Here is a 55,769-nt window from a genome sequence, read left to right as displayed (position 1 = left end):
GCTGCCCCTTGCGGACGGCGCCGGCCTCGACCAGCTCCCGCGGGCCGACCTGGCCGCCCTCCGGGAACAGTTCGGCGAGCCGGTCCAGGTTGACGACCTGGAAGACGACCTTGAACTTGTTCTTGAAGCCCTTCAGCTTCGGCAGGCGCATGTGGATGGGCATCTGCCCACCCTCGAACGCCGCCGAGATGTTCTTCCGGGCCTTGGAACCCTTCGTGCCTCGACCGGCGGTCTTCCCCTTCGAGCCCTCACCGCGACCCACCCGGGTCTTCGCGGTCTTGGACCCGGGAGCCGGGCGCAGGTGGTGGACCTTGATCGTCATTACTCGACCTCCTCGACCTTCACGAGGTGGCTCACGGTGAAGATCATGCCCCGAATCTCGGGGCGGTCCTCCTTGACCACCACGTCATTGATCCGCTTGAGACCGAGCGAACGCAGCGACTCGCGCTGGTTGTGCTTGGTCCCGATCCCGGACCGGACCTGGGTCACCTTCAGACGTGCCATCAGGACGTCACCCCTGCCTGAGCCGCGAGCATCGCGGCCGGTGCGACGTCCTCGACCGGCAGACCCCGACGCTTCGCGACCGCCTCCGGCGACTCCAGCCCCTTCAGGGCCGCGACCGTGGCGTGCACGATGTTGATCGGGTTCGACGAGCCGAGGCTCTTGGAGAGCACGTCGTGGATGCCCGCGCACTCCAGCACGGCACGCACCGGACCACCGGCGATGACACCCGTACCGGCGCTGGCCGGCTTGAGCAGAACCACGCCAGCGGCGTCCTCGCCCGTCACCGGGTGCGGAATCGAGGCACCGATCCTCGGCACCTTGAAAAAGTGCTTCTTGGCCTCCTCGACACCCTTGGCGATGGCCGCGGGCACCTCCTTGGCCTTTCCGTAGCCCACACCGACCGTGCCGTCGCCGTCGCCCACGATCACGAGGGCGGTGAAGCTGAAGCGACGACCACCCTTGACGACCTTGGCAACACGGTTGATAGCGACGACCCGCTCAAGATGCGGGGTCTTCTCGGCGGGCGCGTTTCCGCGGCCGCCCTCACGGCGGTTGTCGCGGCGACCACCCTCGTTGCCACCGGACCCGCCGCCACGGCGCTGTTGACCTGGCATCAGCAGCCTTCCTCTCTCATCGTGACGGGGTTCTAGAACTCAAGCCCGGCTTCGCGGGCAGCGTCGGCCAGCGCGGCGATCCGGCCCGCGTACTGGTTGCCACCGCGGTCGAAGACGACCTTGGAGATCCCGGCCGCCTTGGCCCGCTCGGCGAGCAGCGTGCCGACCCTGCCGGCAAGCGCTCGCTTGTCACCCTCGGAGCCCTTGATCGACGCGTCCAGGGACGAGGCGGCAGCCAGGGTGTGCCCCCGGCCGTCGTCCACCACCTGGGCGGTGATGTGGCGCAACGAACGGGTGACGACCAGGCGCGGACGCTCGGCCGTACCGGTGACGTTCTTGCGGACCCGGAAGTGCCGACGCGCCCGCCCGATGGCGCGCTGGGCGGCGACGCCGCGGCGGCGCTTGAGCAGCGTGGCGGTCACTTCTTACCTGCCTTTCCAGCCTTGCGACGGATGATCTCGCCCTGGTACTTGACACCCTTGCCCTTGTAGGGCTCCGGCGGGCGGATCTTCCGGATGTTTGCGGCAACCTCGCCGACCTGCTGCTTGTCGATGCCGGCCACGTGGAACAACGTGGGCCGCTCGACCGTGAAGGTGATCCCGTTCGGGGCCTTCACCTGCACCGGGTGCGAGAACCCGAGCGCGAACTCGAGGTCGCTGCCCTTGGCGGTCACCCGGTAACCGGTACCGGCGATCTCCAGGGTCTTGCGGTAGCCCTCGGTCACACCCGTGATCATGTTCGCCACAAGGGTACGGCTGAGCCCGTGCAGTTCCTTGGCCCGCCGCTCGTCGTTCGGCCGGTTGACGTGCAACTGGCCGTCCTCGCCCCGCTCCGCCGTGATCGGCTCGGCCAGGGTGTGCGCGAGCTCGCCCTTGGGGCCCTTGATCTTCACGGTCGAACCGTCGATGGTCACCTCGACACCGGACGGCACCGGGATCGACTTACGTCCAATACGCGACATTTCTACCTGTCTCCCGTTACCAGACGAAGGCGAGGACTTCCCCGCCAACGCTCCGCTTGCGGGCCTGCCGGTCGGTGAGCAGCCCCTGGGACGTCGAAATGATCGCCACGCCCAGCCCACCGAGCACCCGGGGGAGCCCGTCCGACTTGGCGTACACCCGCAGACCGGGCTTGGACACGCGCTTGATGCCGGCCAGGCTCCGCTCGCGGTTCTGGCCGTACTTCAGCTCGACGACCAGTCGCTTGCCGACGGCGCCCTCCTCGGGCTCCTCGACCAACCAGGTGGCGATGTAACCCTCGGCCTTGAGGACCTCGGCGATGTTCGCCTTGATCTTCGAGTAGGGCATCGTCACCCGGTCGTGGTACGCCTGGTTGGCGTTACGCAGACGCGTCAGCATGTCTGCGATCGGGTCGGTCATCGTCATGGATCTCGTCAGCCTTTCTCGCCGGGGTTCCCGGGGCATTGGCCCAGGCCTACGGCGTTGCGATCCTCGCCCCGAACATCAGTCGGGACGCGGCTGGGCCCAAACCAGGTCGTGTCGCGGTCCTCGCTCCACCACCCGCGGATGGGGCGCAGTGTCACCAGGAAGCCTTCGACACGCCGGGCAGTTCACCGCGGTGGGCCATCTCCCGGATGCACACCCGGCAGAGGCCGAACTTGCGGTAGACCGCCTTCGGCCGCCCGCACCGCTGGCAGCGGGTGTACGCGCGAACCGAGAACTTCGGCTTCGCGGCCGCCTTGAGGATCAGCGCCTTCTTCGCCATCTCAGTTCTCCTTGAACGGGAAGCCCAGGAGCTTGAGTAGCGCCCGGCCCTCGTCGTCGGTCGTCGCGGTGGTTACCACCGTGATGTCCATGCCCCGTACCCGATCGATCCGGTCCTGGTCGATCTCGTGGAACACCGACTGCTCGGTCAACCCGAACGTGTAGTTGCCGTGCCCGTCGAGCTTGCGCCCGTCCAGGCCGCGGAAGTCACGGATCCGGGGCAGCGCAATCGAGAGCAGCCGGTCCAGGAACTCCCACATGCGGTCGCCCCGCAGGGTGACCTTCGCGCCGATCGGCATGCCCTCGCGGAGCTTGAACTGCGCGATGGACTTCCGGGCCCGACGCACCTGCGGCTTCTGACCGGAGATGGTGGCCAGATCCCGCACGGCGCCGTCGATCAGCTTCGCGTCCCGCGCGGCCTCACCGACGCCCATGTTGACGACGATCTTGACCAGGCCCGGCACCTGCATCGGGTTGCCGTAGTTGAACTGCTCACGCAGCTGGGCCGCGATCTCGTTGCGGTACCGCTCCTTGAGCCGCGGCAGGGTCTTGGTCTCGGTTGCCGTCATCACAGGTCCTTACCGGTGCTGCGCGCGATGCGGACCTTCTGGCCACTCTCGTCGATCCGGTACCCGACCCGAGTCGGGTTGCCGTCGGAGTCCACGACCTGCACGTTCGAGACGTGGATCGCGGCCTCCTGGGTGACGATGCCACCGGTCTTCGCACCGCGCTGGGTGGTGCGGATACGGGTGTGCTTCTTGACCCGGTTCACGCCCTCGACCAGGATCTTGTCCTGCCTCGGGTAGGCCGCGATGACCTTGCCCTTGGCACCCTTGTCCTTGCCGGCGATGACGATCACCGTGTCGCCCTTTTTGACCTTCACGGTTTACAACACCTCCGGCGCGAGAGAGATGATCTTCATGAACCGCTTGTCCCGCAGCTCACGGCCCACCGGGCCGAAGATACGGGTACCCCGCGGGTCGCCACCATCCTTGATGATCACGGCCGCGTTCTCGTCGAATCGGATGTACGAGCCGTCCGGGCGCCGCCTCTCCTTCGCGGTGCGGACGATGACCGCCTTGACGACGTCACCCTTCTTCACACCGGCACCGGGGATGGCGTCCTTGACCGTGGCCACGATGACGTCGCCGATGCTCGCGTAGCGCCGACCGGAGCCACCGAGGACCCGGATGCACAAGATCTCTCTGGCACCCGTGTTGTCGGCGACGCGCAGTCGCGACTCCTGCTGAATCACGTCTATCTCCTATGTCTGCCAGTTCTCAGCCGGCAGTCTCTCCGACCCGTGCCTTCCGAACCGAAGACCTGTGCCGACTGAGCTTGGCGGAACCCTGAGCCTGCGGTGCGGCTCTTACTTGGCCTTCTCGAGGATCTCCACGATCCGCCAGCGCTTGGTGGCGGACAGCGGACGGGTCTCCATGATCAGAACCCGGTCGCCGGTACCGCACGCGTTCTGCTCGTCGTGCACCTTCAGCTTGCTGGTGCGGCGCAGGACCTTGCCGTACAGCGCGTGCTTGACCCGGTCCTCGACCTCGACGATCACGGTCTTGTCCATCTTGTCGCTCACCACGAGGCCCTCGCGGACCTTGCGCTGGGCCCGCGGCGTCGCGGTGCTGGTGGTTTCTTCGCTCATGATGCAGTCACCTCAGTCGGCGCGGCCGAAAGCCCCAGCTCGCGCTCACGCATGATCGTGTAGATCCGGGCGATCTCCCGACGGATGACCTGCAGCCGGCGGTTGTTGTCCAGTTGGCCGGTCGCCGACTGGACGCGAAGGTTGAACAGCTCCGCCTTGGCCTCCCGCAACCTGCTGACCAGCTCCTCCTCGGAGAGTTCACGCAGCTCGCCGGCCTTAACGCCCGCGGCCATCAGCTTTCACCCACTTCGCGCGTCACAATGCGGCACTTCATCGGGAGCTTGTGGATCGCGCGACGCATCGCCTCTCGCGCGATCTGCTCGTTGGGGAAGGACATCTCGAAGAGCACCCGCCCCGGCTTAATGTTGGCCACCCACCACTCGGGCGAACCCTTACCGGAACCCATCCGGGTTTCGGCCGGCTTCTTGGTCAGGGCCTGGTCCGGGAACACCGTGATCCAGACCTTGCCACCACGCTTGATGTGCCGGGTCATCGCGATACGGGCCGCTTCGATCTGCCGGTTGGTCAGGTACGCGGACTCGAGCGCCTGGATTCCGAACTCGCCGAACACCACCCGGGTGCCACCCTTGGCCGCACCATGGCGGTCGGGGTGGTGCGGCTTGCGGAAGCCCTTCGGGGGCTTGCGCGGCATCAGCATCTGTCAGCCCTCCTGCGCTGAGCTGTCCGCCCCGGCCGGAGCGGCCGGAGCGGCCGGCGCGGCCGGAGCCGGCGCGGCGTTTTCGTTCGTAGCCTCAGCGGGGACGCCGGAGATCTCCGCCGCCGCCGCCCGACCGGCCTCGGTGCCGCCAGCGGTCGTGCCGGACGATCCGGACCGGCCGCGACGCGGCCGCTCGGGACGGTCGCCACGCTCGCGGCGCGGACGCGCCGGGCCCGTCTCGGCCGGTGCTTCCCGACCGGGTACGGCGTCGCCCTTGTAGATCCAGACCTTCACGCCGATCCGGCCGAAGGTGGTCCGGGCCTCGAAGAAGCCGTACTCGATGTTGGCCCGCAGCGTGTGCAGCGGAACCCGACCCTCGCGGTAGAACTCGGTGCGGCTCATTTCCGCGCCACCGAGACGACCCGAGACCTGCACCCGGATGCCCTTGACGAGCGGGTTCTTCATCGCCGACTGCATGGCCTTACGCATCGCCCGCCGGAAGCTGACCCGGCTGGACAGCTGCTCCGCCACGCCCTGCGCGACGAGCTGCGCGTCCGACTCCGGGCTCTTCACCTCGAGGATGTTGAGCTGGACCTGCTTGCCGGTCAGCTTCTCCAGCTCGCCACGGATCCGGTCCGCCTCGGCGCCCTTACGGCCGATGACGATGCCCGGCCGTGCGGTGTGGATGTCGACCCGGACCCGGTCCCGGGTCCGCTCGATGTCGACCTTGGAAATGCCGGCCCGCTCCAGACCCTTGGACATCATGCGGCGGATCTTGACATCCTCGCCGATGTAGTCCTTGTAGAGCTTGTCCGCGAACCAGCGGGACTTCCAGTCGGTCGAGATGCCGAGCCGGAACCCGTGCGGGTGAACCTTCTGACCCATTACTCGGCACCCTCCGTCTTGCTCTGCGTCTCGTCGGCCGGTGCGGCCTGCGCCGCCTCGGTCGACTTGGCCGGTGCGGCCTTCTTCGCCGCGGCCCGCTTCGCCGGCGCGGCCGGCGCGACGGCCTCGACCACGATGGTGATGTGGCACGTCCGCTTGCGGATCCGGTACGCCCGGCCCTGCGCCCGTGGCTGGAAGCGCTTCATCGTCGGGCCCTCGTCGACGAACGCCTCGCTGACGAGCAACGCGTCGGGGTCCAGCCGCTCGTTGTTCTCCGCGTTGGCGATCGCACTGGCGAGCACCTTGTAGACCTGCTCACTCGCCGCCTGCGGCGCGAACTGCAGCACCGTGAGCGCCTCTTTCGCGGGCAGACCGCGGACGAGGTTGACCACCCGGCGCGCCTTCGTCGGCGAGATGCGCACGTGTCGCGCAACCGCCCGCGCGCCCGGAAGCACCGGAGCGTCGCCCTTTACTGGCATCGCTGAAACCCCTTGATCCTTAATCCGTGGTCGGCGCTCAGCGCCGGCGGCTCTTCCGGTCGTCCTTCTCGTGACCCTTGAACGTGCGGGTCAGCGCAAACTCGCCGAGCTTGTGCCCGACCATCGCCTCGGTGATGAACACCGGAACGTGCTTGCGCCCGTCGTGCACAGCGATCGTGTGCCCGAGCATGTCCGGGATGATCGTCGAGCGGCGCGACCAGGTCTTGATGACGTTCTTCGAGCCCTTTTCGTTCTGCGTCTCCACCTTCTTGAGCAGGTGGTCGTCGATGAACGGGCCCTTCTTCAGGCTGCGAGGCATGTCTACCTATCTCCCTTAGCCGCGCTTGCGGGTGGCGTAGCGGCGGCGGACGATGAGGCGGTCGCTCGCCTTGCCCTTCTGACGGGTACGGCCCTCGGGCTTACCCTGCGGGTTCACCGGGTGACGACCACCGGACGTCTTACCCTCACCACCACCGTGCGGGTGGTCGACCGGGTTCATCGCCACACCACGAACGGTCGGGCGCCGGCCCTTCCACCGCATCCGGCCGGCCTTGCCCCAGTTGATGTTTGACTGGTCGGCGTTGCCGATCTCACCGATCGTCGCCCGGCAACGCACGTCCACCCGCCGGATCTCGCCGGAGGGCATCCGCAGCGTGGCGTACGCGCCTTCCCGGCCCAGCAGCTGGATGCCGACGCCGGCCGACCGCGCCAGCTTGGCGCCACCGCCCGGACGCAGCTCCACACCGTGGATCGTCGAACCCACCGGGATGTTGCGCAGCGGCAGGTTGTTGCCCGGCTTGATGTCGGCGCCCGGGCCGGACTCCACCCGGTCGCCCTGCTTCAGGTCCTTCGGCGCGAGGATGTACCGCTTCTCGCCGTCGGCGTAGTGCAGCAGCGCGATCCGCGCGGTGCGGTTCGGGTCGTACTCGATGTGCGCGACCTTCGCCGGTACGCCGTCCTTGTCGACCCGCTTGAAGTCGATCAGACGGTACTGGCGCTTGTGCCCACCACCGTGGTGCCGCGTGGTGATCCGGCCGTGGGCGTTACGCCCGCCCTTCTTCGGCAGCGGAACCAGCAGCGACTTCTCCGGGGTCGACCGGGTGATCTCAGCGAAGTCGGCGACGCTGGAGCCACGCCGGCCCGGCGTCGTCGGCTTGTACTTACGGATAGCCATTGTCTATACCCCTCAGCTGACCGGGCCGCCGAAGGCCTCGATGCGGTCACCGTCAGCCAGCTTCACCATCGCCCGCTTGGTGTTCTTGCGCTTGCCGTACCCGGTACGGGTCCGCTTGCGCTTACCTTCGCGGTTGAGCGTGTTCACCGTCAGGACGCGGACGTTGAAGATCTGCTGGATCGCGATCTTGATCGCCGTCTTGTTGGCGTCCGGGTGCACCAGAAAGGTGTACCAGTTCTGGTTAAGCTCGCTGTAGCTCTTCTCCGAGACGACCGGCGCGAAGATGATGTCTCGCGGGTCGGCGATCGTGGTCACTTCTCGCTCTCCTCGTCCTGCGCCCCACCGCGGACACCCAGGAACTCGTCCAGGGCCTCCTTGGTGAAGACCACATCGTCGGCCACCAGCACGTCGTACGTGTTGAGCTGGCCAGCCTCCAGCAGGTGCACCCGGGGCTCGTTGCGCAGCGACAGCCAGTTCAGCTCGTCGGTGCTGCTCAGCACCACCAGGACCCGCCTGGCCGAGGTCGCCTTGCCCAGCGCGGTGATGGCGGCCTTGGTCGACGGCTTTTCGCCGCTGACGAAGCTCTCCACCACGTGCACCTGGCCGTTGCGGGCCCGGTCCGACAGGGCACCGCGCAGCGCGGCGGCCTTCATCTTCTTCGGGGTCCGCTGGCTGTAGTCGCGCGGGACCGGCCCGTGCACGACGCCACCACCGGCGAACTGCGGCGCGCGGATCGAACCCTGGCGGGCCCGACCGGTGCCCTTCTGCTTGTACGGCTTCTTGCCGCCACCGGCGACCTCGCCGCGGGTCTTCACCTTGTGCGTACCCTGCCGCGCGGCGGCGAGCTGTGCGACCACGACCTGGTGCATCAGCGCGATGTTCGCCTGTACGTCGAAGACGGCGGCGGGCAGCTCGACGGAGCCGCTCTTGGCACCCTCGACGTTCAGCACGTCAACGGTGGTCACTTGGCAGCACCACCCTTCTTCGCCTCGGCCTTGGCCGCCGACCGGACCAGCACCAGCGCGCCCTTGGGGCCGGGAATGGCACCCCGGACGAGCAGCAGGTTGTTGTCCACGTCGACCGCCTGGACGGTCAGGTTCTGCACGGTGAAGCGCACGCCACCCATCCGGCCGGCCATCTTGACGCCCTTGAAGACGCGACCGGGGGTCGCGCAGGCGCCGATGGAGCCGGGCGAGCGGTGCTTGCGCTCCACACCGTGGCTCGCGCGCAGGCCGTGGAAGCCGTGCCGCTTCATCACACCGGCGAAGCCCTTGCCCTTGGTCCGGCCGGTCACGTCGATCGTGCTGCCGGGGGTGAACGTCTCGACGTTCACCTCCTGGCCCAGCTCGTAGTCGCCGGCGTCGACGGTGCGCAGCTCGACGATGTGCCGGCGCGGCGCCACGTTCGCCTTCGCGTAGTGGCCGCTGATCGGCTTCTTGACCTTCCGGGGGTCGACCACGCCGTAGGCCAACTGGACCGCGGAGTAGCCGTCCTTGTCAGCCGTGCGGACCTGGGTCACGACACACGGCCCGGCCTGCACCACCGTCACCGGGACAACACGATTGTTGTCCCAGATCTGGGTCATGCCGAGCTTGGCGCCCAGGATGCCCTTAACTTCCCTGTCCATTAGTCCGGTCCCTACAGCTTGATCTCGATGTCGACGCCAGCCGGCAGGTCGAGGCGCATGAGCGAGTCGACCGTCTTGGGGGTCGGGTCGATGATGTCGATCAGACGCTTGTGTGTGCGCATCTCGAAGTGCTCGCGCGAGTCCTTGTACTTGTGCGGCGAACGGATCACGCAGAAGCGATTGATCTCCGTGGGCAGCGGCACCGGACCCGCGACCTGAGCCCCGGTACGCGTCACCGTCTCAACAATCTTGCGCGCCGAGGAGTCGACCACCTCGTGGTCGTATGCCTTGAGCCGAATGCGGATCTTCTGTCCCGCCATGGTGCCCTCTGTTCCTTCTCTCGCCTTGTCCGTCCGCACGCCTGCACGCCCGTCCGCCCTCACGCGGGGCCCGCTACTGGAGCGGGTTCTTGCCTGCCTGGCCCGGACGCTGCCGATTTCCCGTGTTGTCCGACCCCCGCGGTCGGGCGTGTCGCACCCCGGGGCCAGACTCCACCCCGGAAGTCCGAGGCGGCCCCCGCCCCTGCGGGAAGTTCGGCGGCGCCGGGAGTGGCGGACCACGCCCCAGACGCCCAGCAAGGGTGGCTGACTGCCGGGCAGCCAGCCACCCTGCCGGTACGCAACCTGACCAGTATGCCGTACTACCGCACGGCAACGCTAATCGGGGTTACCTTGATTACTCGATTACTTGAGGATCTTGCTGACGAAACCCGCGCCGACCGTACGGCCACCCTCACGGATCGCGAACTTGAGGTTGTCCTCCATCGCGATCGGCTGGATGAGCTTCACGGTCATCGAGGTGTTGTCGCCCGGCATGACCATCTCGGTGCCCTCGGGCAGCGTGACAACGCCGGTGACGTCCGTGGTCCGGAAGTAGAACTGCGGACGGTAGTTCTGGAAGAACGGGGTGTGCCGGCCACCCTCCTCCTTGGAGAGGATGTAGACGGTCGCCTCGAACTCGGTGTGCGGGGTGTTCGTCCCCGGCTTCACCACGACCATGCCGCGCTCGACCTCGTCGCGCTTGGTACCACGCAGCAGCAGGCCGACGTTCTCGCCTGCGCGAGCGTCGTCCAGGGTCTTGCGGAACATCTCGATCGCGGTGACCTTGGTCTTGAAGCCCTTCTCCTTGATACCGACCAGCTCGACGTCCTCGTTCGGCAGGAGCACACCGCGCTCCACCCGACCGGTGACGACCGTGCCACGACCGGTGATCGTGAAGACATCCTCGACCGGCATCAGGAACGGCTTCTCGGTCTCGCGCTCCGGCTGCGGGATCGCCGTGTCGACAGCGCTCATCAGGTCCATGAGCTTGTCGGTCCACTCCGGGTCGCCCTCGAGCGCCTTGAGCGCCGAGACCCGCACGACCGGCAGGTCGTCGCCCGGGTACTCCTGCGCCGACAGCAGCTCACGGACCTCGAGCTCGACCAGTTCGAGCAGCTCCTCGTCATCGACCATGTCGCTCTTGTTGAGCGCCACGACGATGTAGGGCACGCCGACCTGACGGGCCAGCAGCACGTGCTCGCGGGTCTGCGGCATCGGGCCGTCGGTCGCCGCGACCACCAGGATCGCGCCGTCCATCTGCGCGGCACCGGTGATCATGTTCTTGATGTAGTCGGCGTGACCGGGGCAGTCCACGTGTGCGTAGTGCCGCGCCTCGGTCTGGTACTCGACGTGTGCGATCGAGATCGTGATGCCGCGGGCCTTCTCCTCCGGCGCCTTGTCGATCTCGTCGAACGGCGTGTACGGGTTCAGGTCCGGCATCCTGTCGTGCAGGACCTTGGTGATGGCCGCCGTCAGCGTCGTCTTACCGTGGTCGATGTGACCAATGGTGCCGATGTTGACGTGCGGCTTAGTCCGCTCGAACTTCGCCTTCGCCACTGGTGTCCTCCTGTGGACTTCTTGGTTCGTACGCCCGGCGCGCCACGTGGCGCTTAGGACTCTGTCGACAGCCTTTCCGACCGAGGTGTCCCGATCGGGAAGTCATGTGGGTCTTGCGGCGGTGAAACCATCAGGCCCGGTCTCGCAGCCCGGCCCGTGAGCGCCGCGGGCGAGATTACCCGCCCGCCACGCTCGCGGTATCACCGGCCCGGCACGGGGTGAGTGCGGCGTTTCCGCTCACTCACCCGTCGCCTTCGCGATGATCTCCTTCGCCACGCTCGCGGGAACCTCGGCGTAGGAGTCGAACTGCATGCTGTAGCTAGCCCGGCCCTGGGTCTTCGACCGCAGGTCGCCGACATAGCCGAACATCTCCGAAAGCGGCACCAGTGCCCGGACGATGCGAGCGCCACTGCGCTCCTCCATCGCCTGGATGATGCCACGGCGGGAGTTGAGGTCGCCGATCACGTCGCCCATGTTCTCCTCGGGCGTCGTGACCTCGACGGACATCATCGGCTCGAGCAGTGCCGGATCGGCCTTGCGGGCCGCGTCCTTCAGCACCATCGAGCCGGCGATCTTGAATGCCATTTCCGACGAGTCAACCTCGTGGTACTGGCCGTCGAGCAGGGTCAGCTTCACACCCACCAGCGGGAAGCCGGCCAGGATGCCGTACTGCATGGCGTCCTGGGCACCGGCGTCCACCGACGGGATGAACTCCCGCGGGATCCGACCACCGGTGACGGCGTTGGCGAACTCGTACGTCGGCGAGTCGTTGTCCAGCGGCAGCGGCTCGACGCTGACGATGACCCGGGCGTACTGGCCCGATCCACCGGTCTGCTTCTTGTGGGTGTACTCGATCTTGTCCACCTTGCGGCGGATCGTCTCGCGGTACGCCACCTGCGGCTTGCCGATGTTGGCCTCGACGTTGAACTCGCGGCGCATCCGGTCGACCAGGATGTCCAGGTGCAGCTCGCCCATGCCGGAGATGACCGTCTGGCCGGTCTCCTGGTCGAGCTTGACCCGGAACGTCGGGTCCTCCTCGGCGAGCCGCTGGATGGCGGTGCCGAGCTTCTCCTGGTCGGCCTTTGTCTTCGGCTCGATCGCGACCTCGATGACCGGCTCCGGGAACGTCATCGACTCCAGGATGACCGGGTTGGCCGGGTCGCACAGGGTGTCGCCGGTGGTGGTCTGCTTGAGCCCCTGCACCGCGATGATGTCGCCAGCCTGGGCCGAGCTGCGCTCTTCCCGCTTGTTGGCGTGCATCTGGTAGATCTTGCCGATCCGTTCCTTGCGGTCCTTGGTGGAGTTGATCACCTGGTTACCGGTTTCGACCGTGCCCGAGTAGACCCGCACGTAGGTCAGCTTGCCCAGGTGCTTGTCGGTCTGGATCTTGAAGGCCAGCCCCGAGAACGGCTCGCTCTTGTCCGGCTTCCGCAGCAGCGGGGTCTCGCCGTCGGTGGCGACGCCCTCGATCGCCGGAACGTCCAGCGGCGACGGCAGGAAGTCGACCACCGCGTCGAGCATCGGCTGGACGCCCTTGTTCTTGAACGCCGAACCGCAGAGCACCGGGTTGGCCTTGCCGGCGATGGTGGCCCGGCGGATCGCCGCCTTGATCTCCTCGGGGGAGAGCACCACTTCCTCGAGGTACTTCTCCATCACCGCGTCGTCGACGTCGGCGAGGGTCTCGATCAGCTTCTCCCGCGCCGCGGTGGCCGCGTCGACGAGGTCGGCCGGGATCTCCTCGACCGCGTAGTCCTCGCCCTTCTGGGTCTCGCCACGCCAGGTCAGCGCGCGCATCCCGATCAGGTCGACGACGCCGATGTGGTCGCCCTCGAGCCCGATCGGCACCTGCAGCACCAGCGGCGTCGCGTTCAACCGCTCGACCATCATCTGCACGCAGCGGTCGAAGTCCGCGCCGGTCCGGTCGAGCTTGTTGACGAAGCACATCCGCGGGACGTTGTACTTGTCGGCCTGCCGCCAGACGTTCTCGGTCTGCGGCTCGACCCCGGCCACACCGTCGTAGACGGCGACGGCACCGTCGAGCACCCGCAGCGACCGCTCGACCTCGACCGTGAAGTCGACGTGGCCGGGCGTGTCGATGATCTGGATCGTGTGGCCCTTCCACTCACACTTCGTGGCGGCGGAGGTGATGGTGATGCCCCGCTCCTGCTCCTGCTCCATCCAGTCCATGACGGCGGCGCCCTCGTGGACCTCACCGATCTTGTACGTGATGCCGGTGTAGAACAGGATCCGCTCAGTGGTCGTGGTCTTACCAGCATCGATGTGCGCCATGATGCCGATGTTGCGTACCTTGGCGAGCGCTTCTGCGGCGGCCACTTCAATCCCTACTTATCGTCGTCTCGTCGGCGTATTCGCGACCGTTGCCGGGTCCGGCGCGGCGGACCGCACCGGAACCCGGGGGGTCTTTACCAGCGGTAGTGCGCGAAGGCCTTGTTGGACTCGGCCATCTTGTGGGTGTCCTCGCGCCGCTTGACGGCGGCACCAAGACCGTTGCTCGCGTCGAGCAGCTCGTTCATCAGCCGCTCGACCATGGTCTTCTCGCGACGGGCGCGGGAGTAGGTGACCAGCCAGCGCAGCCCGAGGGTGGTGGCCCGGACGGGCTTCACCTCGACCGGCACCTGGTAGGTCGCGCCACCGACACGGCGGCTGCGGACCTCGAGGGTCGGCTTCACGTTGTCCATCGCCCGCTTGAGGGTGACCACCGGGTCGGTGCCGGACTTCTCGCGGCAGCCTTCCAGGGCCTCGTAGACGATGCGCTCGGCGAGCTGACGCTTGCCACGGAGCAGGATCTTGTTCACCAGCTGGGTCACCAGCGGCGAGTTGTATACCGGGTCCGCGATGAGCGGACGGCGCGGAGCGGGGCCTTTACGCGGCATGTCAGCTCTTCTCCTTCTTCGCGCCGTACCGGCTGCGGGCCTGCTTGCGGTTGCGGACACCCTGGGTGTCCAGCGAACCGCGGACGATCTTGTAACGCACGCCCGGAAGGTCCTTCACCCGGCCACCGCGGACCAGCACGAGGGAGTGTTCCTGGAGGTTGTGACCCACGCCCGGGATGTAGGCGGTCACCTCGATCTGGCTGCTGAGCTTCACACGAGCGACCTTGCGCAGCGCGGAGTTCGGCTTCTTGGGGGTGGTGGTGTAGACGCGCGTGCAGACGCCACGACGCTGAGGGCTTCCCTTCAGCGCTGGCGTCTTGGTCTTACTCGTCTTCGCCTGTCGGCCCTTTCGGACCAGCTGCTGGATCGTGGGCACCGGGTTTCTCCGCTCCCTTCGGCCGTCTGTCTGCGGCCGCGCTGTGAGTCTCTAGTCGCCCTCTCGGGTGACTCTCTTACCTTCCACCAGGGCCACCACGGGGTGGTCCCGGCACCCGCGGTCGGGCGTGTCGCCCGCTCACGGTTTCCGACGTCGTTTCCGGCGCCGGATTCCAGCCGGCCGGCACGCGTGAACGTGGCCGACCTTTTCGACTTTGTCGTGGCCACCCGATCGCCGCAGATGGGCTCGGGCGCACGCACGAGTTGCCCGGGCATGCCCGGGCACGAGAGGAAAGAGTACCTACCGTAAGTGGGCACGTCAAAACAGAACTTCGGAAGGTTGTCAACAACCCTCGGCCAGGCCCGGATCCTCGTGTCACTCCCGACAAGCACTACCGGCTTTCCAGTGTACCGGCTCGTTCGCCGAACGGCTCGGCGGGCCGGTCATCCGGGCCGCGACGACCCGCCCGGTCACTCAGGCGACCTGAAACAGCACCGACACCGCGAGCGCCAGCACCGTCAGCGCGAGACCCACGCCACCACAGATCAGTCCCGCGACCGCCAGGCCGTGCCCGCTGTACCGGACCGGCGGAGCGCCCTCGGCAACCGGCGGCCACGCCACCGGTCGCCGCCTCGCGCCGGGCCGGGGCGCCGCACCGGCGGCCCCGGTCTGCCGCCGGCCCGGCTCCCCCAGCAGCACCCCGACGATGCCGAGCAGCCCGGCGAGCACCGCGAAGGCGCCCGCCGCCCAGCCACCCCAGTCGCCGTTGCGGCCGAGCAGGCCCAGGCAGCCCGCCGCGAAGGCGACGAGCACCGAGGCGATTCCGGTGACCAGGGCCGCGACCGCCGGCCCCGAGGTGACTGGAGCCACATCGAGGTACACCAGGCCGAACGGCGTACCCGGCACCGCGTCGACACGCCGGGGCGCCCGAAGGGACTCCCGGGGCGGCGCCGGCACCCGCGACGCGTGCACCTCGCCGGACCGTTGGCCGGCCACCGACGGGTACGTCCGCGCCTGTGGCGCGCCGGACGGCGACGGGTACGAGCCGGGGACGGCGGCCCGGACCGGCGGGTCGGCAACCGGATACGGCGTACCGGCGAACGCCGCCGGGGTCGCACCGGACACCGGAGCCTCGGCGGAAACCGGCCCCGGCCCGTACGCGGGCACCGCCGTTGACGCCGGCGTCGGAGCACCGCCGGATCCTGGCACCGCCGCACCTGCGGAACCGTCCGAATCTGGCCGGGCCCACTCGCTCGGCCGGCCCACCCGCTCCGTCGGAAGCGCGGACGCGGAATCGGTCCCGGTCCCGGACTCCGCCGGCAGGGTGTACGAGGGTTCGAGGTAGCGGGGCTGATATCCGGGCGGCGCCTCCGGCGCGTGTTCCACCGGACGGTCCACCGCCGGTGGCTGCGCCTCCTCCGTCACGAACATCCCCCCTGATGACCATCGACCCGCCGCCCACGGCGGCCGAGCCGATCGGACAACCACCGTTGCCGTGCCGGCAGCGGTGCCCCTGCCAGGCGCCAGGCTACCGCCGCACGCCCGGTCCCCATGTGCCCTGCGGTGACGCGTGGCCGCGCCGCCTAGTCGACTCCGGGCGCGAAGTCCCGGCCGACCGAACTGTCGGCCAGATTGACCACGCCGATGACGCTCGCCATCACCAGCGCGGTGGCGGCCAGCGCGATCCCGATCCACGCCAACTGCTCGCCCCGGCGCAGCCAGGCGGCCCCGGTGAGGTAACCACCCGAGGCGTACGCCTCACGGCGGGCCTGCCGAGCCAGCATCAGCGCGACCGTCGCGGGAACGATGCCCCCGACGAACAGACCGGTCAGCATCGCGGCGAGGCCGAGCGCGAACACCGTCCGCGACTTGGTGGAACGCACCGGATCCGGGTCGAGCGGATGGCGCATCGTCGGGACGGCGCCGGCGACCGGCATCGTCTTCACGATGACAGCCTACAAACCCGACGTCCCGATTCCGAACGCGAGGCGCCCCGCTCGTCGTCGAACGACGAGCGGGGCGCCTGTCTGCCTTCACCCTGCCTAGCGGTACGACCCGAAGTCGAAGTCGTCCAGCGGCACTGCCTGCCCGCTGGCCGGCCCGAATCCGTAGTCGGTCTCCGGGTAGCCGGTCATCGAGTAGACCTTGGCCTTCGCCTCCTCGGTCGGCTCCACCCGGACGTTGCGGTACTTGCTGATACCGGTACCGGCCGGGATGAGCTTTCCGATGATGACGTTCTCCTTGAGACCGATCAGCGAGTCGCTCCGGGCGTGGATCGCCGCGTCCGTGAGCACCCGGGTGGTCTCCTGGAAGGAGGCCGCCGACAGCCACGAGTCGGTCGCCAGCGACGCCTTGGTGATGCCCATCAGCACCGGCCGCCCCGCCGCGGGCTCGCCACCCTCGGAGACGAGTCGGCGGTTCTCCGACTCGAAGAGCGCCCGGTCGACCAGCACGCCCGGCAGGAACTCGGTCGCACCGGAGTCGATCACCGTCACCCGCTTGAGCATCTGGCGGATGATGATCTCGATGTGCTTGTCGTGGATGAGCACACCCTGCGACCGGTAGACCTCCTGGACCTCCTGGGTCAGGTGGACCTGGACCGCCCGCGGGCCGAGGATCCGCAGCAGTTCGTGCGGGTCGATCGTGCCCTCGGTGAGCTTCTCCCCGACGCCGACGTGCGCGCCGTCGTGCACGCCCGGCCGGAGCCGGACCCGCTTCGAGATCTTGTCGTGGACGATCTCGTCGGTGCCGTCGTCCGGCACGATGATGATCTTCCGCGACCGCTCGCCGTCCTCGATCCGGATCCGACCAGGGGTGTCGGCGATCGGCGCCTTGCCCTTGGGTACCCGGGCCTCGAAGATTTCCTGGACCCGGGGCAGACCCTGGGTGATGTCCTCACCCGCGACACCACCGGTGTGGAAGGTACGCATCGTCAGCTGGGTACCCGGCTCACCGATCGACTGGGCGGCGATGATGCCGACCGCCTCGCCGACGTCCACGGTCTTGCCGGTCGGCAGCGAGCGGCCGTAGCACGCACCGCAGACGCCCAGCTTCGACTCGCAGGTGAGCACGCTGCGGACCCGGACCGTGTCGACCCCGGCAGCCACGATCCGGTCGACCAGGATCGAGTTGAGGTCGACGCCGCGCTCCGCCACCAGGTTGCCGTCCGGCCCCTTGATGTCGTCCGCCAGGGTCCGGGCGTGCAGCCCGGTCTCGACGTGCTCGTGCGCCACCAGCTTGCCGTCCAACTGGACGCCGATCTGCATCGAGATGGCGCGGTCGGTGCCGCAGTCCTCCTCGCGGATGATCACGTCCTGCGAGACGTCCACCAGACGACGGGTCAGGTAACCCGAGTCGGCGGTCCGCAGCGCCGTGTCCGCCAGACCCTTCCGGGCACCGTGCGTGGAGATGAAGTACTCCAGTACGGAGAGACCCTCCCGGTAGCTGGCCTTGATCGGCCGCGGGATGATCTCGCCCTTCGGGTTGGCCACCAGACCACGGATCGCCGCGATCTGCCGGAGCTGGAGCAGGTTACCGCGGGCACCCGAGTTGATCATCTTCCACAGCGGGTTCTCCTGCGGCAGCGCGGTTTCCATCTCCTTGGCGACCTCGTTGGTCGCCTTGGTCCAGATCTCGATGAGCTCGCCGCGACGTTCCTCGGCGGTCATCAGACCACGCTGGTACTGCTTGTCGATCCGCTCGGCTTCCTTCTCGTACCGCTCCAGGATCTCCCGCTTGCGCGGCGGCGCGATGACGTCCTCCATGCCGATCGTCACGCCGGACCAGGTGGCCCAGTGGAAACCGGCCTCCTTGAGCCCGTCGAGGGTCGCGGCCAGCGCCACCTTCGGGAACCGCTCGGCGAGGTCGTTGACGATCGCGGAGAGCTGCCCCTTGCGGATCTCGTAGTTCACGAAACGGTAGCCCTTCGGCAGCGTCTCGTTGAACAGCACCCGACCCAGGGTGGTCTCCACGGTCAACGGCTCGCCCGGGGTCCAGCCCTCGGGCTCGGTCCACCGCTGCGCACCGGCGCCGTTGTCCACCTCGGTCACGTCGCGCAGCCGGATCCGCACCGGCGTCTGCAGGTGCAGCTCGCCGTTGTCGAAAGCCATCCGCGCCTCGGCGTCCGAGCTGAACGCCCGGCCCTCGCCCACCTCACCCGGAGTCAGGTGGGTCAGGTGGTAGAGACCGATGACCATGTCCTGGGTGGGCATGGTGACCGGCTTGCCGTCCGCCGGCTTGAGGATGTTGTTCGACGAGAGCATCAGGATCCGCGCCTCGGCCTGCGCCTCGGCGGACAGCGGCACGTGCACCGCCATCTGGTCACCGTCGAAGTCCGCGTTGAACGCGGTGCAGACCAGCGGGTGGATCTGGATCGCCTTGCCCTCGACCAGCTGCGGCTCGAACGCCTGGATACCCAGCCGGTGCAGGGTCGGCGCCCGGTTCAGCAGAACCGGGTGCTCGCCGATGACCTCTTCCAGCACGTCCCAGACGACCGGCCGCTGCCGCTCCACCATCCGCTTCGCGGACTTGATGTTCTGCGCGTGGTTCAGGTCGACCAGCCGCTTCATCACGAACGGCTTGAACAGCTCCAGCGCCATCTGCTTGGGCAGGCCGCACTGGTGCAGCTTGAGCTGCGGACCGACGACGATCACGGAACGACCGGAGTAGTCGACCCGCTTGCCCAGCAGGTTCTGCCGGAACCGCCCCTGCTTGCCCTTGAGCATGTCCGACAGCGACTTCAGCGGCCGGTTACCCGGACCGGTGACCGGACGCCCACGCCGACCGTTGTCGAACAGCGCGTCGACGGCCTCCTGGAGCATCCGCTTCTCGTTGTTGACGATGATCTCGGGAGCGCCGAGGTCGATCAGTCGCTTGAGTCGGTTGTTCCGGTTGATCACACGCCGGTACAGGTCGTTCAGGTCCGAGGTCGCGAACCGGCCACCGTCGAGCTGCACCATCGGGCGCAGGTCCGGCGGGATCACCGGTACGCAGTCCAGAACCATGCCGAGCGGCGAGTTGCGGGTGTTCAGGAACGCCGCGACGACCTTGAGCCGCTTGAGCGCCCGGATCTTCCGCTGGCCCTTGCCGGACCGGATGATCTCGCGGAGGTTGTCCGCCTCGGCGTCCAGGTCCATGTTCTGGACCAGCGCCTTGATCGCCTCGGCACCCATCCCGCCGGTGAAGTACTCGCCGAACCGGTCCCGCAGCTCGCGGTAGAGCAGCTCGTCGGTGACCAGCTGCTTCGGCTCCAGCTTGCGGAAGGTGTCCAGGACCTCGTCGAGACGGTCGATCTCGCGCTGCGCCCGGTCGCGGATCTGGCGCATCTCGCGCTCGCCGCCCTCTTTGACCTTGCGGCGCACGTCGGCCTTGGCACCCTCGGCCTCCAGCTCGGCCAGGTCGGCCTCGAGCTTGGCGGCCCGCTTCTCGATCTCGGAGTCGCGGCTGTTCTCCGCCTGCCGCTTCTCGGCGAGAATCTCGTTCTCCACCGTCGAGAGGTCGCGGTGCCGCGCCTCCGCGTCCACGCTGGTGACCACGTACGACGCGAAGTAGATGATCTTTTCGAGGTCCTTGGGCGCCAGGTCGAGCAGATAGCCCAGCCGGCTCGGCACACCCTTGAAGTACCAGATGTGCGTGACCGACGCGGCCAGTTCGATGTGGCCCATCCGCTCACGACGCACCTTGGAGCGGGTCACCTCGACGCCGCAGCGCTCGCAGATGATGCCCTTGAACCGGACCCGCTTGTACTTACCGCAGTAGCACTCCCAGTCCCGCTGCGGACCAAAGATCTTCTCGCAGAAGAGCCCGTCCTTTTCCGGCTTCAGGGTGCGGTAGTTGATCGTTTCAGGCTTCTTGACCTCGCCATGCGACCACTGACGAATGTCGTCAGCGGTAGCCAGGCCAATCCGCAACTCGTCGAAGAAGTTGACGTCGAGCACGTTATATGTCCCTCGTGTCGTGTCGTTTTACCGCTAGCTCACCGGGCGGGGTTGGGGGCGGGTGACCCGCGGAGGGATCAAGCCTGACCGCCCGGAGCGGGTCACCCGCCCCCAACCCCACACAACTTCACACCTCTTCGACCGAGCTCGGCTCGCGCCGGGACAGGTCGATGCCGAGTTCCTCCGCGGCGCGGAAGACCTCGTCGTCGGTCTCGCGCATCTCCAGGGCCACACCGTCACTGGAGAGCACCTCAACATTGAGGCACAGCGACTGCAGCTCCTTGAGCAGCACCTTGAAGGACTCCGGGATGCCCGGTTCGGGAATGTTCTCGCCCTTGACGATCGCCTCGTACACCTTGACCCGGCCGAGGACGTCGTCGGACTTGATCGTCAGCAACTCCTGCAGGGCGTACGCGGCGCCGTACGCCTGCATCGCCCAGCACTCCATCTCGCCGAACCGCTGGCCACCGAACTGCGCCTTACCACCCAGCGGCTGCTGCGTGATCATCGAGTACGGGCCGGTCGACCGAGCGTGGATCTTGTCGTCGACCAGGTGGTTCAACTTGAGGATGTAGATGTAGCCGACCGCGATCGGATCGGGCAGCGGCTCGCCGGAACGTCCGTCGAAGAGCTGCGCCTTTCCGCTCGCGCCGATCAGCTGCTTGCCGTCCCGGTTGGGCAGGGTCGACGAGAGCAGACCGGAGATCTCCTCCTCCTTGGCGCCGTCGAAGACCGGCGTCGCCACGTTGGTGTCCGGCTCGGACTCGTGGGCGTCGATCGCGCGCAGCGCGTTCTTCCAGTCGGCGTCCTCGCCGTTGACCTTCCAACCGGTCTTGGCCACCCACCCGAGGTGAGTCTCCAGTACCTGGCCGATGTTCATCCGGCTCGGCACACCGAGCGGGTTGAGCACGATGTCGACCGGCGTGCCGTCCTCCAGGAACGGCATGTCCTCGACAGGCAGGATCTTGGAGATGACGCCCTTGTTGCCGTGCCGGCCGGCGAGCTTGTCGCCGTCCTGGATCTTCCGCTTCTGGGCGACGTAGACGCGGACCAGCTCGTTCACGCCCGGAGGCAGCTCGTCGCCGTCCTCCCGGGAGAAGGTCCGTACGCCGATGACCGTGCCGGTCTCGCCGTGTGGAACCTTCAACGAGGTGTCCCGGACCTCGCGCGCCTTCTCACCGAAGATCGCACGGAGCAGCCGCTCCTCCGGGGTCAGCTCGGTCTCGCCCTTGGGCGTGACCTTGCCGACCAGGATGTCGCCGGTCACGACCTCCGCACCGATCCGGATGATGCCGCGCTCGTCGAGGTCGGCGAGCATTTCCTCGCTGACGTTCGGGATGTCGCGGGTGATCTCCTCCGGGCCCAGCTTGGTGTCGCGGGCGTCGACCTCGTGCTCCTCGATGTGGATCGAGGTGAGGGCGTCCTGCTGCACGAGGCGCTGCGACAGGATGATCGCGTCCTCGTAGTTGTGGCCCTCCCAGGGCATGAACGCGACGAGCAGGTTGCGCCCGAGCGCCATCTCGCCCTCGTCGGTGCAGGGACCGTCGGCGATGACCTGCCCGGCCTCCACCCGATCGCCCTCGAAGACGACCGGCTTCTGGTTGACGCAGGAGCCGGCGTTCGAGCGGCGGAACTTGTGCAGGAGGTAGGTACGCCGGTGGCCGTCGTCCTGGTGCACCGTCACGTAGTCGGCGCACAGGTCCTCGACCACACCGCCGACCTCGGCGACGACCACGTCACCGGCGTCGACCGCGGCCCGGTACTCCATGCCCGTACCCACCAGCGGCGACTCGGCCTTGACCAGCGGCACCGCCTGGCGCTGCATGTTGGCGCCCATCAGCGCCCGGTTGGCGTCGTCGTGCTCGAGGAACGGGATCATGGCGGTGGCCACCGACACCATCTGGCGCGGCGACACGTCCATGTAGTCGACGGCCCCCGGTGCGACGTAGTCGACCTCGCCGCCCTTCCGGCGGACCAGGACCCGGTCCTCGGCGAAGGTGCCGTCACTGCGCAGCGCGGTGTTGGCCTGCGCCTTGACGAACCGGTCCTCCTCGTCCGCGGTCAGGTAGTCGATCTGGTCGGTGACCCGCGCCTCGACCACCTTGCGGTACGGGGTCTCGATGAACCCGAACGGGTTCACCCGGCCGAAGGTGGCGAGCGCGCCGATCAGACCGATGTTCGGGCCTTCCGGCGTCTCGATCGGGCACATCCGGCCGTAGTGGGACGGGTGCACGTCCCGGACCTCGAAGCCGGCCCGCTCCCGGGACAGACCACCCGGGCCGAGCGCGCTCAGCCGGCGCCGGTGGGTCAGGCCCGCCAGCGGGTTGGTCTGGTCCATGAACTGGGACAGCTGCGACGTACCGAAGAACTCCTTGATCGCCGCCACCACCGGGCGGATGTTGATCAGGGTCTGCGGCGTGATCGCCTCGACGTCCTGGGTGGTCATCCGCTCCCGGACGACCCGCTCCATCCGGGACAGGCCGACCCGAACCTGGTTCTGGATCAGTTCGCCCACGGTACGGAGCCGGCGGTTGCCGAAGTGGTCGATGTCGTCGGCCTCGTAGCCCTCCTCACCGGCGTGCAGCCGGCAGAGGTACTCCACGGTGGCGACGATGTCGTCCTCGGTCAGCGTGCCCTTGTTCATGGGTACGCCGACTTCGAGCTTCTTGTTGAACTTGTATCGGCCGACCTTGGCTACGTCATACCGCTTCGGGTTGAAGAAGAGGTTGTCGAGCAGGGTCTGGGCGTTCTCCCGCGTCGGGGGCTCGCCCGGCCGGAGCTTGCGGTAGATGTCGAGCAGCGCCTCGTCCACCCCGGCGATGTGGTCCTTCTCCAGGGTGGTCATCATCAGCTCGGACCAGCCGAACCGCTCACGGATCTGCTCGTTGGTCCAACCGATGGCCTTGAGCAGGACGGTGACGGCCTGCCGGCGCTTGCGGTCGATGCGGACACCGACGGTGTCTCGCTTGTCGATGTCGAACTCCAGCCAGGCACCCCGACTCGGGATGACCTTGACGCTGGAGAGGTCGCGGTCGGAGGTCTTGTCCGGCTCCTTGGAGAAGTACACGCCCGGGGACCGGACGAGCTGGCTGACCACCACGCGCTCGGTGCCGTTGATGATGAAGGTGCCCTTCGGCGTCATCATCGGGAAGTCGCCCATGAACACCGTCTGGCTCTTGATCTCGCCAGTGGTGTTGTTGGTGAACTCCGCGGTCACGAACAGCGGGGCGCAATAGGTCAGGTCCTTCTCCTTGCACTCCTCGATCGAGGCCTTGACCTCGTCGAAGCGTGGCGCGGAGAAGGAAAGTGACATGGTGCCGGAGAAGTCCTCAATGGGACTGATCTCGTCGAGGATCTCAGCGAGACCCGATCGAGCGTGCGGGTCGTCGGCCGACCGGCCCTGCCAAGCCTCGTTGCCGACCAGCCAGTCAAACGACTCGTTCTGGATGGCGAGGAGGTTGGGGACCTCGAGGTGTTCGGTAATCCTGCCGAAGGAGATTCGGCGGGGCGCGAAAGCGCTCGACGTACGACTGGTCTTCGCAGGGCGGGAAGCTGCCAAGATGCGTCCTTCCGAGGACCGGTGCTGCAGAACGGCTGTTACGCGTGCACTCCAATGGCCCCACTCCAAATATCCATAATCGGACATTCCGAGCAGGGGTCAAGTCGGAAGGCAGCGCAAACTAGCAGTGTAGCCGAGCGGCTAACCGCTGTCCAGCCCACCACGGCAGGGCGTTGCAGAACGTGTCGCCGACACTCGGTCGGCGCGCGCTGAGCGCGCTTACACGTTCCCGCACGCATCCCGCTAGGCCTGTCTGAGACCAGCGGCTCGTGGTGCTGCCGTCGGCTCTTACCCAGGTGTCGGCCGTCGCAAGCGCGGAAGGTCTTGCTGATGTCAGCGTGCCTGCCGGTTCGTGCCGCGTCAAGGGCTGATGCCCGGGTCGGGCGACGTCTTTACCCGGGTCGCCATCCGACGCTGGCCGCCCGGACCGCCCCGCGACCACGCTCGGCGGCGCCAAAGCCCTGATCATCGACGGTCGCAGCCTGTCAGCGGACGGGAACGGGCGGCGATCCGGCGCCGGATCACCGCCCGTGGCGAATTGCTGTGCGTCAGCTCACTCGACCCGACGCGGACACCCGCCACGGCCCGTACCCCGTCGGGTCCCACTCGGCGGAGCGGGGACGGAACGGTCGGGCCGGACGGATGCCGTGGTGCGAACCTACTTGAGGGTGACCTTGGCGCCCTCGGCCTCGAGCTTCGCCTTGGCCTTGTCCGCGGTCTCCTTGTTGGCCTTCTCCAGGACGGCCTTCGGCGCGGCCTCGACCAGGTCCTTGGCCTCCTTGAGGCCCAGGCCGGTCAGCTCGCGAACGACCTTGATGACCTGGATCTTCTTGCCACCGTCGGCGTCGAGGATGACGTCGAACTCGTCCTGCTCCGGCTCGGCCTCGGCCGGCGCGGCAGCGCCACCGGCGGCGGCGACCGCAACCGGCGCCGCGGCGGTGACCTCGAAGGTCGTCTCGAACTGCTTCACGAACTCCGACAGCTCGATCAGCGTCATCTCCTTGAACGCGTCGAGCAGCTCGTCGGTGCTGAGCTTCGCCATGGTGTCTGGCGTCCTTTCCTTCATCTGTTACACGAATATCGGGGTATCGAAAAGGGCTGGCCTCAGGCCTGCCCCTCCTTCTCACGCTTGTCCTGCAGGGCAGCCGCCAAGCGGGCGGTCTGCGCAAGCGGCGCCTGGAACAGGGCAGCGGCCTTGCTCAGGCTGCCCTTCATCGCGCCGGCCAACTTGGCCAGCAGCACCTCACGGGACTCAAGGTCGGCGAGCTTGTTGACCTCGTCCGCGGTGATCGCCCGGCCCTCGAAGACGCCACCCTTGATGACGAGCTTCGGGTTGGCCTTCGCGAACTCCCGCAGACCCTTCGCCGCCTCGACCACGTCCCCGGAGACGAAGGTCAGCGCGGTAGGACCGGTGAACAGCTCGTCGAGGCCGGCAATGCCAGCATCCGTCGCGGCACGCTTCGCCAGCGTGTTCTTCGCAATCTCGTAGGTCGTGTCCCGACCCAGCGTGCGACGCAACTGGGTCAACTGGGAAACCGTCAGACCGCGGTATTCGGTCAGCACGGTGGCGCCCGAGTTGCGGAAGTGCTCGGTGAGCTCGGCGACGGCGGTGGCCTTGTCGGCCCGAACCGGCTTGTCCGCCATGTCCCTCCTCTCTTCTTACTCCAGGCTGATCACCTTCGACACCGATCGGCCCTCGGGCTCGATCGGGCAACGGGGAGGTCGGCGGCTCCGCCACAACGAGAAACGCCCCGGCGCAGGGCGCACGGGGCGGGAGGATCACATGATCGTGACCTGGCACGCTGTCCGTCTCGCCCTGCGCGGGCCGTCCCGTTCAACGGGACCTTCGACCATGCCGAAGCACGGTGACCAGCGGTCTCTGGGTGAATACGATTTCCGTCCGCAGAAACACGGACAGAATCACAGCGTACGGTACGTCACGGTGACGGCCAAATCACCGCCAGGTGGTCCCCGTCACGCCCGTCGGCGGCGCAACCAGGCATACCCGGCCAGCGCCACGGCACTCCAGGCCAGTGCGTGCACCGTCAACAGGGCCAGCGTGCCTCCGGCCGGGCCCGCCGTACTCGCCCGAGCGGTCGCCATCACCGGCGGCGCGAGCCAGGGCACCACCGAGGCCTTCAGCCCGAACACGAACGTGCCGACCACCCCGCCGACCAGGACGGCCACCCCGTAGAGCGGACTCGCCGTCGCCGCCCGGCTGGCCAGCGCGCCCAGGGCGATCGCCGCCGGCAGGGCCAGCAGGTACGCCCACAGCCCGATCCCCAGCCCCAGCGCGACCGGCAGGTCGCCGGGCCGTTCCGGGCCGGTGACCCCACCGACCAGCCAGGGTACGAGCAGCGCGATCGGCAGGAAGGCCAACCCGGCCACGGCGGCGGCCAGTACGCCTGCGGCCAGTTCCGGCCGCCGCCCGGCGACGACCCCCGCGAGCCGGCGCTGTACGTCCGGTTCGGTGTCCAGCAGCAGCCGGGTCTGCCAGGCCAGGACCGGGAACAGTACGACGGCGGAGACCCCGTACGCCTCGGCCGCCTGGGCGCCCGCACCCCCGTGCAGCACGGTGAGTACCACGAGTCCGGCGATCAACGGGGGCAGCGACCGGGCGGACCGGACGAACCCGGCCAGCCGCATCCCGATGAGCGGGATCACGGTGCCACCTCCGCGCTGCCGTCCGCTCCGTCGGCCCCGACCGGGGCGGTCGACCGCCCCGGCCCGACGGGTGGCTCGGATGGCTCGGATGGCTCGGGCGGGTCGGACGGCCGTACCCGCACCACCTGGTGGCCGGCGGCGCGCAGGTCCGCGACGGCGCTGGCGGCACGGGCGGTGGGTACCGCGATCTCCACGACGGACATCGTCCCGGACCTCGGGTCCCGGCCGTTGCCGGGCGCCGGAACGACGACCGACACGCTGCCGTCGGCGACACTCCACTGCTGCGCGTCCGGCAGCCGGATCGTCTCGCCCCGATGGTCACTGACCAGCACGGCGCCGCCGGCCGCCCGGACCTCGCTGATCAACTCCGGAACCAGCTCCCGGGTCGCCCCGTCCAGCCCCTCCCAGGGCTCGTCGAGGACGAGCAGATCGGGCGGCCGGAGCAGGGCCTGGGCGAGACCCACCTTCTGGGCGGTCCCCTTCGACAGGGCCGGCAGCCGGACGTCCCGGTACGGGGCGATGCCGAGGCGCTGGATCCAGCCGTCCACGGTCCGGGCCAGCGCCGGACCGGTGAGCGCCCGGATCCTGGCCATCGCGGTGAGGTACTGCGCGACGGTGAACGGCTGGTCCGCGGGAAACCGCTCCGGCACCCAACCGATCGTCCGGGGACGGTCCCGGACCACACCCCGGCTCGGGGTCAGTACCCCGGCGGCCAGCTGAAGCAGCGTCGACTTGCCCGCCCCGTTCCGGCCGAGCACCACCGCGCTCTGGCCGGGACCGATCTCGACCTCGACCTCACGCAGCACCCACGGCGCGCGCACGCCGTACCGCAACCAGACCTGATCCAGACGCACGGGACGAGACTGCCACAGCGCCGCCGAAAATGCCGACACGGGACGCCCGCGGTCTCCGCTGGGCGCCCCGTGTCGGGCTGAACGAGCTACGGGTCGGGCGAGGCTCAGGCCTCGCTCCCCTCCCGCAGGTTCTTCACCACGTTCGGGTCGATCGGAACGCCCGGGCCCATGGTGGTGGCCAGGGTGACCTTGCGCAGGTACTTGCCCTTGGACGCGGACGGCTTGGTCCGGAGGACCTCGTCGAGCACCGCGGCGTAGTTGTCGACCAGCTGCGCCTCGGAGAACGACGCCTTACCGATGATCAGGTGCAGGTTCGAGTGCTTGTCCACCCGGAAGGTGATCTTTCCACCCTTGATCTCCGAGACCGCCTTGGTGACGTCCATGGTCACCGTGCCGGTCTTCGGGTTCGGCATGAGACCGCGCGGGCCCAGGATCCGCGCGATCCGACCGATCTTGGCCATCTGGTCCGGCGTGGCGATCGCCGCGTCGAAGTCCAGCCAACCTTCCTGGATCCGGGCCACCAGCTCGTCGGTACCGACCACGTCCGCCCCGGCGGCGGTCGCCTCGTCGGCCTTGGCGCCGGCCGCGAAGACGATCACGCGGGCGGTCTTGCCGGTACCGTGCGGCAGGTTGACCGTGCCCCGGACCATCTGGTCGGCCTTACGGGGGTCGACACCGAGGCGCATCGCGACCTCGACCGTGGCGTCGAACTTGACGTTGCTGCTCCCCTTGGCCAGCCGTACGGCCTCGGCCGGGGTGTAGAGCTTGTCCCGGTCGATGGCTTCGGCTGCCTTGCGGTAGCTCTTGCTGCGCTGCATGTCTGAACACTCCTGTGGTGTCTGGCGGGTACGCGGATGCCGCGTGCCCTCCCACGAACTGGTCGTGCCGGAAGGTGGAGGGTGGACCCTTATTCCTTGACCGTGATGCCCATCGACCGGGCGGTGCCGGCGATGATCTTCTCGGCCTGTTCCACGTCGTTGGCGTTGAGGTCGGACATCTTCTTCTCGGCGATCTCGCGCAGCTGGGCGCGGGAGATCGAGCCGACCTTCTCGCTCTGCGGGACGCCGGAGCCCTTCTGCACACCGGCGGCCTTGATCAGCAGCCGGGCGGCGGGCGGGGTCTTCAGCACGAAGGTGAAGGTCCGGTCCTCGTACACGCTGATCTCGGCCGGCACGATGTCACCGCGCTGCGACTCGGTCTGCGAGTTGTACGACTTGCAGAACTCCATGATGTTGACGCCGTGCTGGCCCAACGCCGGGCCGACCGGCGGCGCCGGAGTGGCCTGGCCCGCCGGCAACTGAAGCGTGAACGTCTTGACGAGCTTCTTCTTCGGAGGCATGTCTCTTCCTGGGCTTGAAACTGGGAACGTGCACCTGACGTCACCCGTCGGCGCGCACGGTCAAGCGCGCCTCGCGTGCGGGCGACGTTCAAGAGTAGCGCAGGACCACCTCGGGCGACGCGCCGAGGTCGGCCCCGGGCCACCCGGGGCCGGCGCCGCCATGCGGAAGCGCCTCCCGGGCGGCCGGTACGCCGTACGACGTCTGCCGGGCGCCGGCCGCCGGGATCGCGGCAGCCAGGGTCAGATCTTGGCGACCTGGTTGAAGTTGAGCTCGACCGGGGTCTCCCGACCGAAGATCGACACCAGGACCTTGAGCTTCTGCTGATCGGCGTTGATCTCGCTGATCGTGGCGGGCAGCGACGCGAAGGCGCCGTCCGTGACCGTGACCGAGTCGCCGACCTCGAAGTCCAGCACCTTGATCTCCGGCTTGGCCTTCTTGGCAGCCTCGGTCTCCACCGCCGGGGCGAGCCACTTCAGCACCTCGTCCAGGGAGAGCGGCGCCGGCCGGTCCGCCCGGTCGGTCGCGCCGACGAAGCCGGTCACTCCCGGGGTGTTGCGGACGCAGGAGTACGACTCCGGCGTCAGCTCCATCCGGACCAGGATGTAGCCCGGGAAGACCTTGTTCTGGACCTGGAGGCGCTTGCCGTTCTTGACCTCGACCTCTTCCCGGGTCGGCACCTCGACCTGGTAGATGAACTCCTCCATGTCGAGGCTCGTGATCCGGGTCTCCAGGTTCGTCTTGACCTTGTTCTCGTAACCGGCGTACGAGTGGACCACGTACCAGTCACCGGGCGCGTAGCGCAGCTTCTGCCGCAGCTCGGCGACCGGATCGAAGTCCTCGTCCGGCTCCGGCTCGGCCGTGGGGAACTCCGGCTCGTTTGCGGCCTCGACCGACTCGGCACTGCCCGCCGTCGCCACCGCGGACTGCTCGTCCGGGGTCTCGGCGCTCTCGTCGTACTCAGGCACGCTCGCTCACTTCCGTCACTATCAGGTGGGTCAGGTGGTCAGCTGGAGCCGCCGAAGACCCACAGCACGCCTCTCGCGAAGGCGAGGTCCAGCCCGGCCACGATCGTCAGCACCACGACGAGGAACACGACCACCACTGCGGTGTAGGTCAGCAGCTCCTTGCGGGTCGGCCAGATGACCTTACGCAGCTCTGCCACGACCTCGCGGACGAACCGGGCAACTCGCCCGAATATTCCTACTCGGCCGGTTTCCGTCCTGGTCTTGGGGCGGCTGTCCGCCGAGTCGGCCTTGGTGCGGGTCTGGGTGGCGGTACCACCACGCGAGACCGGCTCATCGGCATCCTCGTCGTCGGCGTCATCGTCGACGACGTCATCGATCGCCTCGTCTTCGAGACGGTCGTTGTCGTCCTCGTCGCGCCGATTCTTCTCGGCCACTTCGCCCTCCGTCGCCGGGTGGTTGGTACGCGCGTCGGTGAACGCGCGCTGCGCTGGTCACGCCGGCCGGAACCGGGGTCTCCGCCACGGGCGGAGACCACCCGTGACCAAACCCCCGGACGACCGTCCCCCGGAACGGCCCGCGACCGGCGGACCCGGTGGAGCGAACCCTGGCGGACATCCCGCCTCGGGTCGACCCCGCCGTTACCACCAACACGAGCCGGTCGCCAATGATGACGACGCCGATCCCGGGACCGGTCAGGCCGTAGGCGCAGGGGTGACAGGACTTGAACCTGCAGCCTGCGGTTTTGGAGACCGCTGCTCTGCCAATTGAGCTACACCCCTGTGCGGGCAGCCGGACCCCACTCGGGCACGCACGCCTGAGTAGAGGCCACTTGCCCCACGGCGGACCAGTGTACGGGTAGAGGCACGAGTTTCCCAACCGGTGCGCCGAAGCATGCCGGGAAGACATCGCCCCGATCTGCCGGCAGGTCCCCGGACGGCCACCGACCGACGCCGGTCCCCCGCGACGGTCGTCAGGCTGGCGTGCGGATCACGGCCCGGGCCTGGGCCAGCACCTTCTCGCCCTGACAGGTGGCGGTCAGGTCGAGCCGGGTCAGTCCGGGCTCACCCGCGTCCCGGGCGACGGCGGTCACCTCGATCTCGGTGCCCTCGTCGTCGTCCGGCACCAGGACCGGCCGGGTGAACCGAACGCCGTACTCGACCACCGCGTCCGCCGAGCCGGCCCACTCGGTCACCGCGCGCCCGACGAGCGCCATCGTGAACATGCCGTGCGCGATCACCCCGGGCAGGCCCACCTTGGTGGCGATCCGGTCGCTCCAGTGGATCGGGTTGAAGTCGCCGGAGGCTCCCGCGTAGCGGACCAGGTCCGCGCGGGTGATCCGGTAGGTCCGGGGAGACAGATCCATCTCAGCCCTCTCCGCGTACGACGAACTTGCACCAGGCGGTCACCACGGGTTCCCCGGTGGTCGTGCTGACCTCCGTACGGATGGTCACGAAGCCGTGTCCACCCCGCGTGATGACGTCCTCGACCGTGTTGACACAGACCAGTTCGTCGCCGGCGACCACCGGCCGGGTGTAGCGGAACCGCTGGTCGCCGTGGACCACCCGGCTGTAGTCGATGCCGAGTTCCGGGTCGTCGATGATCTGGCGGCTGGCCGACATGGTGATCGTCATCGGGAAGGTCGGCGGCGCCACCACGTCGGGGTGGCCGAGGGCCCGGGCGGCGTCCGGATCGTGGTACGCCGGCTCCTCGGCCCCGATCGCCGTGGCGAACTCTCGGATCTTCTCGCGCCCCACCTGATAGGGCGCCGTCGGCGGATAGGTACGGCCGACGAAGGACGGGTCCAGGGACATGCCGCCGAACCTACACGGCTCCGCCGGGCCACCCGGATGCCGCCGAGCGACCGGGGCGAACAGCGCCGGAACCCGATAACCGGGGTGAAACACAACAAATCGCCGCCCCGATCACCGGGAAAGCGGGCCTGGGGCGCGCTTGCCGGGATCGGAACGGCGATCCTGGGCCGGGTGAGCCGACTCGCGTCGGCCCTCGTCAGCGGGTCTCGCGGTGGAGGGTGTGCTTGCCGTCCCGGGGGCAGAACTTCTTCAGCTCGATGCGGTCCGGGTCGTTACGGCGGTTCTTGCGCGTGATGTAGTTGCGCTCTTTGCACTCCACACACGCCAGGGTGATCTTCGGACGGACATCAGTCGCCTTGGCCACGGTGGAGCGCCTCCCTCATCAACGGTGTCGACTAACGATGTACCAGCGTAGACGCCTGCCACGCGGATCTGCAAAGCGGGCGCCGGGGCGCCCGCTCGGTCCGGCCTCCGGGGCTAACCGGCGACCGAGAGTAGCGGTGGCCGGACTTGAACCGGCGACACAACGATTATGAGCCGTTTGCTCTACCAACTGAGCTACACCGCTGTGGGCGGGTCCAGTCGAACCCTTTGAGCCCCCTTACGGAATCGAACCGTAGACCTTCTCCTTACCATGGAGACGCTCTGCCGACTGAGCTAAGGGGGCACCGCGCGATCTTTCCCGCTGGCGCGCAGAGGTAAGAGTACACGGCGTACGGCACGAGGTGAAATCAGATCCCCGGTGGCGTTCCGGGGCATCGGACCGGGCTCAGGGCACCGCCCGCAGCCGCCGTACGTCGGCACCGCTCGGGTGCACCTCGGACTCCGACTGGGCGGCGAACCAGGCCTCCAGCCGCTCGTACGGCAGCGGACGACTGAACAGGAATCCCTGCCCGATCTGGCAGCCGATGTCCTGGAGCAGTTCCAGGGTGAGTTCGCTCTCCACGCCCTCGGCGACCACGGCCAGACCGAACTGCTGGGAGAGCGTCACCACCGCGTTCACGATCGCCAGGTCCACCGGGTCGGTCGCCATGCCCTGCACGAAGGAGCGGTCGACCTTGACCTCGTTGACCGGCAGGCGGCGGAGGTAGGAGAGCGAGGAGTGGCCGGTGCCGAAGTCGTCGACGGCGAGCCGTACCCCGATGTCCCGCAGCCGGCGCAGCCCCGGCACCGCGCGTTCGGTGCCGTCCAGCACACCGGCTTCCTTGATCTCCAGGGTGAGCAGCTCCGGGGCGACGCCGTACTCGGCGAGCAGGTCCCGCACCTGGACGGGGAACTGCTGGTCGCCGAGGGTGCGCGCGGAGACGTTCACCGCGACCGCCAGCGGCTCGCCGCCGATGCTCCAGTCGCGGGCGCGCCGGAGCGCCTCCCGCAGGACCATCTCGGTCAGCCGCCCGAGCTGGCCGGTGTGCTCGGCCACCGCCACGAAGTCCTCCGGAGCGACCTCGCCGTGCGCCGGATGCTCCCACCGCGCCAGGCACTCCACTCCGACGAACCGACGGTTCCGCAGTGTGACCTTGGGCTGGTAGTAGACCTGCACCTCGGCGTTGTCCAGAGCCCGCCGCAGGTCACCGGCGAGCCCGAGCCGGTGCGACGACCTCGACTCCAACCCGGGGCTGAACAGCTGGATCCCGTCCGGGGCCGTCTTCGCCTTGGTCACGGCGAGGTCGGCCCGTTGCAACAGGGTGGCCGGATCGGTGCCGTGGTCCGGATGCACCGCGACCCCGACCACGGTGTCCACGTCGAGCACCAGCGCGTCGAAGACCATCCGGTCACGGATCTGTTCCCGCAACTGCGCGGCCAGTTCGAGCGCCGCGTCGACGCTCTCCATCCGCAGGGTGACCACGAACTCGTCGCTGCCGATCCGGCCGACCAACGCGGCGGACGGCGCCGAGGCGCGCAGCCGGTTCGCCACCTCGGTCAGCACCTGGTCACCGGCAGCGTGCCCCACCGACTCGTTGACCTGCCGGAGCGAGTCCACATCGAACAGCATCACGGCGACCACCTCGCCGGGGGCGCGTACCCCGACCGCCTTCTCGAGCGCGTCGGTCACCCGTCGCCGGTTCGGCAGGTTGGTCAACCCGTCGTGATACGCGTCGTGGCGCAGCCGGTCGACCAGTCGGGAGTTCTCCAGCGCGACGGCCGCGTGTGCCGCGATCGTCTCCAGGATGGGTATGTCGGCAGCGGTGAAGTGGCCAGTGTCGCCGAGCCGGTTCACCACCTCCAGGGAACCGATGACCGCCTGGCCGGACCGCAGCGGGGTGACGATGACCTCCTTGACGCCCGCACCGCGCAGGGCCTCCCGGACGTCCCGGTCTCCGCCTACCCGACCGCCCGCGGCGACCGTACGGCCTTCCTCACACGCCCGCTGGCGGGCGAGGACGGGGGTCCGGGAGATGTCGAGCAGCCCGCGTTCCTCGACCCGCGCGGTCAGCAGCACCTCCGGATGACGGCCCTGCGCCGGCAACCAGAGGGTGGCGGTCTCGGCCTGCATGATGGCCCGGACCCGGCCCAGCAGCGAGTCGACCAGCGTGCCGTCCTGGCCGCGTTCGCTCATCGCCTTGGTCAGCTCGTAGACGTCGGCCAGGGTGCGGTGCTGTCGGAAGAACTGCGCGTACGACCGGTAGAGCAGCGCCAGGGCGGCGCCGAGCGCGACCAGCAGCAGGGCGGACCACCAGGTGGTACGGAGACAGAGCATGATGACCAGGCCCACCGCGACGTTGATCGCCGCAGTGATCAGGCCCGGGCCGGAGGAGCGAACCATCTCCCAACCGGCCGACGTGTCGTGGATGACGGCGATCACCGCCGCCACGGCGCCGAGCGTCACCAGGGTGTGACTGCTGACGGCACAGAACAGGATGGCCCAGGTCCCCGGCCCGAAACCGCGCATGTCCGGCAGGGCGAGGACGATCAGACTGGCCAGCGAACTGGCCGCCGCCGCCTTGGCGACGTTGAACCAGAGCTTGGGCTGGGCGAACCGCCGGCGTAGTTGGGCGATCAGCGAGCCCAGGGTGAAGACCAGTACGACGGTCAGCGGCGGCAGTACGAAGAGCGCGAAGAGCAGCGGAATCTCGGTGATGGTGAAGGGGATCGTCTGGCGCCGGATGACGATGTAGAACATCGGCATCTCGGAGGCCAGGACCAGCGCGAGGATCAGGGCGGCCAGTTCCCACTCGCCGGTGGAATCCTTGCCGCTGAGGACGCCGAGTGCGGCCGTCATTACGACTGCGAAGATTCCGAGCGGGCCGGTGACGAGCCAGGCGTGCTCGGGGGACCGACGTGTCGCGGAAGGGCCCCTAGGCATACCACTCCCCATCTACGGGAGATCGCTCCTCAGCTTCGGAAGATCGCTCCTCACGAGGAGCGTCTCTATCCCCACTCGAAGCCGAAGGACTGGAAGGCGCTTCCAGGGGTGGTGACCGCCGTACTGTCGTCAGGCAACTCGGAGGCGGTGACACCGCTCCGCTCCGACCAACCGACCGCGCCCGCGCTTGCGGCGAACCCGCCGACGGCGAGCCCGGCGAGCACAAGAAGAGAGCCAATGAACCGGCCCAGCCTCCATGCAGGCATTGGTTGCTCCCGTCGAGACGATGTGTCGTGAAAGCTAGATGTTCCATGATGGTGCCACAGTCCGGGGAGCCGGCAAAGCCATCGGAAGGGCGACCATCCGGGGATCGCCAAAGTCTAACCGTTCGGTAGGGACAACTCCCCCGGCCGGCCGCAACCATCTCGCCAGCAAATGGCTGACATGATTCACTCAGCGCGCAATAAGACTCACCGCCCGTACCCGGTCAGCTGCATCAAATACCATCGTCGGTAGATACCGGCTAAATCGCTATATCTATCTGACTCTGCCCATTACGGACGGAGTCCCGTCAACGAGCCTCTCGACTGCAGCGTAAGGGCGGTTGTCCACTGCGGAGCGAGCAGTCTTTCGCCGGCTCGGCGTCCGGCTCCGACGGAACGGCACAGATCGGAACACTCTCCGTGAAGACTCCGGCACGAGCCGCCGCGACGACGTCCCGGGCCGCCCGTTCGGCAAGTTGCCCGTCCGCGGGCGACCGCATGAGCACCAGTTCGTGGTAAAGCGGTGCGGTCGCCGCGACGAGCAGTCGGTGCGCGACGCTTCCCGCCGGTATGTCACCGCGCTCCACCGCCCGCCGCACGAGAACCGCACAGCGGGCGTACCGGTCGGTCCAGAACGCGCGGAGCGCCTCCGCCGCCTGCGGTGACCGGAACGACGCCGCGATCAGCGCGATCGTGATCGGCGAACCGCCGGTCAGTGCGGCGAACACCTCCCGGTTGACCGCGATCAGATCACCTTCGAGCGAGCCCGTGTCCGGCGGACGCCACCCGTCGTCGGCGGCCTCGGCGAGAACGTCGGCGAGCAGCCCGCCGACATCACGCCAGCGCCGGTAGACCGTGGTGCGGTGCACACCCGCCCGGTCCGCCACGGCATCGACGGCCAGGGCGTCGTATCCGTACTCCACCAGGTGGGCCCGGACGGCGTCGAGCACCCGGCGGCGTACCTGCGCACTCCGCCCACCGGGACGCCGGGCCGGCTCCGGCCGCGCCGCTCCGGTCGGTACGGCGGAGAAGTCGGTTGGCGGTCGCGGTGGCGTCATGGCAGTATCTTATTGCTACATCCGTTGCTTTAAGCGAGGTCCCGCCGATGCTCCTGTGAAGCGTTCTCCGCGTCCCGTGCCGTCACCTCGACGGACACCGACCGCTCGACGCCCAGGAGTATCGGAATGCCTACCCAGATCAGCCTGCACGCCGTCACCAAGACCTACGGCGACCGGACCGTGCTCGACGGAGTCACCTGCGCCGTCGCCCCCGGCGAACGCGCCGGGATCATCGGCGAGAACGGTTCGGGCAAGTCCACCCTGCTGCGCCTGCTCGCCGGCCGGGAGAAGCCCGACGAGGGGCAGGTGACCGTCGTCGCCACCGCCGGTGTCGGCTACCTCGGACAGGAGGCACCGCTGCCGACGTACCTGCGGGTGCGGCAGGTCATCGACGGCGCCCTCGCCGAGCTACGCACGATCGAAGCCCGGCTGCGGGAGTTGGAGCCGCTTCTCGCCGACGGCGACGACCGGCGACTGACCGAGTACGGCGACCTGACGACGGTCTTCGAACTGCGTGGTGGGTACGGCGCCGACGCCCGGGTGGCGCGCACCCTGCACGCGCTCGGCCTGGCCGGTGTCGACCACGACCGGCGGCTCGACAGCCTCTCCGGTGGCGAGCAGGCCCGACTGCACCTGGCGGCGGTCCTGGCCGCCGGCTCCGAGATACTGCTGCTCGACGAGCCGACCAACCATCTCGACGACGATTCGCTGACCTGGCTGGAGGAGCACCTACGGGTCCGGGCCGGGACCACCGTCGTCGTCTCGCACGACCGTGTCTTCCTCGAACGGGTCGCCAGCACACTGATCGAAGTGGACGGTGACCGCCGCACCCTGACCCGGTACGGCGACGGGTACGCCGGCTACCTCACCGAACGGGCGGCGGCGCGGCGGCGCTGGGCGGAAGCCCACCTCCGCTGGCGGACCGAGGTCGACCGGACAGTTGAGGCGGCGGCGGCGACCGCGCGCCAGGTGGCACCGGGTCGGATGATGAAGGACCGCAACAAGGTGGCGTACGACCGCGACGCGGGCCGGGTGCAACAGTCCCTCGCGAGCCGGGTCCGCAACGCCGAACAACGACTGCGGCGCCTGTACGACCAGCCGGTGCCGCCACCACCGGAGCCGCTCCGGTTCACTCCGCCGCTGCCCGGTACGGCGACCGACGGCATCCTGCTGGACGCAGCGGAAGTCACGGTCGCCGGCCGCCTGTTCGGCGTCCGGCTGACCGTACGCGGCGGAGACCGGTTGCTGATCGACGGGCCGAACGGGGCGGGCAAGAGCACCCTGCTGCGGGTGCTGGCCGGCGAACTCGCCCCGGACGCGGGCCGGCTGGACCGCCCGGCCCGGATCGGATACCTGCCCCAGGAGACGTCCGTCACGCGCTCCCGGGAGACCCTGCTGACCGCCTTCGGTCGGGGACTGCCCGGCCCGCCGGACACGCACCGCGACCGTCTGCTGTCCCTGGGGCTGTTCGAGCACGACCGGCTCGACGTACCCGTGCGGGACCTCTCCACCGGGCAGCGACGACGGCTCGCCCTCGCGCGGCTGCTCAGCCAGCCCGCCGACCTGCTGCTGCTCGACGAACCCACCAACCACCTCTCCCCCGGCCTGGTCGAGGAGATGGAGGCGGCCCTCGCGGACTATCCGGGCGCGCTGCTGGTGGTGAGCCACGACCGGCGGCTGCGCCAGCGGTGGCGTGGCGAGCACCGCGCGATGGCCGACGGGCGGTTACCCGCTCCCAGATCCACGTTTCCGGGGTCACGCCCCGAGGAAGGCAATGCGATGCGACGACACGTCCCGCTCTCGATCCAGGAAATCCCGGTGTCAGGACCGGACGCGGGGCCGTACGGCGTCGCTGTCGGGCCGGACGGCGCACTCTGGAGCACCCTGGTGCATGCCGGGAAGATCATCCGGCTCGGCGTCGACGGCCAGGTCGACAGCTATCCGCTCGACGATCCGGCGTGCGGGCCGTCGGTCATCACTCCCGGTTCGGACGGTGCGCTCTGGTTCACCCGGCTCCGGGACCATCGGATCGGCCGGATCACCACCCGGGGCGAGATCACCTCGTACCCGGTGCCGACGCCGGACTGTGGGCCGTACGGCATCACGACCGGCCCCGACGGTGCGCTCTGGTTCACCGAGACGAACACCGACCGGATCGGCCGGATCAGCACCGACGGCACGGTCACGGAGTACCCGCTACCCACCTCCGGAGGGTTTCCCAGTGCGATCACGGCCGGGCCCGACGGCGCGCTGTGGTTCACCCTCAACCAGGCGAACTCGATCGGCCGGCTCGGCCAGGACGGCGTGCCCACCCTGCATCCACTGCCCACACCGGGCGCCGCGCCGGTCGGGATCACCGCCGGGTCCGACGGCGCCGTCTGGTTCGTCGAGATCGGGGCCGGTCAGCTCGGCAGGATCACCCCCGACGGTCGGATCCAGGAGTTCCCGCTGCCGGACCGTTCCGCCCGGCCGCACGCCATCGTCGCGGACCCGGCCGGTGGCTGCTGGTTCACCGAGTGGGGCGCCAACCGGGTCGGGTGGGTCACGGCCGAGGGCGAGATCGGAGGGTACGACCTGCCGACGCCCGGTTCCGAACCACACGGGATGACGGTCGGCCCGGACAGGGCGATCTGGGTGGCTCTGGAGATCGGCAGCATCGCGCGGCTCGCGCCGTGAATCGGACATGGCGGAACCTCCGCGGGGGGCATCGACCCGGCGGTGCCGGGTTGAGGTGGATGGACGAGGTGCCGGGGGGGGGTTACGGCGTCGGCAGTCCCGCGGCGAGTTGGTGGAGGGCCTCGGTCAGCAGCGGTCTCATCTCGACCGGCGGATCGGCGCGCAGCCAGTGCTGGGTGGCCACGTTGGTGGCCGCCATGACCGCGGCGGCCACGAGTTGCGGATACAGGTCGCGCTGGACGTCGGTGCCGGTGCGCTCGGCGACCGCCGTGGCGATCCCGGCCTCGGCGAGCGCGCTCGCCCGCAGGAACTCGCCCTGCACCGCCGGCTCGGCGACCATCAGCCGGATTCCGGCGACCCACTGCTGGTGCTCCGGCATCGGCTGCCCGGACAGTTCCGGCCCGGGATCGAGTTGCACGAGCACCGCGTGGACGATCGACTCCCAGAGCGGCTCGGACGCGGGCCGGCGGCGCAGTTCCGTCACCACCCTGAGCGAACGGTCGAGATGACGGGCGACAATCGCCTCGCCCTTGCTGGAGAAGTAGTTGTTGAAGGTGCGTGGGGAGACGCCGGCCGCTTCCGCGATGTCCTCCACCCGTACGTTGTCGAGCCCGCGCTCGACCGCGAGCCGGATGGCCGCCCAGCTGAGCATCGCCCTGGTCTCGGCCTTCTTCCGTTGCCGGAGTCCGATGCGCCCGCCGGCTTCGATGCTCACGTCATCAACCCTAACGCGTTTGCGTCGCACGCAAATATGCGGTTCACGCAAAATTATGCCGATCGCGGGCGCCACTTCGCTCCGGCCGGCCCGTCACCGGTCCGCGAGATAGGTGAGGGCGTCGTGAACCAGTTCGGCGAGGGGGCGGTCCGGATGATCGATCCAGTGCTGCGTGGCGGCGCGGAGCGCGTTGAGGAACGCCGCGGCGAGCACCCGTGACCGCAGTCCCGAATCCGGACTCTCCGGCAGCCGACGGGAGATCTCGGCGGTCAGTTCCCGCTCGACCGTGCCGTACACCGTGATCTGATGGGCCGCGAGGCTCGGATGGGCACGGATCAGGCGGCGCTGGGCCAGCCACTGCGGGTCCAGGTAGTCACTTCCGGCGGCCAACTCCTCGCCGGCCCGACTCAGGGCGGTCCAGGGGCGTTCGTTCGTCGGCCGGGCGCGTACCAGGTCCAGTAGGCGCCGGATCCGGACCAGATCGGCGTGGAAGAGGGCTTCTTCCTTGTTCGCGAAGTAGTTCGAGAACGTACGCCGGGAGACGTCGGCGGCGTCCGCGATGGCCTCCACGGTGACCCGGTCAAGGCCCTGTTCGGCAGCGAGCCGGAGGGCAACCTCGTGCAGCGTCTGCCGTGTCGCGGCCTTCTTGCGCTCCCGGCGTCCGACCGTCGCGTCCATCGGGAACAAGCCTACGCGGCAGTGACTTACTTCCCAGTGAGCAAACTTGCGCACTGGGCAAGAATCAATGAAGCTCGGATGGGAACACGATCGGGAGCAAGGGAGGCGCCGCGGCCATCGGGGCCAGCCTCGACCGGCCGGCGCAGTGAGCCGCCCAGTCCCCAGCACAGGTAGGAGACCGCGCGATGAGCGCACCGACAACCACCACCGCCGCACCCGCTGCGGAGCCGACAGATCGGCGGCGAACGCTGGAGGCACTGAGCGGCCTACTGCTGGTGCTGTTCGTCGCCATGCTCAGCAGTACGGTCGTCTCGACCGCGCTGCCGAAGATCATCGGTGCGCTGGACGGCTCGCAGACGCAGTACACCTGGGTGGTCACCGCGACCCTGCTCACGGCGACCGCGACCACCCCGATCTGGGGCAAGCTCGCCGACCTGTTCAACAAGAAGACCCTCGTCCAGGTCGCGATCGTCATCTTCGTGCTCGGCTCGATCGTGAGCGGCCTCAGCCGGAACGCCGGGCAACTCATCACCGCCCGCGCCTTCCAGGGCATCGGCGTCGGCGGCCTACAGGCCCTCGTCCAGGTCGTCATCGCCGCGATGATCCCGCCACGCGAACGCGGCCGGTACAACGGCTACCTCGGTGCCGTCATGGCGGTAGCCACCGTCGGCGGGCCGCTGCTCGGCGGCGTGATCGTCGACACCCCCTGGCTCGGCTGGCGCTGGTGCTTCTTCGTCGGCGTACCGATCGCGATCGTCGCCATGATCGTCCTCCAGGCCACCCTGCGGCTGGCCACGGTCCGGCGCGAGAACGTCAAGATCGACTACCTCGGCGCCGCCCTGATCGCCGCCGGTGTCAGCCTGATGCTCGTCTGGATCTCGTTCGTCGACAACTCGTTCGGCTGGGTCTCCTGGCAGACCGGGCTGATGGTCTGCGGCTCGCTGGCACTGCTCGCCCTCGCCGTGCTCGTCGAGTCCCGGGCCGCCGAACCCGTCGTACCGCTCGACATCGTCAGGCGGCGCACGACCGCGCTCGCCATCCTCGCCAGCCTCGCGGTCGGGATGGCCATGTTCGGCGGAGCCGTCTTCCTCGGCCAGTACTTCCAGATCGGTCGCGGCTACACCCCGACGGAGGCCGGTCTGCTCACCATCCCGATGATGGCCGGGGTGCTCGGCTCATCGATCATCGCGGGCCGCCTGATCACCAGGTCCGGGCGCATCAAGCCGTACATCGTCACCGGATCGGTCGTCCTCGTCGCGGGCTTCCTTCTGCTCGGCACCATCGACCACCAGACGTCCCTGGTCTTCGTCGGCGCGGCGATGCTGCTCGTCGGCGTCGGAGTCGGCATGACCATGCAGAACCTGGTACTCGCCGTGCAGAACACCGTACCGCTGCGCGACATCGGCGCCGCCAGCTCCACGATCGCGTTCTTCCGCTCCCTCGGCGGCACGGTCGGGGTATCCGTCCTCGGCGCGATCCTGGCCCGCCGGGTCACCGACCAGATCAACCACGATCTGTCCGCCGCCGGTGTTCCGGCCTCGGCCTCCGGCAACGCCAGCGGAAGCCTCAATCTGAACGCACTGCCGGACGCGGTCCAGCACATCGTGCGCAACGCGTACGGCGACGCCACCGGGCACATCTTCCTGGTCTCCGCCGCGATCGCGCTCGTCGGCGTGATCGCCGCCGCCCTGTTCCGGCCGATCATCCTCCGGTCCAGCCTGGACCTGCCCGACGCGGGCCACTCCACCGCCACCGCCGCCGGCGCCGTCGACGGGGCACCGCCGACCGACCTGGCCGACGTGACCGACGTGACCGATCTCGACGACCTCGACGACCTCGACGGGCCCGGATCCCGGACCACCCGGTCGGCGGCACGACCGTCATCCGGAAGCTGAGCCGATGGAGTACGCCGGAGCCCGCTCACCTGTTGCCGGAGGGCGGCCGTCCGGCAACCGCCCACAATCGACGTACGCGGAGGACGAAGGCAGATGGACATGCCCGTTGCCACCCCGGAGGACGAACACTACGGACCCACCGAGCAGCACCTGATCGTCGAACGGGGCTTCGACGGACCACGGGTGATCATGGTCGGGATCGACGGAAGCCCGACCTCGATGCACGCGGCGGCGTACGCCTGTGGGATGGCCAGACGCCAGCGGTGCCGTCTGGTCGTCGTCTTCGTCGTCTCGCCCGCGTCCTTCGTCGCCGCGGTCTCCGGAGTCGCCGCCGAGGCGCAGGAGAACGCATGTCAGGAACTAGCGGCTGATCTCCGCACCGAGATCCGCCTCATCGCCGACGAGTTCCGCGTACCGACCACCTTCGTGACCCGGCGCGGCGATCCCTATCAGGAGCTGCGGCAGGCGGCGGACCAGGTCCGGGCCGACCTGGTGGTCGTCGGCGTGTCCGCCCAGGCCGGACACCGGTTCGTCGGCTCCATCGCGACCCGCCTGGTCCGGCTCGGCCGGTGGCCCGTCGCGGTCGTCCCCTGACCACCACGACTGGCCACCTGCGCAGGCTCCGGCTACCGGAGTAGCCGGAGCCCCGCTGTCGCGACAGGCGTCAGCCTGCCTCGACCGCCGTGATGGAGAAGGTGGTGACGTTGTCGGACGGGTCGGCGTCCGGCAACGCCTGCGGCGTCCACGGGTCGGTCTGCACCTCGATGCCCGCCTCACCCAGGTCACCGAGACGGGTGTCGGCCGACCCGGTGAAGACGAGGTCGAAGTTCCGCACCTCGCCCTCCATGAACTGGCCACCGGGCACGCAGAAGTGCCCGCAGTCGTCGGTCGGGACGGTGTGCATCTCGTAGATGCCCGCCGGCAGGTTCTGAGTGAACAGGTGGAGCGCGTTGTGCGGGGCGTCGCCGTCGTACCGCACCGTCAGCGGCAGGCGGCCCTCGAAGGTGCCGTCCGGCTGCCGTACCAGCGTCAGGTCACCGGCGGTGATCCCGGCGTCCGGCTGCTGGTCCCGCACGTACGTCACGGGGTCGCGCAGTGAGCCGGTGGACGAACGGAACCGACTCTGGAAGGTCTCGTCGGTGACGACCTTGCCGTTGACCGTGACGGCCAGGCGCCCGTTCTTGGCCTTCATCGCGTACGGCTGGATCGTGGTCAGGACCTGGAAGTCGATGGTGAAGGCCCGGTGCTCGCCGGGCTGGAACTCGCCGCCCGGAACGTCGCACTCGACCCTGATCCGACGGTCCGGCAGGCGCTCTCCGCCGCTGTAGCAGGTGACTCCCCACTCCAGGTTCTCGTAGGAGCCCGGAACCGGCTCGGTGATCACGTAGCGGGCCCGACCCGGCTCGACGCCGTGGTAGGTCAGCTCCGCCTGGATCGATCCCCGGTAGCCGAAGTCGGTCGGCTCGAGGACCAGCCGGTCCTGAACGGTCGCGGTCGATCCGGCGGCCCTGGCGGGCGCGGCCTGTGCGGCGGGCACCGCCATCGACAGCGTGACGGCCAGGCCGACCAGGCCGGCCAGCACAGTGGACGTTCGTGTACGCATGCGTGAGCCTCAATTTCCCCGTTAGCGACGGACTGCCCGCCGCGAGCGGCCCCTCATGATGCCAACCCCCTGCAACGGCACCGGACCAGGCAAAACGGAGATCCTCTCAACGCGTGGCCTGGTCGTCGGGTCCTTTCAGGACGGACTACGACCTCCGGGGTGGCGCCCTCGCCCGCCCTACTCGGCTCGCTGAGCCGGAGCGCGCGAGCCGAACGCCGGGCCGAACACCACCAGAAGCGCCAGATCCTCGGTCACCTCGTCGAACCGGTGCTCCTCGCCAGCCGGCACGAAGATCACCGACCCCGGGCCCACCTCGGCCGCACCGTCCGGGGTCACGATCCGGGCCCGCCCCGCGGTGACCACGTAGATCTCATCCTCGGTGTGCGGACTCTGACCGTCGAGACCGCCCGCCGGGATGCAGTACGTTCCCACCGACAGGTCCGGCACTCTCAGGTGTTCGACCCAGTCGTTTGCGGCTCCGGCGGGTGCGGTCCACTGGCCCGCGCCTTCGATGATCAGCATCGCGGGAGCCTAACAAGCGAGGGCGGCTCGCTGGACCTGACGACCGGTGCCAGCGGGCCGTTCGTACCCCGGAGACTGAGGCCATCGCGCAGCCCGGAAGGCATGGGGTCGGTTCGGGTGCGGAGCATCCGACATGCTGGTCCCGTGGGCCAGCTGACCGAGCAGTCGGCGCCAGCGTCCATGAACTGGATGTCGTCGCGTGGGATCTAATTGATCACCTTCTTATGTCGGTCAGGGCCACGGCCACACCTCGGCCAGCATGGTCGAATCGTCGTCCGGGCGGACGAGCAGCCCTCCGTCTTCGAGGTCGTCATCACAGGCGACGACCACGACAGGGCCGAGAAGATGGCGAATGGCAAGCGTGGCCGCCAGCGTCGACTCGCCCGGCTTGTACAGCGTGATCCTGCCGATCCGAGCGTCCGGGTGGCGCGCCGAGGCGTCGCCGCCCAGGTACACAGTCCCGAGATCCCGGCTGTGGTCATACTCCTCCCAATCGTGCCGCGGTAGGTCCAGGCCGACGATCTCGAAGCCAAGTTGTCCGCGCAGGCCGGCGGCGGCAAGAGCTGCGACCAGTTGGGAGGCGGTCGGCCACGGCTGCGTCCCGGGAAGCGGCAGCGCACGGCCGTTGTCCAGCAACAGTCTCACCGGATCATGCTCCGCCCGGTAAGCATGGATCATGAACTCCCAGCTCATGCCGGCAGCGTACAAGCGCCGGCGCAGGACAGTCGCCCTGCCTCGGTGCGCGATGCCCGACACCGCTACGCGATGCTGCGGCCACCAGCCAGAGGACCAACCAGAAAAGATCATGTGCGATCGCGGTGTTCCCGGGTCGGTGGTGACGCCGAGGAGTGCGTACCCGTGCTTTGCCGTCGTGTTCGTGGTCGGCGAGGGTCTTGCCGCACCAGTCGCGGGCGCACTCACGTGGCCGATGAGCGCAGAGCGTCCGGTGTCCGATACCCGGTGTCCGCTCAGCGAGCCTGCCGTGGTTAGCATCATTTGTGACAGATCTTCATGTACTTCGTGTGTTCTGCGGTCCCGGCGGTACGTATGGAAACCAGCTCGGCGTTGTTCTTGACGGCCAAGCCGTGGCCACCGGGCAGGACCGCCAGGCCGTGGCCGCGCGGCTGGGCTTCAGCGAAACTGTCTTCGTCGATGACGCTGGCACAGGGGTCGTCGACATCTACACGCCGAGCGTGCGGCTGCCGTTTGCCGGGCATCCGCTGGTGGGCACATCCTGGCTGCTGGGTCGGCTCCGAGCCAGGCCGGAACTCCTACACCCGCCGGCGGGCTCGGTGCCAACCTGGCAGGACGGCGAGTTCACCTGGATCAGGGGTCGCGCGCAGTGGGCACCCGACAGGCGCATGCAGCAGTACGCCTCGGTCGAGGAGGTCGACTCGCTCCCGGGGCCGCCGCCAGGCGACGGGTGGCTGTACGTGTGGGCGTGGCAGGACCGGGCCGCCGGTCGGGTACGTACCAGGGGATTTCCCCGCCGGGGCGACGCCATCGTCGAGGATGAAGCCACCGGAGCGTCCGCGATCGTGCTCACCGCCGAACTGCGCCAGGCGCTGAACATCATGCAGGGCAAGGGATCGCAAATCCTGACTCGACCAGGTCCCAACGACACCGTCGATGTCGGCGGCCGGGTCATCCTTGAGGAGACCCGCTCCCTCTAATCGAGCCACCCCACAGCGCCTCCGCCAGGCCGGAAATACCCGCTGTGCCGAGATGCGCACTCCAGTCGCGGACCGTGACTGCCTCCGCGACTCCTCGCTAGGGCTCCAACAACTCGTCCCAGTCCTCGACCAGGGTGTCGAGCACGTCGATCCGTCGTCGCAGAACGGCTGCGTCTGAGGATGGCAGCACCCGGACGGCCAGCGTCATCAGACGTCGGTAGTCGATCGGGTCGGGACAACACTCGGCCCGCCCGCACCCGAGCATTCCCCATCGTTCCGAACGGGGCGCGCGAACGAACGTCTCCCAGACTCGCAATGCATCCGCGATCGCGCCAGGACGTAGCCGAGTCCGCTCTAATCGGGCGATCTCCGCTTGGCCCCGACGAGACACACCCGGCAGGATGGCTATCCGTTCTCCGGGACGTCGGCGTCGATGCGTGTCAGCGCGTACGCGGTCGGGTGCCCTACGCGGCATAGGTGTCCGGGTTCTGGAGCATGGCCCGATCCTGCCATGCGGATCACGCAGGCTGGAAGAAGCGTGCGGAAAGGTTGGGCCGTGACGATTGCGTGGGTGGTAGATCGGCCGCCATCGTGGGCCAGGCAATCGCTGCCGCGCCGCTGCGCGGCTTGCCACCGGACCGTTTCACTCCCCCGGGCAGGCGTCAGCCGGTCGACCGCCCACCATGTGCCCACGCCCACGAAACCGCCGCCCGCGTCCACCCGGCGGCCGGATATCCCGAAGACAACGGCGCCATGCAGGCAGATCATGTACCGATGCGCAGCAAGGACGCTCTCGCCCGCCTCCAGAACGCTGCCGTCCTCTGGAGCATCGGATCGGGTACGCCGGCAGACGTGATCGAGGCCGCCTGTGCCTGCCTCGTCGCGGGCGTAGACAGTCCAACCCTTCGGATCCTGGCAGGCATCTCGCCTGCCCGAGGCAGCGAGAGTGGCGAGCTGCGTCGCTGGCTCGAAGGCGCTCTTGAGGAACTCTCCCTCACCTACCATCCGGAGGGAAGCCGAGCGGGTGAAGAAGAAGCCCTCCAGATCATGGCCCGACGGCTGCTCGCAGGGACCATCGCGCCTCGTGACCTGACATCCTGGGCGTACGGATTCATCACCCACGACGGCACTCCCCTGGCAGCCGAGCTGATCAACCTTGAGAACACCTACGACTACATTGACGCGGTCTACGAGGGGCACAAGCACACCAGCAGCGCAGCCGGGGATGTCGACGCGGATGTCATCGCCGAAGCCCGGCTCCTGATCGGCGGCACCACAGCCGAGGGCGAGCAAGGTTGAACTACCGCCTCTAGCACTGCTGGCATGGTCAGCAGTTCGCCCGCCTTCACTGTTCCTCCCCGCGGACGGTCATGGCGTTGTCAGTTGACGAGAGATCGGCCGCCGTGGGCCGGGCGGCTCGGTCCTTCGCGGCGAGGAGTTCGGAGCGCGATCAAGGCGCCGCGCGCTGCGCGGCGCGAGCACGGTAGACCGCCCGCTGGGAAGCCGCGCCCGTCCGGCTGGCCTCGCTGAGCGTCGTTACGGTCTCCCTCGTGGACGTCTTCATGCTCTGGCACATCCGGCATGCCCGCAGCCTGGACGGGAGCCCAACCCTTCACCGGCAGGACGGTGAACTGATCTGGGACGAGGAGGACGGCGACGATCTGAAGATCCTCGGGGTCTACTCCAGCGAGCAGCGCGCAGAGGAACGCATCCAGGGTGCCCGACTCCTCCCCGGCTTCCGCGACGAACCGGACTGCTTCATGGTCAACCGCCACCGCCTCGACGAGGATCAATGGGCGGACGGCTTCGTCTCAACACACCACGGCGCGGACTAGGAAGCTGAAGTCGGCGCCTGCGGAAACTGCGAGGCGGTACGGAAGGCAGCGTGGCTCGCCGCCGTCGAACTCCTGCCTTCCGCCTGCCGCGCCAGTCCAACCCCGAGACTGGCTTCCCCAACTCGCTGCGGAGGGCCGGATCCGGCTGGACGGGCCGGGACCAAACAAAGATCGGCCCCTCGCCCGGTTTCCTCAGGTCGGGGGCCGATTTCGCACATGGTGGCGGGTAGAGGACTCGAACCTCTGAAGCTTTCGCGACGGATTTGCCGTACGGGCACCCACTCGGCTGCGACCAGGGCGTTCCCCTCTTCGGGCAACCTTTCCGCATCTCCTCCGGGATACCTCTCGACGGTCGACCTTGCGGAATCGGTGGATCTTGTCTTCGAGACGGAATTCGGTTGCCTCGGGATCGCTCATTGGAGATGCTCGACGCGACGACCGCGCTTCATCAGGAGGGTGTTCTGCCCGATCGGAAGATGCACGCCGATGAGATCGACATCTCGGTCGACACCGTCGCACGGCTGATCGCCGGACAGTTTCCCCACTGGGCGGGTCTTCCCCTCCGACGAGTGCCCTCAACCGGCACGGTCAACGCGCTGTTCCGGTTGGGACCGGACCTCGTTGTGCGGCTGTGCCGCGTGCCATGGGCAGCGGGCGACGGGGCCGAGGAGCAACGATGGCTGCGGCAACTGGCTCCCTACCTGCCCGTCGCCATCCCTGCCCCTGTCGCCGTGGGTCAGCCCACCGACGAATACCCCTGGACCTGGTCGATCCTTCGCTGGCTTCCCGGCTCGAACCCAGTCCCCGGCAACCTCACCGCACCTGCCGATCTCACCGACGACCTGGCCGAGTTCGTCAGCGCCTTTCGTGCCATCGACATTCCCGACGGACCCAGGGCCTACCGCGGCGGACCACTGGCGCGCATGGATGGGCAGACGCGAGGCGCCATTGCGGGATTGGAAGGCACGATCGACACCGACACAGCCACCGCCATCTGGGACAAGGCGCTGGACGTTCCCTCATGGGACGGTCCGCCCACCTGGGTCCACGCGGACCTGTTACCCGGCAACATCCTGACCCAAGATGGTCGGCTCAGCGCGGTCATCGATTTCGCGACCGTCGGCATCGGCGATCCGGCATGCGACCTGATCGTCGCCTGGACCGTTCTGCCCGCCAGCGTCCGACGGGCCTTCCGGTCGAGAGTCGGATGCGATGAAGCCATCTGGGCACGAGCCCGTGCCCGCGCACTGTCGATATCACTCGGCGGGCTCCACTACTACCGGGATATCGAACCCACCCTGGCAGCCGAGGCCATGTACACGATCAACGAGGTCATTGCCGACTCAAGCGCATCGTGAGGATCTGCGACTCCCCTGCTGGCCAGTGTTCCGCCGAGCAAGCCTGACCTGCCAGCCTGGAGGTTGTCGGGCCTACCTCGTGGAATCGGTGCGTCGTCAGGACGAGCCGGCTGCTTGTCAGTCGACATCAGCTCAAGGATTGTGGACTGGAGCCCATCCCGGTCGTCGCCAAGATTTCGAGCGGAGGCCGCGATCAACAGCGGCAGGACACCAACCCCGCCAAGACCCGCCAGGGTATCGGCGATGACATCACGCCCATAGAAATGACCCGTGTTCAGAAAGTTGTCGAGTTCGATCGCCAGCAGGGGTATCAGGGACTTGCCGCCACTCTCCGCGATTTGTCCACAAGCCGGTAGGGCAGCGTGCTGTCATCGTCCGGATCATCGATGCAGTCGAGCAGCTCTGCCATGGTTGCCACGGAGCAGAAGGTACAGCGGGCTCCGCTACAATCCGGCCCCCGACCAAGCCCGTAGTACAGCCATCCGCACAGCCAAGAGCACCCGCTGACGCCGACGCCACCCGACAACGGCAGATGGGCCGACCAGGGAGGCAGCTACCTGACCAGCCATCCGTGATCTTCTTCCAAACCCAAGGCCGGCCCGCCCTGCTCAGGAGCGTGGCCGTCAACTCCGGTTTGACCCCGGTATCCAATCTCCTATCCCAACTTCCCACCCCAGTTCCCCGTCTTTGACAACGGGCTTCAGAGGAGCCGGCGCGCGGGGATAGTCGTAGGGAATTCGGTGAGCCAGGCCAACGGCGCGCCCTTCCAGCAAAGCCAGCATCTCCGTAAGCAGATCGTCCAGGCTATCCCACGCCGAACCGAAGGGCCCCTCGACTTTGTCGAACTCAAATACCCGGCCGTACGGTGGCTGCGGCTGGGTATCGAGGACAAGACACCCGCCACACAGATCGTTTCCGAACGCGATCCAGCTCGGCCGCCAGGCATCGCCCCAGATTGACGCTCTTTGTCGGGTGTCCCGTGCAATCTGCGAGCTATCCATCACGTAGTAGCCCGAGGGAAGCAGAATTAGGCCGATGACGTCTCGTGACGCGGAACCGTTGAAGCTGCGAAGCAGTTCCACTAGATCGGGTGGAAGTTCGATGTCCATTTGCGAAGCGAGCTCAGCCAGCGCCCGTTCATCCGCTGGAGGATTGAGCTTTGCGAACGTGAGAGGCGCATTCTTCCGCAACCACTCGGCGATCTGCCTCCACAGGGGAGTGATGCTGCTCGACATAGCACACCAATCTATCGTAGGGAGGCTGCCTCCGCGCCGGTCAGAGAGCATCGGTCGGGAGCCAACGGGGGAGCCACCGAGGCGAACGGAGTCGGACGAGCCCCAGACCGATTAGTTGCCGAGGGCGCGGCGACCAGGGCGACGCGTGACCTTGCCGAACGGCTGCGAAGTGGTCTTGGGAATCTACGGATCAGATGACGGCGGCGTGCCAGTAGCCGGTACCCCGGACGGGCACGAGCGGGCACGAGCCAGCACCCACTCCCCTGCCGCCAGCAGGCGTTGCGGGCATCTCGGGCGGTGATCTTCGTCCTTCCAAACTGAGGGTCCGACCAGCTCAGCCGTGATCCTTATGCATGTGATCGAGCAGGAGCCTTGACCGCTCCTTCATCCGCTGCCGCTCCTCCGGGGTTCGGATGCTCCTCCACGGCGACAATCACCACGACATGGCCATCCTCGCGCCTCGCCGGGTCCGACTGGTGGGTGAGAATTTTCCAGCCGAGCTGGCGCCCCGCCTTCCGACCAGCGGATCGGATCGCCGCGATTCGCTCGGCGTTCGACGGCTCAACATGCTCGATGTACTGCCAGTCGATCTCCAGATGACGCATGATCTTCAACGTCAACTCGCCCGGCTCGCTCACGGGCAACTCCCAGACGCCTCGGAAACCTGCTCTCGACTCCCCAGGACTCAGCCGCCGACCTCGATGATCTTCCCCCCGACACGGATGCGACAACAGGCCCCGTAGCGGCTGCCGCTGGGCGAGACGGCAGAGCGCTGAAACCCGGTTGCCGGGTGGCGGAGGATGTTGTCGATGAGGAAAACACAAGTCGAACGTGATCGGGCTGACCTTGAGCGGCGGCTGGAGGTCTTGAAGCTGCCGGTCGTGCCGCTCGAACACCATGGGTTTCTGACGCCGTTGGACCGTGCGGAGATGGAGCGCGATCCTGAGGCGGTCGGCGTTGGGCCTGATGGCACGGCCTTTGCCGTTTGGCCACACCGAGAGGACTCCCGCCGCAAGCAGGTGACCTGGCACTTCGGCGGGAAGGAAATTGCTGGTGCGATCGATGTGGAGACGGACCTCCGCGTGTCGTTCGTGCAACCGCTGCCGGAAGGGCGGGTCGTGCTGGCGGCGGCTCGCGCTCGGCATGGCACGCCCAACGGTGAGGTATGGACGCGCGACGGCGTTTTGAAGCACAGGGGCAACCTTGGTGATGCCATCGAGGAACTCCAGACGACGCCATCGGGCAAGGTATGGGCGGGGTACTTCGACGAGGGTGCGCTGGGCGGAGCCGGGCCGGAGGGACATGGCCTGGCCCGGTTCAACCAAGACCTGACCGTCGACTGGCTCTACCCGCGAGGTGCGGGGCTCCCCTACATCTCCGACTGCTACACGCTCAACCTTCACGGCGAGACCGCCCATTTCTGCCCTTACACCGACTTCCACATCCAGTCGGCGTCAGGTGACAAGGTCACGGACTGGGGAGCGTCTGCCTACCAGTTCGCAGACAGCATGCTGGTCAGTGGCGCAGACCGCGCGCTGCTCAGGGGATCCGGCTCTGAGTACGACGTCGTGACCCTGCTGCGAATCGACAGAGACGGTGTGCGCCGCGTCGGCGGGCAGTGCCGCATCGTTCTACCCGACGGCATCGAAGCGCAACGGCTTCGTTACACCTGCCGGGGCGGCGATCTGCACGCTTTCGACAAGTGGGGAAAGTGGTACCGCACCGGCTTCGATGCGCTAAGTGCGGTAGCTGGCGCTGCTGAGGCATGACGGTGATCCCGCAAGTGTGATCAGTGGCCCTGGTCACAGAAGGAGCTGGTGACGGAGTCGAACCCGCAGGCTTGGCAGAGGCCATCATGGATAACAGAGCCTACCGAGCAGGGCACGCGTTTCGTCCTCCACATACCCTTCTTCGCCTCACACCTCGGCGCAGCCTTCGAAAGAGCGGGGTTAGTCGCCGACGTCTTCATGTTCCTGCCTGACTTCGACCAAGGCGAGAGTACCGTCACGTACGAGGGCGACGTAGGAGCGGACTGCCGATTTGTTCTCTTCATGATCAAGGCACCGCGCTCCGCGCGGTGTGGGCGGCAAGCCCGGCCGGCGGCTGTCCCAACGACCAGAGGAGCCCGTCCCAGCAAGGCCGCGACGGAAGCCGGCGGGGCTGGCCGCCGCCGTGGTCGGGGCTTCCGGCTGCCGCGCCAGTCCAAACCCCGGACTGGCTTGCCACCGTGTCTCCAGGGTGGCACCCCTTATGTAGGCCGCGATCACCTTCGGCCGCCGGAAGGCTTCACGCAACGGGATTGTCTTGTGCGTCGAGCAGGTCACGGAGTTGAAGCGTGTCGGGGTGTTCGTCGCCGAGGGTCCGCCGCCAGATGTCGTAGATGGCCTGGAACTCGGTGCGGGCCTGCTCGTAGTCGCCCTGGTCGTGGAGCACCCCGGCCAGGTTGTGTCGGGTGGCGAGGGTGTGGGGGTGTTCGTCGCCGAGGGTCCGGCGCTCGATGTCGTAGATGGCCTGGAACTCGGTGCGGGCCTGCTCGTAGTCGCCCTGGTCGTGGAGCACCCCGGCCAGCTCGTGTCGGGTGGTGAGGGTGTAGGGGTGTTCGTCGCCGAGGGTCCGCCGCCCGATGTCGTAGATGGCCTGGAACTCGGTGCGGGCCTGCTCGTAGTCGCCCTGGGCTCGCGCCGCCCGAGCCGCCAGCCCAGCAGAGTAGGCCGCCCAGCCAACCAAGTCCGAGGACGGACCTTCGATTCGGGACACTCGCCGCAACAGCTCAAACGCATGCGGGGCGAGTAGCTGCCACAACGGCCACCGAGGTGGATCCTCCGGTAATCCCGTCGACTCACCGTCAGCGGCCGAATAGATAGCCAGCGCCGCTACCGTTTCAAGATCTGAGGGGTCGCCGTGCGAGGCGGCGAAGGTGTCCAGGCTGGCCGTCCGTACCACCGGATGCAAGGTCAACACCCGCTGCACACCCGTACCGGCCGTGACATCGATCAACGCCATGTCTGCCAGCGCCTCCAACAACCGGGAGATGTCCCCGGCGCTCACACCTCCCAGTACCCCCGATTGGCTGAGCACCTCAGGATCAAGCAGCAACCGGAACGGTATCGGCGCCTCAGCGAACTGCGCCAACAACCGCAGCAACACCTCCGCCTGCTCCAGACCCCGCCTCGCCAAGAGATCCAGCGACAACGTCAAAGCCCGGCTGGTCACCTCCTCCGCCATCTCCTGCCCCGCCACGAACCGACGCCCACCATCGGCCTGCAGCACCTCCAGGTATTCAACGAACGTTGCCGGACGGCCAGGCTCGGGCAGCAGAGCCGCCCCCGTCGCCGCCAGATATGCCCCCGCCAACCGCAATGCCAGCGGCAACCCGCCCAACCAGCGAGCCAGCGCCCGCGCCTCATCGAGCCCGCCCGCCTGCTCACCAGCGGCATCCCGCAACACCTCCGCCGCCAGCTCCTCATCCAGCATCCCCACCCGCTGCGGGTGACACCACGACGGCCACCGCGCGCTACGGCTGGTCACCACCACCAACCCCGCCACCTCAGCCGGCCGCAACCACCCATTCCCATCCGCCAACTGACCCGACCCCGCAAGCACCTGCGGATCATCAGCGTTGTCAACAACCAGCAACCACCCCGACGCCAACCCTGCCAGCCGCCCCCACAACACATCCCCGAGATCTCCGGCCCGCAGCTCCTGCTCACTAGCACCCGCATGCCGAGCCACCGCCGTCAGTCCCGCGCGCAACGACACTTCGTCAACCGCCGACACCCACCACACCGGCCCGCCAGCCGACCGCGCGCACACCTCCAACGCGATCGACGTTTTCCCGCGCCCGCCGAGCCCGTGCAACACCCGCACCCGCGACCCACCGACACCATCGCTGACCAGCCCAAGCAACTCACCGACCAGGTCATCCCGGCCCCGCAGATGCCGGCTACGCCGTCCCATCGGCGGCGCGACCGACACCACCGGCCGTTCACCATCACCGCCCATATACAGCGCGCCGACAGAACCGATAGCCATTCCATGACCGGCGGCCGTCAACGCTGTCTGCGCTTGCACCGCCACGCGATCAAAGCCGGGTCCAGCTAGGCCGAAGCCGGACCCGGCTTGCGAGGGTTTGCCGTCGACACCGACCCCTGCACCACACCCGCCGCCACCGCCTGATCCCGCGCCTCTATCCGCACATCCCCCGCCGCGAATCCGCCATCACCCGCGACCGGCCCCACGCCAGCAGCGCTTCCCAACACTCCTTCGCCGTCGGTCTGTTCAGGCGGCGGCACCAGACGCCGCCACGCGTACACCGCGATCACCACCCCGGACACGGCGACGAAGAACCCCACCACGGAGACCCACCAGGACGCCCGCTCCACACCCTGCGTCAAGAGGAACCGCACGAACAGAGCTAGGCCGGCACCGGCAACCAGCAAACCCACAATAGAGATCACTTTACCTAGCAGTCGCATCGACACATCCTTACCGACAGTCGCAACCAGACCAACACACGAATGACCGCCGGAACCACACCAGAAAGGCGCACCCGCCGGCCCATCCAGCCAAGGATCAGCCGGAGCCCAGACAGTTCCACTTCCACCGCGCTCGTACCCCGTGCCCCTACGTGCCCGTAGCGTCGGGAAGCCACGGGGAACCGTGGGCAACCACGGGCACCATGAGCAGGAGGGTAAGCCGCTGACCTTGGACCGGGCCGGCGCCCCAGCGAGTTCCCAAGCTGACAGTGCAGCAAGCCAAGGTGAGGCCTCTATGCGCTTGCGGGCCACCCTGCGGGCGGCCTCCGGCCGTCCTCGGGCGCCCGCAGCGCGTCGACCTCATGGCACAAGTTTGGAGTTGCCGTGACGATCGCGAGGGTGGTTGGCCTTCGCCGCATATCGGGCGATCGACTGCCGCGCCGCTGCGCGGCTTGCCACCGGAGTACGGAGACCGGTGGGCCCAGGACAAAGCCTCTCCGACCCCGACAGTCGGGCCGTACGATGCCGGACGCGGTCAGGGGGAGCGTGCCAGCCACGTGCCATAAGCCGATGCCGTAGGCGGTCACGAGCGGGCAGGAGCGGTCACCACCACACGGCCAACGACCAGGCACAACGGACAGAGCCGGACAGCCGGTAACGATCTTCCAAACTGACGGTGCGGCCCGCACAGCCGTCATCCCCATGCATGTGATCGAACAGCAGCCTGGAGCGCTCCTTCATCCGCTGCCGCTCCTCCGGATTCGGATGCTCCTCCACGGCGACAATCACCACGACATGGCCATCCTCGCGCCTCGCCGGGTCCGACTGGTGGGTGAGAATTTTCCAGCCGAGCTGGCGCCCCGCCTTCCGACCAGCGGATCGGATCG

61 protein-coding genes, 3 tRNA genes and 1 pseudogene (1 of these 65 running past the window's edge) are annotated in these 55,769 nt (G+C 68.2%); 9 read left to right on the top strand and 56 right to left on the bottom strand.

Annotated elements, in window-relative coordinates; genetic code table 11:
- The 46 genes from rplO to I0C86_RS21005 all read right to left on the bottom strand — a co-directional run.
- Positions 1-322, bottom strand: partial view of a 50S ribosomal protein L15 gene (rplO, locus tag I0C86_RS21230; protein ID WP_196203002.1) — the 5' portion only. It extends 122 nt beyond the left edge of the window; the window shows 322 of its 444 coding nt (coding positions 1-322); it begins with the start codon at positions 320-322; its stop codon lies off the left edge, out of view.
- Positions 322-504: a 50S ribosomal protein L30 gene (gene rpmD / locus I0C86_RS21225; protein ID WP_013735939.1), complete on the bottom strand. Its 183-nt coding sequence runs from the start codon at positions 502-504 to the stop codon at positions 322-324. Before rpmD ends, rplO begins: the two co-directional genes overlap by 1 nt.
- Complete coding sequence (gene rpsE, locus I0C86_RS21220; RefSeq protein ID WP_192765387.1) at positions 504-1,118, bottom strand: 30S ribosomal protein S5; 615 nt, start codon at positions 1,116-1,118, stop codon at positions 504-506. The genes rpmD and rpsE overlap by 1 nt, the downstream gene beginning before the upstream one ends.
- Before the next feature lie 32 nt (positions 1,119-1,150).
- Entirely contained in the window at positions 1,151-1,540 is a 390-nt protein-coding gene (gene rplR / locus I0C86_RS21215; protein WP_196203001.1) for a 50S ribosomal protein L18, read from the bottom strand.
- Positions 1,537-2,079, bottom strand: a complete 543-nt coding sequence (rplF, locus tag I0C86_RS21210; protein ID WP_196203000.1) for a 50S ribosomal protein L6 — start codon at positions 2,077-2,079, stop codon at positions 1,537-1,539. Before rplF ends, rplR begins: the two co-directional genes overlap by 4 nt.
- A 16-nt stretch (positions 2,080-2,095) precedes the next feature.
- Positions 2,096-2,503, bottom strand: a complete 408-nt coding sequence (gene rpsH / locus I0C86_RS21205; protein ID WP_067301438.1) for a 30S ribosomal protein S8 — start codon at positions 2,501-2,503, stop codon at positions 2,096-2,098.
- Between the two features lie 154 nt (positions 2,504-2,657).
- The gene (locus I0C86_RS21200) at positions 2,658-2,843 is read right to left on the bottom strand and encodes a type Z 30S ribosomal protein S14 (RefSeq protein WP_007073023.1); all 186 of its coding nucleotides are present in this window, start codon (positions 2,841-2,843) and stop codon (positions 2,658-2,660) included.
- Position 2,844: 1 nt separating this feature from the next.
- Positions 2,845-3,414: a 50S ribosomal protein L5 gene (rplE, locus tag I0C86_RS21195; protein WP_196202999.1), complete on the bottom strand. Its 570-nt coding sequence runs from the start codon at positions 3,412-3,414 to the stop codon at positions 2,845-2,847.
- The gene (gene rplX / locus I0C86_RS21190; RefSeq protein WP_196202998.1) at positions 3,411-3,725 is read right to left on the bottom strand and encodes a 50S ribosomal protein L24; all 315 of its coding nucleotides are present in this window, start codon (positions 3,723-3,725) and stop codon (positions 3,411-3,413) included. Before rplX ends, rplE begins: the two co-directional genes overlap by 4 nt.
- 3 nt (positions 3,726-3,728) lie before the next feature.
- The gene (gene rplN / locus I0C86_RS21185; RefSeq protein WP_023358185.1) at positions 3,729-4,097 is read right to left on the bottom strand and encodes a 50S ribosomal protein L14; all 369 of its coding nucleotides are present in this window, start codon (positions 4,095-4,097) and stop codon (positions 3,729-3,731) included.
- Between the two features lie 114 nt (positions 4,098-4,211).
- Positions 4,212-4,493: a 30S ribosomal protein S17 gene (gene rpsQ, locus I0C86_RS21180; protein WP_196202997.1), complete on the bottom strand. Its 282-nt coding sequence runs from the start codon at positions 4,491-4,493 to the stop codon at positions 4,212-4,214.
- A complete protein-coding gene (rpmC, locus tag I0C86_RS21175) occupies positions 4,490-4,726 on the bottom strand; it encodes a 50S ribosomal protein L29 (protein WP_101368138.1) in 237 nt (78 codons plus the stop codon). Before rpmC ends, rpsQ begins: the two co-directional genes overlap by 4 nt.
- Complete coding sequence (gene rplP / locus I0C86_RS21170) at positions 4,726-5,151, bottom strand: 50S ribosomal protein L16 (protein WP_192765393.1); 426 nt, start codon at positions 5,149-5,151, stop codon at positions 4,726-4,728. Before rplP ends, rpmC begins: the two co-directional genes overlap by 1 nt.
- Before the next feature lie 3 nt (positions 5,152-5,154).
- Positions 5,155-6,036 carry a 30S ribosomal protein S3 gene (gene rpsC / locus I0C86_RS21165; RefSeq protein WP_230394507.1) on the bottom strand — a complete coding sequence of 294 codons (882 nt, stop codon included), beginning with the start codon at positions 6,034-6,036 and terminating at the stop codon, positions 5,155-5,157.
- Positions 6,036-6,515 carry a 50S ribosomal protein L22 gene (rplV, locus tag I0C86_RS21160; RefSeq protein WP_196202996.1) on the bottom strand — a complete coding sequence of 160 codons (480 nt, stop codon included), beginning with the start codon at positions 6,513-6,515 and terminating at the stop codon, positions 6,036-6,038. Before rplV ends, rpsC begins: the two co-directional genes overlap by 1 nt.
- Positions 6,516-6,552: 37 nt before the next feature.
- Positions 6,553-6,834, bottom strand: coding sequence for a 30S ribosomal protein S19 (gene rpsS, locus I0C86_RS21155; RefSeq protein ID WP_101368142.1), 282 nt, complete (start codon positions 6,832-6,834; stop codon positions 6,553-6,555).
- A 15-nt stretch (positions 6,835-6,849) separates the two neighbouring features.
- Positions 6,850-7,689, bottom strand: coding sequence for a 50S ribosomal protein L2 (gene rplB / locus I0C86_RS21150; protein WP_192765396.1), 840 nt, complete (start codon positions 7,687-7,689; stop codon positions 6,850-6,852).
- Between the two features lie 12 nt (positions 7,690-7,701).
- Positions 7,702-8,004: a 50S ribosomal protein L23 gene (rplW, locus tag I0C86_RS21145; RefSeq protein WP_192765397.1), complete on the bottom strand. Its 303-nt coding sequence runs from the start codon at positions 8,002-8,004 to the stop codon at positions 7,702-7,704.
- Complete coding sequence (gene rplD, locus I0C86_RS21140) at positions 8,001-8,654, bottom strand: 50S ribosomal protein L4 (protein ID WP_196202995.1); 654 nt, start codon at positions 8,652-8,654, stop codon at positions 8,001-8,003. Before rplD ends, rplW begins: the two co-directional genes overlap by 4 nt.
- A complete protein-coding gene (rplC, locus tag I0C86_RS21135) occupies positions 8,651-9,316 on the bottom strand; it encodes a 50S ribosomal protein L3 (RefSeq protein ID WP_196202994.1) in 666 nt (221 codons plus the stop codon). The genes rplD and rplC overlap by 4 nt, the downstream gene beginning before the upstream one ends.
- An 11-nt stretch (positions 9,317-9,327) precedes the next feature.
- Positions 9,328-9,636: a 30S ribosomal protein S10 gene (gene rpsJ, locus I0C86_RS21130; protein ID WP_007073037.1), complete on the bottom strand. Its 309-nt coding sequence runs from the start codon at positions 9,634-9,636 to the stop codon at positions 9,328-9,330.
- A gap of 363 nt (positions 9,637-9,999) precedes the next feature.
- The gene (gene tuf / locus I0C86_RS21125; RefSeq protein WP_196202993.1) at positions 10,000-11,193 is read right to left on the bottom strand and encodes an elongation factor Tu; all 1,194 of its coding nucleotides are present in this window, start codon (positions 11,191-11,193) and stop codon (positions 10,000-10,002) included.
- A 237-nt stretch (positions 11,194-11,430) separates the two neighbouring features.
- Positions 11,431-13,527 carry an elongation factor G gene (gene fusA, locus I0C86_RS21120; RefSeq protein WP_196202992.1) on the bottom strand — a complete coding sequence of 699 codons (2,097 nt, stop codon included), beginning with the start codon at positions 13,525-13,527 and terminating at the stop codon, positions 11,431-11,433.
- Positions 13,528-13,616: 89 nt separating this feature from the next.
- Positions 13,617-14,087, bottom strand: coding sequence for a 30S ribosomal protein S7 (gene rpsG / locus I0C86_RS21115; protein WP_192765402.1), 471 nt, complete (start codon positions 14,085-14,087; stop codon positions 13,617-13,619).
- Position 14,088: 1 nt separating this feature from the next.
- A complete protein-coding gene (rpsL, locus tag I0C86_RS21110; protein ID WP_101368150.1) occupies positions 14,089-14,463 on the bottom strand; it encodes a 30S ribosomal protein S12 in 375 nt (124 codons plus the stop codon).
- Between the two features lie 474 nt (positions 14,464-14,937).
- Positions 14,938-15,894: a hypothetical protein gene (locus I0C86_RS43595; RefSeq protein WP_230394506.1), complete on the bottom strand. Its 957-nt coding sequence runs from the start codon at positions 15,892-15,894 to the stop codon at positions 14,938-14,940.
- 152 nt (positions 15,895-16,046) lie between these two features.
- Complete coding sequence (locus I0C86_RS21100) at positions 16,047-16,400, bottom strand: hypothetical protein (protein ID WP_196203013.1); 354 nt, start codon at positions 16,398-16,400, stop codon at positions 16,047-16,049.
- A gap of 105 nt (positions 16,401-16,505) precedes the next feature.
- Positions 16,506-20,399, bottom strand: a complete 3,894-nt coding sequence (locus I0C86_RS21095; RefSeq protein WP_196202991.1) for a DNA-directed RNA polymerase subunit beta' — start codon at positions 20,397-20,399, stop codon at positions 16,506-16,508.
- A gap of 127 nt (positions 20,400-20,526) precedes the next feature.
- Positions 20,527-23,958, bottom strand: coding sequence for a DNA-directed RNA polymerase subunit beta (gene rpoB, locus I0C86_RS21090; protein WP_196202990.1), 3,432 nt, complete (start codon positions 23,956-23,958; stop codon positions 20,527-20,529).
- A 658-nt stretch (positions 23,959-24,616) separates the two neighbouring features.
- Entirely contained in the window at positions 24,617-25,000 is a 384-nt protein-coding gene (gene rplL / locus I0C86_RS21085; protein WP_196202989.1) for a 50S ribosomal protein L7/L12, read from the bottom strand.
- A 62-nt stretch (positions 25,001-25,062) separates the two neighbouring features.
- A complete protein-coding gene (gene rplJ, locus I0C86_RS21080; protein ID WP_196202988.1) occupies positions 25,063-25,602 on the bottom strand; it encodes a 50S ribosomal protein L10 in 540 nt (179 codons plus the stop codon).
- Positions 25,603-25,932: 330 nt separating this feature from the next.
- Entirely contained in the window at positions 25,933-26,622 is a 690-nt protein-coding gene (locus I0C86_RS21075) for a hypothetical protein (protein ID WP_196202987.1), read from the bottom strand.
- Positions 26,619-27,476, bottom strand: coding sequence for an ATP-binding cassette domain-containing protein (locus I0C86_RS21070; protein WP_196202986.1), 858 nt, complete (start codon positions 27,474-27,476; stop codon positions 26,619-26,621). The genes I0C86_RS21075 and I0C86_RS21070 overlap by 4 nt, the downstream gene beginning before the upstream one ends.
- Before the next feature lie 104 nt (positions 27,477-27,580).
- Positions 27,581-28,294 carry a 50S ribosomal protein L1 gene (rplA, locus tag I0C86_RS21065; protein WP_196202985.1) on the bottom strand — a complete coding sequence of 238 codons (714 nt, stop codon included), beginning with the start codon at positions 28,292-28,294 and terminating at the stop codon, positions 27,581-27,583.
- Between the two features lie 89 nt (positions 28,295-28,383).
- On the bottom strand, positions 28,384-28,815 hold the full coding sequence (gene rplK / locus I0C86_RS21060; RefSeq protein ID WP_196202984.1) for a 50S ribosomal protein L11: 432 nt from the start codon (positions 28,813-28,815) through the stop codon (positions 28,384-28,386).
- A 240-nt stretch (positions 28,816-29,055) separates the two neighbouring features.
- Positions 29,056-29,781 carry a transcription termination/antitermination protein NusG gene (gene nusG, locus I0C86_RS21055; RefSeq protein ID WP_196202983.1) on the bottom strand — a complete coding sequence of 242 codons (726 nt, stop codon included), beginning with the start codon at positions 29,779-29,781 and terminating at the stop codon, positions 29,056-29,058.
- Positions 29,782-29,819: 38 nt separating this feature from the next.
- Positions 29,820-30,158 (bottom strand): preprotein translocase subunit SecE, encoded by a 339-nt coding sequence (gene secE, locus I0C86_RS21050; RefSeq protein ID WP_407676336.1) that lies wholly within the window; start codon positions 30,156-30,158, stop codon positions 29,820-29,822.
- 329 nt (positions 30,159-30,487) lie between these two features.
- Positions 30,488-30,560, bottom strand: a tRNA-Trp gene (locus tag I0C86_RS21045).
- Positions 30,561-30,751: 191 nt separating this feature from the next.
- On the bottom strand, positions 30,752-31,144 hold the full coding sequence (locus I0C86_RS21040) for a MaoC family dehydratase (RefSeq protein WP_196202981.1): 393 nt from the start codon (positions 31,142-31,144) through the stop codon (positions 30,752-30,754).
- Position 31,145: 1 nt separating this feature from the next.
- Positions 31,146-31,592 (bottom strand): MaoC family dehydratase N-terminal domain-containing protein, encoded by a 447-nt coding sequence (locus tag I0C86_RS21035; protein WP_196202980.1) that lies wholly within the window; start codon positions 31,590-31,592, stop codon positions 31,146-31,148.
- Between the two features lie 196 nt (positions 31,593-31,788).
- The gene (gene rpmG / locus I0C86_RS21030) at positions 31,789-31,956 is read right to left on the bottom strand and encodes a 50S ribosomal protein L33 (protein ID WP_046567246.1); all 168 of its coding nucleotides are present in this window, start codon (positions 31,954-31,956) and stop codon (positions 31,789-31,791) included.
- A 131-nt stretch (positions 31,957-32,087) separates the two neighbouring features.
- Positions 32,088-32,160: transfer RNA gene (locus I0C86_RS21025), tRNA-Met, on the bottom strand.
- Positions 32,161-32,186: 26 nt separating this feature from the next.
- Positions 32,187-32,259 (bottom strand) — tRNA-Thr (locus tag I0C86_RS21020).
- Positions 32,260-32,361: 102 nt separating this feature from the next.
- On the bottom strand, positions 32,362-34,896 hold the full coding sequence (locus I0C86_RS21015; RefSeq protein WP_196202979.1) for a putative bifunctional diguanylate cyclase/phosphodiesterase: 2,535 nt from the start codon (positions 34,894-34,896) through the stop codon (positions 32,362-32,364).
- 65 nt (positions 34,897-34,961) lie between these two features.
- On the bottom strand, positions 34,962-35,162 hold the full coding sequence (locus I0C86_RS21010; protein WP_196202978.1) for a hypothetical protein: 201 nt from the start codon (positions 35,160-35,162) through the stop codon (positions 34,962-34,964).
- A gap of 305 nt (positions 35,163-35,467) precedes the next feature.
- Positions 35,468-36,109 (bottom strand): TetR/AcrR family transcriptional regulator, encoded by a 642-nt coding sequence (locus I0C86_RS21005; RefSeq protein WP_323373766.1) that lies wholly within the window; start codon positions 36,107-36,109, stop codon positions 35,468-35,470.
- A 234-nt stretch (positions 36,110-36,343) separates the two neighbouring features.
- Between I0C86_RS21005 and abc-f the strand changes: the two are divergent.
- Positions 36,344-37,933 (top strand): annotated as a pseudogene (abc-f, locus tag I0C86_RS45110) (ribosomal protection-like ABC-F family protein); the annotation flags it as partial.
- On the top strand, positions 37,928-38,893 hold the full coding sequence (locus I0C86_RS45740; protein ID WP_456319964.1) for a Vgb family protein: 966 nt from the start codon (positions 37,928-37,930) through the stop codon (positions 38,891-38,893). The pseudogene abc-f and the gene I0C86_RS45740, both read left to right, overlap by 6 nt.
- An 82-nt stretch (positions 38,894-38,975) precedes the next feature.
- Here I0C86_RS45740 and I0C86_RS20995 read toward each other — a convergent pair whose 3' ends face one another.
- Positions 38,976-39,608 (bottom strand): acyl-CoA-like ligand-binding transcription factor, encoded by a 633-nt coding sequence (locus I0C86_RS20995; RefSeq protein WP_323373759.1) that lies wholly within the window; start codon positions 39,606-39,608, stop codon positions 38,976-38,978.
- Between the two features lie 93 nt (positions 39,609-39,701).
- Positions 39,702-40,286, bottom strand: a complete 585-nt coding sequence (locus I0C86_RS20990; protein ID WP_196202975.1) for a TetR/AcrR family transcriptional regulator — start codon at positions 40,284-40,286, stop codon at positions 39,702-39,704.
- Positions 40,287-40,471: 185 nt separating this feature from the next.
- Between I0C86_RS20990 and I0C86_RS20985 the strand changes: the two genes are divergently transcribed.
- Both I0C86_RS20985 and I0C86_RS20980 read left to right on the top strand, forming a co-directional pair.
- Positions 40,472-42,181, top strand: coding sequence for an MDR family MFS transporter (locus I0C86_RS20985; RefSeq protein ID WP_196202974.1), 1,710 nt, complete (start codon positions 40,472-40,474; stop codon positions 42,179-42,181).
- Between the two features lie 93 nt (positions 42,182-42,274).
- On the top strand, positions 42,275-42,775 hold the full coding sequence (locus I0C86_RS20980; RefSeq protein ID WP_230394505.1) for a universal stress protein: 501 nt from the start codon (positions 42,275-42,277) through the stop codon (positions 42,773-42,775).
- Positions 42,776-42,845: 70 nt separating this feature from the next.
- Here I0C86_RS20980 and I0C86_RS20975 read toward each other — a convergent pair whose 3' ends face one another.
- From I0C86_RS20975 to I0C86_RS20965, 3 genes are all read right to left on the bottom strand, one after another.
- Positions 42,846-43,784, bottom strand: a complete 939-nt coding sequence (locus I0C86_RS20975; protein WP_196202973.1) for a hypothetical protein — start codon at positions 43,782-43,784, stop codon at positions 42,846-42,848.
- A 177-nt stretch (positions 43,785-43,961) separates the two neighbouring features.
- Entirely contained in the window at positions 43,962-44,306 is a 345-nt protein-coding gene (locus I0C86_RS20970; RefSeq protein WP_196202972.1) for a cupin domain-containing protein, read from the bottom strand.
- Positions 44,307-44,537: 231 nt separating this feature from the next.
- On the bottom strand, positions 44,538-44,999 hold the full coding sequence (locus I0C86_RS20965; protein ID WP_196202971.1) for a hypothetical protein: 462 nt from the start codon (positions 44,997-44,999) through the stop codon (positions 44,538-44,540).
- 305 nt (positions 45,000-45,304) lie between these two features.
- Here I0C86_RS20965 and I0C86_RS20960 point away from each other — a divergent pair, with 305 nt between their 5' ends.
- The 4 genes from I0C86_RS20960 (at position 45,305) to I0C86_RS20945 (ending at position 49,172) form a co-directional block, all read left to right on the top strand.
- Complete coding sequence (locus I0C86_RS20960) at positions 45,305-45,979, top strand: PhzF family phenazine biosynthesis protein (RefSeq protein ID WP_196202970.1); 675 nt, start codon at positions 45,305-45,307, stop codon at positions 45,977-45,979.
- 774 nt (positions 45,980-46,753) lie between these two features.
- Positions 46,754-47,278 carry a hypothetical protein gene (locus I0C86_RS20955; RefSeq protein WP_196202969.1) on the top strand — a complete coding sequence of 175 codons (525 nt, stop codon included), beginning with the start codon at positions 46,754-46,756 and terminating at the stop codon, positions 47,276-47,278.
- A 251-nt stretch (positions 47,279-47,529) separates the two neighbouring features.
- Positions 47,530-47,814, top strand: a complete 285-nt coding sequence (locus I0C86_RS20950) for a DUF7336 domain-containing protein (RefSeq protein WP_196202968.1) — start codon at positions 47,530-47,532, stop codon at positions 47,812-47,814.
- A 422-nt stretch (positions 47,815-48,236) separates the two neighbouring features.
- Positions 48,237-49,172, top strand: a complete 936-nt coding sequence (locus I0C86_RS20945) for an aminoglycoside phosphotransferase family protein (RefSeq protein WP_230394512.1) — start codon at positions 48,237-48,239, stop codon at positions 49,170-49,172.
- 623 nt (positions 49,173-49,795) lie between these two features.
- Here I0C86_RS20945 and I0C86_RS20940 read toward each other — a convergent pair.
- Positions 49,796-50,407, bottom strand: coding sequence for an SMI1/KNR4 family protein (locus I0C86_RS20940; RefSeq protein ID WP_196202967.1), 612 nt, complete (start codon positions 50,405-50,407; stop codon positions 49,796-49,798).
- A gap of 347 nt (positions 50,408-50,754) precedes the next feature.
- On the bottom strand, positions 50,755-51,045 hold the full coding sequence (locus I0C86_RS20935) for a hypothetical protein (RefSeq protein WP_196202966.1): 291 nt from the start codon (positions 51,043-51,045) through the stop codon (positions 50,755-50,757).
- A gap of 171 nt (positions 51,046-51,216) precedes the next feature.
- Between I0C86_RS20935 and I0C86_RS20930 the strand changes: the two genes are divergently transcribed.
- Positions 51,217-52,176 carry a hypothetical protein gene (locus tag I0C86_RS20930; protein ID WP_196202965.1) on the top strand — a complete coding sequence of 320 codons (960 nt, stop codon included), beginning with the start codon at positions 51,217-51,219 and terminating at the stop codon, positions 52,174-52,176.
- A gap of 517 nt (positions 52,177-52,693) precedes the next feature.
- Here I0C86_RS20930 and I0C86_RS45105 read toward each other — a convergent pair.
- The 3 genes from I0C86_RS45105 to I0C86_RS20915 form a co-directional block, all read right to left on the bottom strand.
- Positions 52,694-54,484 (bottom strand): tetratricopeptide repeat protein, encoded by a 1,791-nt coding sequence (locus tag I0C86_RS45105; RefSeq protein ID WP_323373758.1) that lies wholly within the window; start codon positions 54,482-54,484, stop codon positions 52,694-52,696.
- A gap of 20 nt (positions 54,485-54,504) precedes the next feature.
- Entirely contained in the window at positions 54,505-54,882 is a 378-nt protein-coding gene (locus I0C86_RS20920) for a hypothetical protein (protein ID WP_196202963.1), read from the bottom strand.
- A 603-nt stretch (positions 54,883-55,485) separates the two neighbouring features.
- Positions 55,486-55,769 (bottom strand): hypothetical protein (locus I0C86_RS20915; RefSeq protein WP_196202962.1); only part of this gene is annotated, 284 nt, incomplete at its 5' end.

The sequence above is a fragment of the Plantactinospora alkalitolerans genome (assembly GCF_015690345.1).
GTDB classification, from domain to species: domain Bacteria; phylum Actinomycetota; class Actinomycetes; order Mycobacteriales; family Micromonosporaceae; genus Plantactinospora; species Plantactinospora alkalitolerans.
Note: the sequence above shows the minus strand (reverse complement) of the source record. Positions and strands in the feature narration are given on the sequence as shown.

Bases quoted from the DNA above. Each gene is read 5' to 3' on its own strand.
- rpmD (WP_013735939.1), bottom strand. From the start codon at position 504: ATGGCACGTCTGAAGGTGACCCAGGTCCGGTCCGGGATCGGGACCAAG.
- rpsE (WP_192765387.1), bottom strand. From the start codon at position 1,118: ATGCCAGGTCAACAGCGCCGTGGCGGCGGGTCCGGTGGCAACGAGGGT.
- rplF (WP_196203000.1), bottom strand. From the start codon at position 2,079: ATGTCGCGTATTGGACGTAAGTCGATCCCGGTGCCGTCCGGTGTCGAG.
- rpsH (WP_067301438.1), bottom strand. From the start codon at position 2,503: ATGACGATGACCGACCCGATCGCAGACATGCTGACGCGTCTGCGTAAC.
- I0C86_RS21200 (WP_007073023.1), bottom strand. From the start codon at position 2,843: ATGGCGAAGAAGGCGCTGATCCTCAAGGCGGCCGCGAAGCCGAAGTTC.
- rpsQ (WP_196202997.1), bottom strand. From the start codon at position 4,493: ATGAGCGAAGAAACCACCAGCACCGCGACGCCGCGGGCCCAGCGCAAG.
- rpmC (WP_101368138.1), bottom strand. From the start codon at position 4,726: ATGGCCGCGGGCGTTAAGGCCGGCGAGCTGCGTGAACTCTCCGAGGAG.
- rplP (WP_192765393.1), bottom strand. From the start codon at position 5,151: ATGCTGATGCCGCGCAAGCCCCCGAAGGGCTTCCGCAAGCCGCACCAC.
- rpsC (WP_230394507.1), bottom strand. From the start codon at position 6,036: ATGGGTCAGAAGGTTCACCCGCACGGGTTCCGGCTCGGCATCTCGACC.
- rplV (WP_196202996.1), bottom strand. From the start codon at position 6,515: ATGCCAGTAAAGGGCGACGCTCCGGTGCTTCCGGGCGCGCGGGCGGTT.
- rpsS (WP_101368142.1), bottom strand. From the start codon at position 6,834: ATGCCTCGCAGCCTGAAGAAGGGCCCGTTCATCGACGACCACCTGCTC.
- rplB (WP_192765396.1), bottom strand. From the start codon at position 7,689: ATGGCTATCCGTAAGTACAAGCCGACGACGCCGGGCCGGCGTGGCTCC.
- rplC (WP_196202994.1), bottom strand. From the start codon at position 9,316: ATGGACAGGGAAGTTAAGGGCATCCTGGGCGCCAAGCTCGGCATGACC.
- rpsJ (WP_007073037.1), bottom strand. From the start codon at position 9,636: ATGGCGGGACAGAAGATCCGCATTCGGCTCAAGGCATACGACCACGAG.
- rpsG (WP_192765402.1), bottom strand. From the start codon at position 14,087: ATGCCGCGTAAAGGCCCCGCTCCGCGCCGTCCGCTCATCGCGGACCCG.
- I0C86_RS43595 (WP_230394506.1), bottom strand. From the start codon at position 15,894: ATGTTCGTGACGGAGGAGGCGCAGCCACCGGCGGTGGACCGTCCGGTG.
- I0C86_RS21100 (WP_196203013.1), bottom strand. From the start codon at position 16,400: ATGCCGGTCGCCGGCGCCGTCCCGACGATGCGCCATCCGCTCGACCCG.
- rplL (WP_196202989.1), bottom strand. From the start codon at position 25,000: ATGGCGAAGCTCAGCACCGACGAGCTGCTCGACGCGTTCAAGGAGATG.
- rplJ (WP_196202988.1), bottom strand. From the start codon at position 25,602: ATGGCGGACAAGCCGGTTCGGGCCGACAAGGCCACCGCCGTCGCCGAG.
- rplA (WP_196202985.1), bottom strand. From the start codon at position 28,294: ATGCAGCGCAGCAAGAGCTACCGCAAGGCAGCCGAAGCCATCGACCGG.
- rplK (WP_196202984.1), bottom strand. From the start codon at position 28,815: ATGCCTCCGAAGAAGAAGCTCGTCAAGACGTTCACGCTTCAGTTGCCG.
- I0C86_RS21040 (WP_196202981.1), bottom strand. From the start codon at position 31,144: ATGGATCTGTCTCCCCGGACCTACCGGATCACCCGCGCGGACCTGGTC.
- I0C86_RS21035 (WP_196202980.1), bottom strand. From the start codon at position 31,592: ATGTCCCTGGACCCGTCCTTCGTCGGCCGTACCTATCCGCCGACGGCG.
- I0C86_RS21015 (WP_196202979.1), bottom strand. From the start codon at position 34,896: ATGCCTAGGGGCCCTTCCGCGACACGTCGGTCCCCCGAGCACGCCTGG.
- I0C86_RS21010 (WP_196202978.1), bottom strand. From the start codon at position 35,162: ATGCCTGCATGGAGGCTGGGCCGGTTCATTGGCTCTCTTCTTGTGCTC.
- I0C86_RS45740 (WP_456319964.1), top strand. From the start codon at position 37,928: ATGGCCGACGGGCGGTTACCCGCTCCCAGATCCACGTTTCCGGGGTCA.
- I0C86_RS20990 (WP_196202975.1), bottom strand. From the start codon at position 40,286: ATGGACGCGACGGTCGGACGCCGGGAGCGCAAGAAGGCCGCGACACGG.
- I0C86_RS20985 (WP_196202974.1), top strand. From the start codon at position 40,472: ATGAGCGCACCGACAACCACCACCGCCGCACCCGCTGCGGAGCCGACA.
- I0C86_RS20980 (WP_230394505.1), top strand. From the start codon at position 42,275: ATGGACATGCCCGTTGCCACCCCGGAGGACGAACACTACGGACCCACC.
- I0C86_RS20975 (WP_196202973.1), bottom strand. From the start codon at position 43,784: ATGCGTACACGAACGTCCACTGTGCTGGCCGGCCTGGTCGGCCTGGCC.
- I0C86_RS20970 (WP_196202972.1), bottom strand. From the start codon at position 44,306: ATGCTGATCATCGAAGGCGCGGGCCAGTGGACCGCACCCGCCGGAGCC.
- I0C86_RS20965 (WP_196202971.1), bottom strand. From the start codon at position 44,999: ATGAGCTGGGAGTTCATGATCCATGCTTACCGGGCGGAGCATGATCCG.
- I0C86_RS20955 (WP_196202969.1), top strand. From the start codon at position 46,754: ATGCGCAGCAAGGACGCTCTCGCCCGCCTCCAGAACGCTGCCGTCCTC.
- I0C86_RS20945 (WP_230394512.1), top strand. From the start codon at position 48,237: ATGCTCGACGCGACGACCGCGCTTCATCAGGAGGGTGTTCTGCCCGAT.
- I0C86_RS20940 (WP_196202967.1), bottom strand. From the start codon at position 50,407: ATGTCGAGCAGCATCACTCCCCTGTGGAGGCAGATCGCCGAGTGGTTG.
- I0C86_RS20930 (WP_196202965.1), top strand. From the start codon at position 51,217: ATGAGGAAAACACAAGTCGAACGTGATCGGGCTGACCTTGAGCGGCGG.
- I0C86_RS20920 (WP_196202963.1), bottom strand. From the start codon at position 54,882: ATGCGACTGCTAGGTAAAGTGATCTCTATTGTGGGTTTGCTGGTTGCC.